Source organism: Streptomyces sp. M2CJ-2, from assembly GCF_016757295.1.
Classification (GTDB): domain Bacteria; phylum Actinomycetota; class Actinomycetes; order Streptomycetales; family Streptomycetaceae; genus Streptomyces.
Map to the genome: position 1 here is coordinate 57,672 of NZ_JAESIF010000015.1, position 57,671 is coordinate 115,342.

Consider the following 57,671-nt stretch of genomic DNA (forward strand, 5'->3'; position numbering starts at 1 on the left):
GTCCGAATCCCCATCTGACCTTCGGCCACGGCATCCACTTCTGCTTCGGCGCACCACTGGCCCGGCTGGAAGCACGGATCGCGCTGCACATGCTGATGGAACGTTTTCCTGTTCTCGCGGTCCCCTCCTACGGCGACGTCACGTACCAGAACCCTGCCGTCATCGTCGGCGTACGCCACCTGCCGGTCGCCGTCACCAGACCGTGACGCGCGTCGACACGCTCAGGTCCCGCACCGCTCACCGCGGGCCCGGCCGTGTTCTCTCCCCGCACCCGCTCTTCCCAGGAGTCCCCTGCTCATGCTGTACACCACCGCCGCTCCGGCCACCGACCGGACGCCGTCCCCGCTGCGCCATGAGGTGCAGAGTCGCATCGACTCCCTCGCACGCGTCCACCGCGTGCCCGGCGCCCAACTGGCCGTCCACACCGGCACGCACACCCTCAGCGTGCACACCGGAACGGCCGACGCCCTGACGGGAACCCTGTTCACCGCCGACACGGCCGTGCCCCTGGGCTCCGTCACCAAGCTCGGCACGGCCGCCGCCGTGCTGCTCCTCGCCGACGACGGAGACCTCGACCTCGACGAGCCCGCCGCCGAACTGCTGCCCGAGTTCAGGTTATTGCCCGAGGTGACCGTGCGTCACCTGCTCAGTCACACCGCCGGCCTGCCCACCGGACCCGACTCCGACAGCGCCGCGGGCACCACCACCACGCGCTACCTCTCGGCGGTCTGCACCGCGCAGAGCGCCCTGTTCCCGCCGGGAACCGGCTTCTCCTACTCCAACGCCGGCTACGTCGCCGTCGGCCGGATCATGTCCGAAGTGACGGGCATGACCTGGCAGGAAGCACTGCGAGCGCTCCTCCTCGAACCCCTCGGCGTCGTCCCCGCCTTCCTCGGCGACGCCCTCCCCGCGCGGCCGGTCGCCACCGGCCACGCCCTCAACACGGCCACGGGCCTGGTGCGCCCGGCCCACCAGAACCTCGCCCCGGTGGAGGCTCCGGCCGGAGCCCTGCTGGCGAGCGCCGAGGACCTGGTGGCCCTGGGGAGGGCCGTCATCGGCCGGTCCACCGTCCTGCCCGCGTCCGCCGCCGCCCGGATGCGCCGCCGTGAACCGGCCGCCGACCCCGGTGCCCTGGCGGATTCCTGGGGCCTGGGCCTCGCCCTCTTCCAGCAGGACGGCCGCGTGTGGTGCGGCCACGACGGCAACGCCCAGGGCACCTCCTGCCATCTGCGGGCCGAGCCGGACAGCGGCGTCGTCGTCGCCTTCACCGGCAACGCCGGCGGCGCCACCGCCCTGTGGCGGGACCTCGCCGCCGACCTCACCCGGCTCACCGGCATACGCGTGCCGGCCTCCCCGGCCGTCGGCCGCCGCGGCCCCGCCGTACCGCTGCCGGAGTGCGCCGGCACCTACCGCAACGGGGGCACCGAGTACGCGGTCAAGCTCGACGGGGCCGGCACGCCGACCCTGTCCGTCGACGGCGACTACCCGATACCGCTGGTGTGTTACCCGGACCTGTCCTGCGATCTGGTCGACCCGGCGACCGGCCGGCACGAGCCCGGCGGCCGCTTCCACCGCGACCCCGCCACCGGGACCATCGACCGCCTGCAGATATCCGGGCGTGCCGCGCGCCGCACCGGCACCGTCTGACCGCACGCGTCACGCACCCGCCCCGTACGCACGGACCCCCGCACCGCTCCGGTGTGCCCGCGAGCCGCCCGAGACCGGCGCGCCGGGTCCGCGCGTCGCCCCACGCCTGAAGGACTTCACCCTGATGACGTACCCGCATGCCCGGCGCCCCGCCGCGCCCGCTTCCGCACCGGCCGGCACGAGCCCGGCGGCCCGCGCGGACCATGCCACCCGTCCCGTCCCGCTCGGTGAGCTGTTCGCCGGGTGGGTGACGCACGACCCGCACGCCCCCGCGGTGACCGACGGCCGGCGCACCTGGTCGTACGGGGAACTCGCACGGCGGGCCGGCCGTCTCGCCGCCCACCTCGCCGGCAGCGGCGCCGGACCGGAGCAGACGGTGGCGCTGGTCCTGCCGCGCTCGATGGAACTGATCGCCGCCGAGCTGGCCGTGGCCCTGACCGGTGCCGCCTTCCTCCCCGTGGACCCCGCCTATCCGGCCGAACGGCGTGCCCTGATGCTCGCCGACGCCGCACCGGCCGTCGTCCTGGACGACCCGGACCGGGTCCGCGCGCTGACGGGCGCCGGGGACCAGGAGGAGCACCCGCCCGAGAGGCGGGTGCTCCCCGACCACGCGGCGTACGTCATCTTCACCTCCGGCTCCACCGGCACCCCCAAGGGCGTCACCGTCACCCATCGCGGCATCGGCGCCTTCGCCGCGGCCGCCGCCGAGCGGTACGCCGTCGGCCCGGGCGACCGCGTGCTGCAGTTCTCCTCGCCCAGCTTCGACGCCTCCGTACTGGAGCTGTGCATCTCCGTCCTGTCCGGCGCCCTGCTGGTCGTACCACCGGACGGGCCCTGGCTGGGCGACGAACTGGCCGCCGTCCTGGACGAACACCGCATCACCCACGCCCTCATACCGCCGGCCGCCCTCGCCACCCTGCCCGGCCCGGCGGACACCGGCGGCGCACCGCACCTGCGCACCCTGATCGTCGGGGCCGAGGCGTGCCCGGCCACGCTCGTCGACCGGTGGGCACCCGGCCGCCACATGATCAACTCCTACGGGCCGACCGAGGCCACCGTCGTCGCCACCTGGACCGGACCGCTCACCGCCGGCACCGGCACACCGGCCATCGGCAGCCCGCTGCCCGGGACCGAGGCCCACGTCCTGGACGCGGCGCTGCGCCCGGTGCCGCCCGGCACCGAGGGCGAGCTGTACGTGGGCGGCGACGGGCTGGCCCGCGGCTACCTGAACCGGCCGGGCCTGACCGCGTCCCGGTTCGTCGCCCACCCCTCCGGCCCGCCCGGCACCCGCCTCTACCGCACCGGCGACCGGGTGCGCCGCAGGCCGGACGGCGAGCTGGAGTTCCTCGGCCGGGTCGACCGGCAGGTCAAGGTGCGCGGCTTCCGCATCGAACCCGGCGAGGTCGAGGCCGCCCTGACCCGTTGCCCCGGCGTCCGTGAGGCCGTCGTCGTGGTCCGCGACGAGGAACCCGCCCGCGGCCGGCTCGTCGGCTACGTCACGCCCGCCGACCCGGCCCGCGCACCAGAGCCCGCCCGGCTGCGCGCCGCCCTCGCCGCCGCCCTGCCGGCCCACATGGTGCCCTCCGCCGTCGTCGTCCTGGACGCGCTGCCGCTCACTCCGCAGCACAAGATCGACCTGCGGGCCCTGCCCGCCCCCGGCGGCGCGCGGACCGAGGAGCACGTCGAGCCGCGCACCGGCGACGAGCGGGCCCTGGCCGCGATCTGGGCCGACGTCCTCGGCGTCGACACCGTCGGCGTCACCGACGACTTCTTCGACCTGGGCGGCGACTCGATCCTCGCCGCCCGCACCCTGACGCGGATCCGGGAAGCCCTCGGCGCCCGGCTCTCCCTGCGCGACGTGTTCACCGCACGGACCGTCGCCGCGCTCGCCCCGCTGGCCGCCGAGCCGTCCGCCGCCGCACCGCCGGACCCGATCCCCTCCGCCCCGCGCGGAAAGCCCGTCCCGCTCTCCAGCGCCCAGCGGCGCCTGTGGTTCCTCGACGACCTCACCGACGGTGGGACCGAGTACAACACCGGCGTGGCGCTGCGGCTGCGCGGCCCGCTCGACACGCCGGCCCTGCGGCGCGCCCTGGACCGGCTCGCCGCCCGCCACGACTCCCTGCGCACCACCTTCGCCACCGTCGACGGCCAGGGCGTCCAGCTGATCGCCCCCGAAGCGGTCCTCCCCCTGCGCACCTCCGACGTCGAGCACCTGCCCGCCGACCGGCAGGACGACGCCGTCGAGCGCCTGCTGACCGAGGAACTGCGCCGCCCCCACGACCTGACGACCGGGCCCCTGACCCGGGCGCTGCTCGTCCGCCGCGCACTCGAGGACCACGTCCTGCTGCTGGCCCAGCACCACATCGTCACCGACGGCTGGTCGGTCGGCGTCCTGACCCGGGACCTGACGGCGCTCTACCGCGCGGAGGCCTGCGGCGAACCGGACGGCCTTCCCCGGCCGGGCGTGCAGTACCCGGACTTCGCGCTGTGGGAGCGCGAGCGGCGCACCGGCGACGCGGGCGCCGAGGACGCCGACGACCTTGCCTACTGGAAGCGCCACCTGGCCGGCCTGCAGCAACTCGAACTGCCCACCGACCGGCCCCGGCCGGCGGTGCGCACCACCGCGGGCGCGGCACACCGCCACCACCTCCCGAAGCACCTGGTGGACCGGCTGCGGCAGCTGGCCCAGGGCCGCGGCACGACCGTCTTCACGCTGTTCGCCGGGGCGGCGGCCGTGCTGTTCTCCCGCTACTCCGGGCAGCGGGACGTGGCGTTCGGGACCGTCACCAACGGGCGGGACCGCCGCGAACTGGAGGACGTGACGGGCTTCTTCGCCAACACCGTCGTGCTGCGCGGCGAGGTCGACGACACCGTCACGGTCGACCGGTTCGTGGAGTCCGTGCGCGCGACCGTGCTGGACGCCTTCGCGCACGACGGCGTGCCGTTCGACCGGGTGGTCGAGGAACTGGCCCCGCCCAGAGACCCCAGCCGCACTCCGCTGGTGCAGGTGCTGGTGGTGCAGCAGGCGGTGCCCGTCCGGCCTCCGCTGGCGGCCGGGGCGCGGATCGAGGAGTACCCGCTGCCCCGCCCGGCCGCCCGCTTCGACCTCGTGCTGGAGTTCGCGCCGCGCGCCGAGGGCGGCTGCGAGCTGACGGTCGAGTACAACACCGACCTGTACGAGGCGGCGACCGTGGCCCGGATGAGCCGGCAGCTGCACCACCTGCTGGAAGGCATGGCGGACGGCCCGCACCGGACGCTGGCCGAACTGCCGTTGCTGTCGGACGAGGAGCGGCGCACGCTCCTCGACTCCTGGAACCCGCCCGCGCCGGCCGGTGACCACGCCGACGGCGCCACGCTCCCGGCGCTGTTCGAGGCGCAGGTGGCCAAAACCCCCGACCGGACCGCCGTGATGTGCGGTGAGACCCGGCTGGACTACGCCGGACTGAACCGGCGTGCCAACCGGCTCGCCCGGCTGCTGACGACGCACGGCGCGGGTCCGGAGTCCCTGGTGGCGCTGTGCCTGCCGCGCTCCGCCGACCTGCTGCCGGTGCTGTGGGCCGTCCTGAAGTCGGGCGCCGGATACCTGCCCGTCGACCCCGGCTACCCGGCCGAGCGGATCCGCTCCATGCTCGCCGACGCGGCCCCCGCCCTCGTCGTCGCCACCCGTGAGACCGCCCACGCGCTCCCCGACGACTGCGAGCCACTGCTCCTGGAGGACGCGCTGCTCCTGGAGGACGCCGAGCCGTCCGATGCCGGCGCCCCGGACCTGGCCACCCTGACCGCAGACCTGACCGACGCCGACCGGACCCGGCCGCTCGACCCGTCCCACCCCGCCTACGTCATCTACACCTCCGGATCCACCGGCCGCCCCAAGGGCGTGATCGTCACCCACCGCAGCGTGGCCGCGCTGGCCGCCTGGGCCGAGGAGACGTTCGGCCCGCGCGGGCTGGCGCACGTCGTCGCGTCCACCTCCCTCAACTTCGACGTGTCCGTCTTCGAGCTGCTGTGCCCCCTGACGGCCGGCGGCAGCGTCGAGGTGGTCGCCGACCTCCCGGCCCTCGCCGAGAGCCCCGGCCCTCGCCGGGCCGGACTCCTCAGTGGCGTTCCGTCCGTACTCTCCCGCGTGCTCGGCGGCGACAGCACAGTCGAGGCGGACACCGTGGTCCTGGCAGGCGAGGCCCTGCCCGCCCGGACGGTACGGGACATCAGGGACGCCATGCCCTCGGCCGAGGTGGCGAACCTCTACGGCCCGACCGAAGCCACCGTCTACGCCACCGCCTGGTTCGCCGACGGCACCGTCCCCGACCAGGCCCCGCCCATCGGCCGTCCCGTCGCCCGCACCCGCGCCTACGTGCTGGACCGCCTGCTGCGCCCCCAACCTCCGGGTGTCACAGGTGAGTTGTATCTCGGTGGCGGTGGGCTGGCCCGCGGCTACCTGCGACGCCCCGGTCTGACCGCCGCGCGCTTCACCGCCGACCCCTTCGGCGCCCCCGGCGACCGCATGTACCGCACGGGCGACCTGGTGCGCTGGAGTGCCGACGGCCGGCTCGAGTACCTCGGCCGCATCGACCAGCAGGTCAAGGTGCGCGGCTTCCGCATCGAACTGGGCGAGGTCGAGGAGGCCCTGCGCCGCTGCACGGGCGTCGCCGAGGCCGCCGCGACCGTCCGCGACGGCGACGGCCACCGCCGCCTGGCCGGATACCTCGTCCCCGTCCCCGGCGCCCGCGTGGAACCGGAGGCGGTACGCCGCGAACTCGGGCGCACCCTGCCCGACTACATGGTCCCCTCGGCCGTCATGGTGCTGCCCACCCTGCCGCTCAACCCCAACGGCAAACTGGACCGCGGCCGGCTCCCCGATCCGGCGCCGGCCGAACCCGTCACACGCCACGTCGCGCCCCGCACCCCCACCGAACGGACCCTCGCCGCCATCTGGGCCGACGTCCTGCACGTGGAGCGGGTCGGAGCGGACGACAACTTCTTCGCGCTGGGCGGCGACTCCATCCTCAGCATCCAGGTCGTGGCCCGGGCCCGGCAGGCGGGCCTCACGATCACCTCGCGGGACGTCTACCGGCACCAGACGGTCGCCGCCCTCGCCCGCCGCGCCGACGAGGAGGGAAGCCGACGGCCCGCCGCCGCGCCCGCACCCGTCGAGGCAACCGGTTCCGCGCCGCTGACACCCATCCAGCACTGGCTCTTCGACAGTGCCGCCGAGCGGGTCGGGCACTTCGGCCAGACCCTCTCGGTGAAACTGCACGCCGGCGTCGACGCGAGGGCGCTCGAAGACGCCCTCAACGACGTGATCGCCCACCACGACGCCCTGCGCTCCCGCTTCCTCACCGACGAGGCGGGCGTACGGTGGCTGATCGACGGCCCGGCCGCCCGCTGCCGCCTCGCACGCCACACCGGTCCGGACACCGACACCCCGCACCTCGGCCCCCACGACCTGCGCCACGGCCCGCTGCTGCGTGCCGTACTGCACGACCGGGGCCCCGGACGGCCGCACGTGCTGCACCTGGCCGTCCACCACCTCGTCGTCGACGGAGTCTCCTGGCGCCTGCTGCTCGAGGACCTCGACGGGGCCTACCGCGCCCGCCGCGCCGGCCGGGACGGAGCGGCGGCGCTGCCCCCGAAGTCGTCCCCGCTGCGGCACTGGGCCGATCGCCTCGCCGCGCACGCCGCCGCCGGCGGCTTCGACGAGGAGAGGGCCTACTGGACGCGGGCGACCGAAGGCGCCCGGGCCGTCCTGCCGTCGGACCGGACGGGCACCAACACCTACGCCTCACAGCGCTCGGTGACGGTACGCCTCGGCCCCGAGGACACCGACGTGCTGCTGCGCACCCTGCCCGAGACCTACCGCACCCGGGCCAACGACGTCCTGCTCGCCGCCCTGGGCCGGGTGCTGTGCGGCTGGACCGGTCACGACCGGGTGCTGGTGGACGTCGAAGGCCACGGCCGCGAGGAACTGTTCGCCGACGTCGACACCAGCCGCACCGTCGGCTGGTTCACCACCCGCCACCCCGTCGCCCTCGCCGTCCCGCCCGAGGCGCACTGGGACGCCGTGCTCAAGCAGGTCAAGGAGCAGCTGCGCGCGGTGCCCCGGCACGGCATCGGCCACGGCCTCCTGACCCTGCCGGGCCGCGACGCCACACCGCTCCCGGCGACCACCGCGCAGATCAGCTTCAACTACCTGGGCCGCTTCGGGCTCTCGGAGACCCCCGAGGGGCTGTACGGCGGGCCGTTCCGTCCGCTGGAGCTGGACGCCGACCCCTCGGCGTCACGCCCGCACGCCCTGGAGGTCGTGGGGCGGCTGGACGGCGACAGCCTGGAGTTCACCTGGTTCTACTCGGACGAGCTGCACCGGCGGGACACCGTCGCGGACCTCGCCGGACGGTTCGCCGAAGCGCTGTCCGGCCTCGCCCGCCACGCGGCCCGGCCCGGCGCCGCCGGACGCACCCCCTCCGACTTCCCGCTGGCCCGGCTCGACCAGGGCCACGTCGACCGGATCGCGGGCGAGGACCCCGCCGGCGTGGAGGACGTCCACCCCCTCACGCCCACCCAGGCCGGCATGCTCTTCCACCGGCTCTCGCAGGACGACCGCGGCGTGTACTTCCAGCAGCTGACGTTCGGCCTGGACGGCGTGGAGGACCCGGCCGTACTGGCGGACGCCTGGCAGCGGGTCACGGACCGCACGCCGGTGCTGCGCGCCCGCGTGGTGTGGCAGGACGTGCCCGAGCCGCTCCTCGTGGTGCAGCGCCACGCCGCCGTGCCGGTGGAGCACCTGGACTGGCGCGGCCTGTCCGAGGCCGAGCGGGACGAGCGGCTGCGCGCCCTGCTCGAGGGCGACCGTGCCCGCGGTGTCGACCTGACGCGCGCGCCGCTCCAGCGCCTCGTGCTGGCCAGGGTCTCCGACCGCGCGGTCCGCGTCGTGTGGTCCTTCGACCATCTGATCCTGGACGGCTGGAGCCTGTTCCAGGTCCTCTCCGACGTCTTCGCGTGCCACGCCGGCCTGGCGGGCGCCGCAGAGGTCCCGCTGCCCGACCGCCGCCCCTTCCGCGACCACGTCGCCTGGCTGCGGGACCGCGCCGACCGGGCCGAGGCCGAACGGCACTGGCGGACCCGTCTGAACGGCCTGAGCGAGGCCACCGCGCTGCCCTTCGACCGCGAACCCCGCGAGAGCCACCGCGCGGAGTCGACGCAGGCGGTACGCGTCACGGTGCCCGAGACCACCACCCGGGCACTCGAGGGCCTCGCCAGGACGGCGGGCCTGACCGTGAACACCCTCGTGCAGGGCGCCTGGGCGCTGCTGCTGAGCCGCCTGGCGGCCCGCGACGAGGTGGTCTTCGGCACCACCGTCTCCGGAAGGCCGCCCGAGCTGCCCGGGGCCGACACCATGACCGGCCTGTTCATCGCGACCCTGCCCACCCGGGTGACCGTGCCGCGGGACGAGACGCTGCTCACCTGGCTGGGCCGGCTCCAGCAGGAGCAGAGCGAGGACCGCCGCCACGACCACGTGCCGCTGCACCACATGAAGGCGTTCACCGAACTGCCCGAACGCGTCGCCCTGTTCGACAGTATCGTGGTGTTCGAGAACTACCCGGTCGACGACGGTCTCGCCGCCGCGCACGGGCTGCGGCTCAGCGGCCTGGACGGCATCGAGACCACCAACTACCCGCTCAGCCTGGTCGCCTACCCCGGCACGGTGCTCGCCCTGCGCCTCGGCTACGACCCGGACCTCTTCGACGCCGCCACCGTCGAGCGGATGGCCGAGTACCTCACCGTCCTGCTGGAGGGCTTCGCCACCGCACCTCGGAGCGTGCCCTCCCGCCTGCCCCTGCTGACGGCCGCCCGGCGTGAGCAGGTGCTCCACGCGTGGAACGACACCGCCACCGGTACCCCTGCGGCGACCACCGCGGGCCTGTTCGCCGCGCAGGTGCGGCGCACCCCCGACGCCGTCGCGCTGCTGGCCGGCGACGAGCGGCTCACCTACCGCGAACTCGACGACCGGGCCGGGGCACTGGCCGGCCGGCTGGCCGCTCTCGGGGTTCGTCCGGAGGTCCCCGTCGGCGTCCTGATGGACCGCTCGGTCGACCTCGTCGTCACCCAGGTCGCCCTCGCCCGCCTCGGCGGCGTGTACGTCCCGCTCGACGGCAGGGCGCCGCGGGAGCGGCTGCGCACGATGCTCGGCGAAGCCGGCACCGACCTGCTGCTCACGGACGGGGCCTGGGAGGAGACGGCTGCGGCCCTTCTCCCGGAAGGCCGCGTGCTGCGGCCGGACGACGACGCCGCAGCGGCCCCGGAACCCACGGCCGTGCCGCGCGTGCACCCGGACACCGTCCAGTACCTCATGTTCACGTCCGGTTCCACCGGCAACCCCAAGGGCGTGGCGGCACGGCAGCGGGACGTCGCCGCGCTCGCCCTCGACCGTGCCTTCGCCCGTCACGACCGGGTCCTCGTGCACTCCCCGCACGCCTTCGACGCCTCCACCTACGAGATGTGGGTGCCGCTGCTGCGCGGCGGCACGGCCGTGCTCGCCCCGCCGGGAGACCTGGAAGCCGCCGCCGTGCGCCACGCGATCACCGAACAGGGGGTGAGCTGCCTGTTCCTGACGGTGGGCCTGTTCCGCCTCCTCGCCCAGGAGGACCCCGCGTGCCTGACCGGCGCGCGCGAGGTGTGGACCGGCGGCGAGGCCGTGCCCGGCACCGCCGTACGGCGCGTGCTGGACGCCTGCCCGGACCTCACCGTCGTCGACGTGTACGGCCCGACCGAGACCACCGCCTTCGCCACCCGGCGGGCCTTCCGCGCCGGTGACGCGCTGCCCGCGACACTGCCCATCGGCCGCCCCCTGGACGACACCCGCGGGTACGTCCTGGACAGCGCGCTCCAGCCGCAACCACCCGGCGTTCCGGGCGAGTTGTACCTCGCGGGCGCCGGAGTGGCCCGTGGCTACACCGGACGCCCCGGCGCGACGGCGGCCCGCTACCTGGCCGACCCGTTCGGCCCGCCCGGCACACGGATGTACCGCACCGGCGACATCGTGTGCTGGAGCGCCGACGGCGAACTGCACTTCGTGGGACGCGCCGACGACCAGATCAAGATCCGCGGCTTCCGCGTCGAACCCGCCGAGATCGAGGCCCGGCTCACCGCGCACCCGGCGATCGCCGAGGCGGTGGTGTCGGTGTCGCGGCACGCGGGTCGCACACGCCTGGTCGCCCACCTGGTGCCCGCCCCCGGCGCGGCGGTGCCGCCGCCGGCCGAGCTGCGCGAGAGCCTGTCCCGCGAACTGCCCGACTACATGGTCCCGGCCGCGTTCGTCACCGTGGCTCAGCTGCCCCTGACGGCGAACGGCAAGGTCGACCGGCGACGCCTGCCCGAACCCGGCCCGGCGGTGGCGGCCGACACCGCCTACCGCGCGCCGCGCACCGAAGCCGAGCGGGTGCTCGCCGGCATCTGGGCCGAACTCCTCGGTGTGGAACGGGTCGGCGTCGACGACAACTTCTTCATGCTGGGCGGCGACTCGATCGTCAGCATCCAGGTCGTCTCCCGCGCCCGCACCGCGGGGCTCGCGCTGACCCCGAGGGACCTGTTCCGGCACCCCACGCTCGCCGCCCTGGCCACCGCCGCGACCGGCGCCGCCCAGGCCGTCGCGGGCACCGGTCCGGTGACCGGCGAGGTCGGGCTCACCCCGATCCAGCGCTGGTTCCTCGACACCGAGCCGCCGCGCCCGGAGTACTTCAACCAGTCCGTGGTCGTCGAGACGGCCCAGGACGTGGACGCCGACGCGCTGAGCGCCGCCCTGGCCGCGCTGTGGGCCCACCACGACGCCCTGCGCGCCCGCTTCACCCGCGCCGCGGACGGGACCTGGCACCAGGAGTACGCCGCCCCGGACACCGAGGGCCCCCGGCTGCTGCGGGTGCACGACCTGAACGGCCTCGACGCCGAGGCCGCAGAGGAGGCCGAGGTCCGCTTCTCCCAGGAGGCGCACACCGGCTTCCGGCTGGACACCGGCCCGCTGATCGCCGCCCGGCTGTTCACCGGCGGGAACCGGGCCGCACGCCTGCTGCTGACCGCCCATCACCTGATCGTCGATGGTGTCTCCTGGCGCGTCCTTCTGGAGGACCTGGAGACCGCCTACCGGCAGGCCCTGGCCGGCGAGCGGACACGGCTGCCGCAGCGCACGACGTCCGTGCGGGAATGGGTGCGGCGGCTCACCGGGCGCACCGGCGAGAAAGATCTCGCCGCTCAGCGCGCCCACTGGGAGACCGTGTCGCGGCACTGCGCCGACCCGCTGCCGGTGGACCTCGACGGCGGCAACACCGTCGCCGACCTGCGCGCGGTGACCGTACGCCTCGACCGCCGACGGACCGACGACCTCCTGCGCAGGGTTCCCGGCGTCTACCGCACCCGCATCGACGACGTCCTGCTGACCGCCCTCGGCCGTGTGCTGGCCGACTGGACCGGCCGCGGCACCGTCGCCGTGGGACTGGAGGGACACGGCCGCGAGGACCGGCTCTTCGACGACCTCGACCTGTCCCGCACGGTCGGCTGGTTCACCAGCCTCTTCCCGGTCGCCCTCGAACTGCCCGAGGGGGACTGGGGCGCCGCACTGAAGTCCGTGAAGGAGCAGCTGCGGGCCGTACCCGACCGGGGCGTCGGCTACGGCGCCCTGCGCCACCTGGCGGGCGACGAGCGGCTCGCCGCCGCACCACTGCCCGGCATCAGCTTCAACTACCTGGGCCGGTTCGACTGGTCGGCCGACGGCGGCGCGCTGGTCCGGGCCGTTCCCGGCGGCCTGGGCGGCGCCGAGGACCCCGGGGCGCCGCGTGCGCACCTGCTGGACGTGGTGGCCCGGGTGGAGGACGACGAACTGGAGATCACCTGGCACTACAGCGGCGGACGCCACCGCGAGGAGACGGTCGCCTCTCTCGCCGGGGGCATGCTGCGGTCACTGGAGGAGATCGTCGCGCACTGCGCCGCCCCGCACGCCGGCGGCCGCACGCCCTCGGACTTCCCGCTGGCCCGGCTCGACCAGGCCGCCGTCGACCGGCTCGCGGGAGACGGACGCACGGTCGAGGACGTGTACCCGCTGACGCCGATGCAGGCGGGCATGCTGTTCCACAGCCTCATGGACCCCCAGGCCCGCACCTACGTGAACCAGGTGCAGGTGGTGCTGTGCGGCGTCACCGACCCGCACGCGCTCGCCGAGGCGTGGCAGCGCACGGCGGACGCGAACCCGATCCTGCGCACCCGCCTGGTGTGGCAGGAGACCGCCGAACCCCTCCAGGTGGTGGAGCGGCGGGCCGTCGTGGCCGTCACCCACCACGACTGGTCCGGCCGGCCCGCCGAGCGGTGCGCGCGGGACATGGAGTCGCTGCTCGACGCGGACCGGCGGGCCGGGATCGACCTCGGCGCGGCCCCGCTCATGCGGCTCGCGCTGATCCGGCTGGCACCGGACCGGGTGCGCATGGTGTGGACGTTCCACCACGTCCTGCTCGACGGCTGGAGCGCGGCCCAGGTGTTCGACGAGGTGTGCGAGCGGTACGCGGCCCTGACCGCCGGACACCGCCCGCAGATGCCCGACCGGGCGCCCTTCGCCGACTACCTGCGGTGGCTGGCCGCCCAGGACACCGGCCGCGCGGAGCGCCACTGGCGCGAGGCCCTCGCCGGGTTCGCCGTCCCCACCGAACTGCCCCGTGACCGGCGTCCCGCCGAGGCCCACCGCACGTCCTCCTCGGGAACGGTCCGGGTGGCCCTCGGTCAGGAGGTGTCGGCGCGGCTGAAGGAGACCGCGCAGCGGGCCGGGCTGACCGTCAACACGGTGCTCCAGGGCGCTTGGGGGTTGCTGCTGCACCACTACGGAGGCGGGGACGACGTCGTCTTCGGCACGACCGTGTCCGGCCGCCCGGCCGAACTGCCCGGCGTGACCTCCATGGTGGGCCTGTTCATCAACACCCTGCCCACCCGGCTGCGGATCGACGGTGGGCGCCCCCTGCTGGAATGGCTGCGCGAGGTGCAGGCCGCCCAGTCGGAGGCCCGGCGCCACGACTTCGTCTCCCTCGCCCAGCTGCAGACCTGGAGCGAGGTGCCCGGCGGCACCAACCTGTTCGACAGCATCGTCGTCTTCGAGAACTACCCGTTCGACGAAGGCGCCCTGGCCCGGCACGGGCTCGCCGTCGAGCAGGAACGCGACCTGGAGCCGACCAACTACCCGCTCAGCGTGGTCGTCGCCCCCGGCGACGACGTGACGGTGTCCCTCGACTACGACCCGGCGGCCTTCGACGCCGCCACCGTCGAAGGGCTCGGCGCGAGCCTGCGCACCCTGCTGACACGGATCGCCGACGGCGCCGACCACCGCCTGGCCGACCTGCCGGCGCTCGAGGCGGACGACGGACGCCGCCTGCTGGACCGGCTCGCGGGACCGGTGGCGGGGCTGCCGCACCGCACCCTCCCGGACGCCTTCGCGGCGCAGGCCGCCCGCACCCCCGACGCCCCGGCCGTGACCGCCGGCGCCGAGCACCTCACGTACCGGCAGCTCGACGAGCGCGCCAACCGGCTGGCCCGCCTCCTGATCGAGGCCGGGGCCGGACCGGAGCGCTTCGTCGCGCTGGCCCTGCCCCGCACCGCCGACCTGATCGTGGCGCTCCTCGCGGTCCTCAAGAGCGGCGCCGCCTACCTTCCGGTCGACCCCGGTCATCCGGCGGAGCGCATCGCGTTCCTCCTCGAGGACGTGCGGCCCGACGCGGTGATCACCTGCGCGGAGACCTCCGCGCGGCTGCCGGACGGTCCGTACACGCGGATCGCCCTGGACGACGCGGCCTGCGCCGGGCGTCTGGCCGCCGCGTCCGCCGACCCCGTCGGTGACGGCGAGCGGCACGGCAGGCTGCTGCCGGACCACCCGGCCTACGTCATCCACACCTCCGGCTCCACCGGCCGGCCCAAGGGCGTCGTCGTCTCCCACGCCTCGGTGGTGGCGCTGACCGACTGGGCCGCCGCCGAGTTCACCGGCCGCGGGCTCTCCCACGTGGTGGCCTCCACGTCGCTCACCTTCGACGTGTCGGTGTTCGAGATCCTCTCGCCGCTGCTGGCGGGCGGCCACGTCGAGGTCGTCCGCGACCTGCTGGCCCTCGCCGAACGGTCCGAGCCGTGGCGTGCCGGACTGCTCAGCGCCGTCCCCTCCGCCCTGGGCCGCCTGCTGGCCGAGGACACCGTGCACGTCACGGCCGACACCGTCGTCCTGGCCGGCGAGGCACTGCCCGCCCGCGCCGTCCGCCAGGTGCGCGCGGCGATCCCCGGCTGCCGGGTCATGAACATCTACGGCCCCACCGAGGCCACCGTCTACGCCACCGCGTTCACCTGCGACCCGGCGGACCCCGACCGGGTCCCGCCCATCGGCCGGCCCGTCGGCGGCGCCCGCGCCTACGTCCTCGACGCCCGCCTGCGCCCCGTGCCCGTCGGGGCGCCCGGCGAGCTGTACCTCGCCGGGACCGGCGTGGCCCGCGGCTACCTGAACCGGCCGGGCCTGACCGCGTCCCGTTTCCTCGCCGACCCCTTCGGCCCGTCCGGCAGCCGCATGTACCGCACCGGCGACCTGGTCCGCTGGACGGCCGACGGCGACCTGCTGTACCTCGGCCGGACCGACGACCAGGTGAAGGTGCGCGGCTTCCGCATCGAGCTCGGCGAGGTGGAGGCCGCGCTGGCCCGGCACCCGCAGGTGGCCGCGGCCGCCGCCCGGGTCGTGGAACACGACGGCCACAAGCGCCTCGTGGGCTACGCCGTGCCCCGCGGCGGCGCCGCCCCGGCACCGGCCGACCTGCGGGCCTTCCTCACCCGGACGCTGCCCGACCACCTGGTCCCGGCGGTCGTGGTGGAGCTGGAGCGACTGCCGCTGGGCGCCACCGGCAAGCTGGACCGGCGCGCCCTGCCCGAACCGGTGTGGTCGGCCGCCGCCACCACGGGGGGCACCCGGCCGCCGCGCACCGCCACCGAGCGGACGCTCGCCGCGATCTGGTCCGAGGTGCTGGGCGTGGCCGACGTGGGCGCGACGGACAACTACTTCGCGCTCGGCGGCGACTCCATCCTCGGCATCCAGATCGTCTCCGCCGCCCGCCGGGCCGGACTCGCGCTGACCCCCCGGCACCTCTTCCAGCACCAGACGGTCGCCGAACTGGCCACGGCGGTCGAGGAGTTCCCGGCCGCGACGGTCAGCGCCGAACAGGGCCCGGTCGTCGGAGACGTCCCCCTCACGCCCGTACAGCACTGGCTGTTCGACACCCTCACCGGCGACCCGGCCCGCTTCACCCAGGCGGTCTCCTTCGAGCTGGCGTCCGACACCGACGAGACGCTGCTGCGCGCCGCCCTCGCGGCGGTACTGGAGCAGCACGACGCGCTGCGCATGCGCTACGAACCGGCCGGCGACGGACGGTGGCGCCAGTACGGCACCCCGCCCGGCGCCGCGCCGCACCTCGAGGTGCACGACACCCCCGAGGCGCCGGACACCGTGGCCGCCGACCTGTGCTCCGGATTCGACCTGACAGGGGGGCCGTTGCTCAAGGCCGCCCTGTGCCGCCCGGACGACCACCGGCCGCCCGTCCTGCTGCTGGCCGCCCACCACCTGGTCGTCGACGCGGTGTCCTGGCGCGTGATCCTGGAGGACCTCGACGCCGCCCACCGGGCGCTGCGCGCCGGTGCCACGCCCGACCCGGGGGCGAAGACGACCTCCTTCCGCACCTGGGCCCGGCGCCTGGCCGAGCACACCGCCGACGGCGGCTTCGACGACGAGATCGCGTACTGGAGCGGCCTGCGCCCCACCGACCTGCCGACCGACCTCACCGGCGGCAACACCGCCGCCCACGAGGAGACCGTGACGGTGAGCCTGGGCGACGAGGACACCCGCCGGCTCCTGAAGGACGTGCCCGACGCCTACCGCACCCGCGTCAACGACGTCCTGCTGTGCGCCCTCGGCCGGGTCCTGGCCCGCTGGACGGGACAGGACCGGGTGGTCATCACGCTGGAGGGCCACGGCCGCGAGGACCTCTTCGACGACGTCGACCTCGCCCGTACCGTCGGCTGGTTCACCACCGTGTTCCCCGTGGGCCTCGACGTGCCCCGCGACGCCGACCTCAAGACCGCGCTGAAGACGGTCAAGGAGAACCTCCGGGCCGTGCCCCGCGGGGGAGTGGGCTACGGCGCGCTGCGCCACCTGCACCCCACGGCGGGAGGTGAGCTGCCCGGCCTGCCGCAGGTGGGCTTCAACTACCTGGGGCAGCAGGACTGGACCGCGACCGAGGGCGGTCTGCTGCACGCGCCCCACGGCGGGCTGACCGGCGGCATGGACCGCTCGGCGGACCGGCCGCACCTCATCGACGTCCTCGGCCGGGTCACTGACAAGCGGCTGGAGTTCACCTGGTCGTACTCCCGGCAGGTGCACCGGCACGACACCGTCGCACGCCTCGCCGAGGAGACGGCGGAGGAACTGCGGCGGATCGTCCGGCACTGCGCCGAACCGGGCGCGGGCGGCCGCACCCCGTCGGACTTCCCGCTGGCCGCCCTGGACCAGGCGGCCGTCGACCGGCTCGTCGGCGACGGACGCGACGTGACGGACGCCTACCCCCTCACCCCCACGCAGACCGGCATGGTCGTGCACGGCATGGACGAGCCCGGCGAGGGCCTGTACGTCGAGCAGATCACCTTCGTCGCGGACGGCGTGCGCGAGCCCCGGCTGCTGGCGGCGGCCTGGCAGCACGTCGTGGACCGCACGCCCGTGCTGCGGACCGCGGTGGCCCTGGGCGAGGTCCCGGCCCCCCTCCAGACCGTGCACCGCCGCGTCACCCTGCCCGTCACCGAACTCGACTGGAGCGGCCTGGACCCGGCGCGGCGGGACACCGAACTCGGGCGGCTGCTCGACGAGGACCGCGCCCGCGGCATCGCCCTGGACCGCCCCCCGCTGCTGCGCGTCACCCTGATCCGGCTCGGCCCCGACGAGGTGCGCGTGGTGTGGACCTTCCACCACGTCCTGCTGGACGGGTGGAGCGTCTTCCACGTGCTGTCGGACGTGACGGCCGCGCACGCCGCGCTCGCTGCCGGCGGCGAGCCGCGGCTGCCGCAGCGGCGGCCCTTCGCGGACTACGCCGCCTGGCTGGCCGGCCGGGACACCGCCGTAGCCGAGGAACACTGGAAGGCCGCCCTCGCCGACTACGCCGCGCCCACCCCGCTGCCGTACGACCGCAGGCCCGCCCCGGGCGCCGCCGCCCGGTCGGGAACCTGGCTGTCCCAGCGGCTCGGCGCCGAGCGCACGGCCCGGCTGACGGACTTCGCCCGCCGCCACCGGCTCACCCTCAACACGCTGGTGCAGGGCGCCTGGGCGCTGCTGCTGGCGCGCTTCAGCGGCGAGCGGGAGGTGTGCTTCGGCACCACCGTCTCCGGTCGGCCCGCCGACCTGCCGGGCGCCGACACGATCACCGGCCTGTTCATCACCACCCTGCCCGCGCGGGTCACCGTGGACGAGTCCACGCCCTGCGCCGCATGGCTGCGGGAGCTGCAGGCCGCCCGCGCGGAGGACCGGCGCTTCGACCACGTGCCGCTGACGGACCTCCACCAGTGGAGCGAACTGCCCCCCGGAACCTCCCTGTTCGACAGCCTGCTGGTCTTCGAGAACTATCCCGTAGGCGACGCCACGGCCGGCGCGCACGGCGTGCACATCCGGGACCTCGACGCCCGCGAGGCCACCAACTACCCGCTCACCGTGGTGATCTCGCCCGGCGACGAGCTGAGCGTGGAACTCGGCTACGACCCGAGGTACTTCGAGGAGACCACGGCCCGCGCCCTGGCCGCCCGGCTGATGCACACCCTGACCGCCCTGGCCGCATCCGGGGACCGGGCGCCGTTGCACGCGGTCGAGGTGCTGCCGCCCGGTGAACGGCACAGGCTGCTGCACGGCCCCGTACGCCCGCAGCTGCCGCCGGTGTCCCCGGCGCCGCTGCCCGCGCTGATCGAATCCGCGGCCGACCGGTGGCCCGACCGAACGGCCCTCGACACGGGGGAGTCGCTGCTGACCTTCGGCGAGGCGGAGGCGCACGCCAACCGGCTGGCGCACCGGCTCATCGCACGCGGGGCCGGGCCCGGCGACATCGTCGCGTTGGTCCTGCCGCGCTCGGCGGACATGGTCCTCGCCCAGCTCGCCGTGACCAAGGCGGGCGCCGCCTTCCTCCCGGTGGACCCCGGCTACCCGGCCGAACGGATCGCGCTGATGCTGCGCGACGCGGACCCCGCCCTCACCCTCACCGCCGAGGAGGTCGCCGGCCTGCTCGCCGCGCCGCCCGACGGCACACCCGGCCACCGGCCCACCGACACCGACCGCGTCCGCCCCCTCCACCTCGACGACCCGGCGTACGTCATCCACACCTCCGGCTCCACCGGCACCCCCAAGGGCGTCGTCGTCACCCACCGCGGGCTGGCCGGCTTCGCCGCCGCCGAGGCCGCGCACTACCAGGTCCGCGCCTCGGACCGCGTCCTGGCCTTCGCCACGCCCAGCTTCGACGCCTCCGTGCTGGAGCTGTGCATGTCCCTGCCGAACGGCGCGACCCTCGTCCTACCGCCGCCCGGCCCGCTGCTCGGCACCGAGCTGGCCGACTTCCTGCGCACCGCGCGCATCACGCACACCCTGCTGCCGCCCGCGGCGCTCGCCACCCTCCCGCCGGACACCCCCGGCACCCTGCCGGACCTGCGCACCCTGATCGTTGGCGCGGACGCCTGCCGGGCCGAACTGGTCACCCGGTGGGCACCGCACCACCGCATGGTCAACTCCTACGGCCCCACCGAGGCGACCGTCGTCGCCACCTGGTCCGACCGGCTGGAACCGGACGGCACCGCGCCGCCCATCGGCCGCCCGCTGCCCGCCACCGGCGCCTACGTCCTCGACGCACGTCTGCGCCCCGTCCCCGACGGCGCGCCCGGCGAACTGTGGCTCGCCGGACCGGCCCTGGCCCGCGGCTACCTGGGACGCCCCGGCCTGACGGCGACCCGCTTCACCGCCGACCCGTTCGGGCCGCCCGGCAGCCGCATGTACCGCACCGGCGACCTGGTCCGGCGCGACACCAGCGGCGAACTGCACCACCTCGGACGCACCGACCACCAGCTCAAGCTGCGCGGCCACCGCATCGAGGCCGGCGAGGTGGAGGCGACCCTGGTACGCCACCCGGCGGTGCTGGACGCCGTGGTGAGCATCCGGGAGGACGAACCGGGGCTGCCGCGCCTGGTGGCCCACCTGCTCGTCGCACCCGGCGCCGAGCCGCCCGCCGGCACGGAACTGCGGGCCTTCGCCGCCCGCACCCTGCCCGGCCCCATGGTGCCCTCGGCGTTCGTGACGCTGGACCGGTTCCCGCTCACGGAGAACGGCAAGACCGACCGGGCCGCGCTGCCCGCGCCCGGCCCTCGGACACAGGAACCGGCCGCCGGGCACGTGCCGCCCCGCACGCCCACCGAGGAGGCCGTCGCCGCGCTGTGGGGGGAGGTCCTGGGGACCACCGTGGGCGCCGAGGACGACTTCTTCGCCCTGGGCGGCGACTCCCTGCGCGCCCTGCTCATCGCCTCCCGCGCGGGCGACACCTTCGGCGTGACCCTCACGCCCCGCGACGTCCTGGTCCACCGCACCGTCGCCGCCCTGGCGGACCTGGTGGAGGAACAGGTGCTGAGCGAACTCGAAGACGCCGCACGCGGCGACAGCGACCACGAAGAACGGTGAGGACCGGACGACCATGACGTCTTCGAAGCGAAACCGCGCCGAGGCCCTGCCGCAGGACCTCCAGGAAGTGCTCCGCCGCCGGCTCGCCGGACGGGCCGCCGACACCCCCGGCGCCGCCGCCCGGCAGGCCATCGGGCACGCGGACCGCAGCCGGCCGCTGCCCCTGTCCTTCGCCCAGCAGCGCCTGTGGTTCCTGGACCGGCTGCGCCCCGGCGACCCGCGCTACAACAGCGCCGTCGCGCTGCGCCTGACCGGAACCCTCGACCACACCGCCCTGTCCGGCGCGCTGGAGCACGTGGTGGGGCGGCACGAGGCGCTGCGCACCACGTTCCAGGAGACCGACGGCACACCCGCGCAGACCGTGCACCCCGCCGGGCCGCTCCCGCTGCCCCTCCGGGACCTGACGGCTCCCGGCGACGGGCCGACGGACCTGGACGCGCTGCTGTCGGCCGAGTACGAGCGCCCCTTCGACCTGCGGACCGGGCCGCTGCTGCGCGCCCTGCTGCTGCGGGAGTCGCACGACGCGCACGTCTTGCTGCTGACGGCCCATCACATCGTCACCGACGGCTGGTCGATGGGCGTGCTGCTGGAGGAGCTGTGCGCCGCCTACGACGCCCTCGCGCGGGGCGCGCGGCCCGCGCTGCCGCCGGTGGCCACGCAGTACCCGGACTTCGCCGTCTGGCAGCGCGAGCAACTGTCCGGGACCCGGCTGGAGCGTCAACTGGATTACTGGAAGGAGCAGTTGGCCGGTACGGTGGCGCCCGAGCTGCCGCTGGACCGGCCGCGCCGCGGCGAGGAGTCCGGCGCGGGCGCGGTGCACACCTTCACCGTGCCCGCGGCCACCGCGGCCCGGCTGAAGCACCTCGCGGCCGAGCAGCACACCACGCTGTTCACCGCCCTGGTCGCCGCCTGCCAGGCCCTGCTGGCCCGCTGGTCCGGGCAGGACGACATCACCGTCGGCTCGCTGACCCCCGGACGCGGGCGCACCGACCTGGAACGGGCCGTCGGGTTCTTCGTCAACACCGTCGTGCTGCGCACCCGCGTCGAGACCGGAGGCTCCTTCCGCGATCTGCTCGCCGCTGCCGCGGACACCGTCAACGGCGCCTTCGAGCACGGCGACACGCCGTTCGAGCGGCTGGTGGAGGCCGTTGGCGCGACCCGGGAGGCGGGCCGCAACCCCCTGTTCGACGTGATGGTCCTGCTGCACCCCGCGCCGCCCGCCGCCCCCGACCCGCACGGCCTGGCCACCGCCCCGGTCGCCGTGCCCCGGCAGGCCGCCACGTTCGACCTGAGCGTGGAGTTCGTCCCGGACGGGGACGGGCTGACCGGCCTGCTGGAGTACCGCACCGACCTGTTCGACGCGGCCACCGCCGAGCGCATGGCGGACCAGCTGCTGCGCACGCTGGACGGCGCCACCGCCGAACCGGACCGCCCGCTCGGCGCCCTGCCCCTGCTCTCGCCCCGGCAGACGCGCCAGGTGACGCGGGACTGGAACGCGACCGCGCGGCCCGTGCCCGAGGAGACGGTGCCCGAGCTGTTCGCGCGGCAGGCCGCCCGCACCCCGCACGCCACCGCCCTGGTCGCCGGGGACGTACGCCTGGACTACGCGACGCTCGACGCGCGAGCCGACCGTCTGGCCCGCCACCTGACCGCACGCGGCGCGGGACCCGAGCGGCTGGTCGCCCTCAGGCTGCCGCGCACCGCCGACATGATCGTGGCGATCCTCGCCGTCTGGAAGGCCGGCGCCGGCTATCTGCCCCTGGATCCCGCGCTGCCCGAGGACCGGGTGCGGTTCCTGCTGGACGACGCGCGGCCGGCGCTCGTCCTGGACGAAGCCGCGCTGCGGGAAGTCCCCGACACGGCCGCCGACCGGCTCGCCCCACCGCACCCCGACACCAGCGCCTACGTCATCTACACCTCCGGTTCCACCGGCCGCCCCAAGGGCGTGGCCGTGGCGCACCGGTCCCTGGCGAACCTCCTGGCGGGCCATCGCGAGGGCTTCGTCGCCGAGGCGGGAGGCGGGCCGCTGCGGGTGGCGCTGACGGCGTCGTTCTCCTTCGACACCTCACTGGAGGGTGTGCTGCTGATGGCCGACGGCCACCCGCTGCACCTGGTCGACGAGACGACCCGGCTGGACGCCGCCGAGCTGGTCGAGTACGTCGTCGAGCACCGCATCGACTTCCTCGACCTGACCCCCACCCACCTGCGCCAACTGCTGCCCGCCGGACTGCTCACCGACCCGCGCCATCACCCCCGGGTGCTGATGCTCGGCGGCGAGGCCGTCGGGCCCGGCCTGTGGCGGGAGCTGGCCGAGCGGCGGGACGTGGCCGCGTACAACTTCTACGGGCCCACCGAGTGCACGGTCGACGCCCTGGCCTGCCGCATCGAGGGCGACGGCCGTCCGACCGTCGGCAGGCCGCTCGCCAATGTGCGCGCCTACGTCCTCGACGACGGGCTGCGGCCCGTGCCGCCCGGGGTCGGCGGCGAACTGTACCTGGCCGGCGTGCAACTGGCGCGCGGCTACGCGGGCCGGCCGGGGCTCACCGCCGCACGCTTCCTGCCCGACCCGTTCGGATCACCCGGCGCCCGCATGTACCGCACCGGTGACCTGGCCCGCTGGACCGCCGACGGGCGCCTGGACCACCTGGGGCGGGCCGACGACCAGGTCAAGGTGCGCGGCCACCGCATCGAACCCGGCGAGGTCGAGGCGGCCCTGACGGACCGGCCCGAGGTCGCCGCCGCCGCGGTCGTCGCCGTCACCGACCCGCACGGCCACACCCGGCTCGCCGCCTACCTCGTCCCCGCGGACCGCGACGCACGGCTCACCGCGGCCGACGTGCGGGCGGCCTGCCGGCGCGTGCTGCCCGACCACATGGTGCCGTCCTCCTTCACCGTGCTCGACGCCCTGCCGATGACCGTCAGCGGCAAGATCGACCGGCGGGCCCTGCCCGCCCCCGACCTCGACGGCGGCGAGCGCGACAAGGAGTTCGTCGCCCCGCGCACCCCGCAGGAGGAGACCCTCGCCCGCATCTGGGCCGAGGTGCTGGGCGCGCGCCGGGTCGGCGTGACGGACAACTTCTTCGAGCTGGGCGGCGACTCCATCCTCAGCATCCAGGCCGTCTCCCGCGCCCGCGCGGCGGGCCTGCACCTGACCTCGCGGGACGTCTTCCGCCACCAGACCGTCGCCGAACTCGCCGCCGCCGCGTCCGCGCGCGCCGCCGAGGCGCCCGCGCCCCGGCGGACGCGCGAGGAGGGTCCGGCGCCGCTGACGCCGGTCCAGGAGTGGTTCTTCGCCACGCACGGCCCGCTGCGGCACTTCAGCATGTCGATGCTGCTGGACCTGCCGCACGACCTGGACGAGCGGTCCCTGGAGCGGTCCCTGGAAGCACTGGCCGCCCACCACCCCGCGCTGCGCACCCGCTTCGCCCGCTCGGGGGACACCTGGCGCCAGCACCCCGGCGACGGCCCGGTCACCGGCCTGCTCACCCGCCACGACCTCTCCCGCGCCGCCGACGCGACGGCCGCCCGCGAAGAGGCCGCAGAGGCCGCCCGCGCCGCCCTCGACCCGGAAACCGGCACCCTGCTGCGCGCCGCCCTGCTGTCCTGTTCCGGCGAGCGTCCCCGACTGTTCCTCACCGTGCACCACTTGGCGGTGGACTCCGTCTCCTGGCGCATCCTCCTCGCCGACCTCGCACAGGCCTACCGGCAGGCGACCCAGGGCGCCCCGATCCAACTGGATCCCGTCTCCACGCCGTTCGCCGACTGGGCCGCGCACCTCTCCCGCCGGGTACGCGCCGGAGACCTCGACGCCGACCTGCCGCACTGGACGGCCGAGGCCGCCGAACCCCGTACCCCGCTGCCCGTGGACCGCCCCGGCACCCCGCTCGCCGGCTCGGTCCGCACCCTCCGCACCCGCGTGGACCGCGCCACCACCGAGGCCCTCCTGCGCCAGGTGCCCGCCGTCTACCGCACGCAGGTCAACGACGTGCTGCTCAGCGCGCTGAGCCGGGTCCTCGCCGACTGGACGGGCACCGAGCGGGTGACCGTCACCCTGGAGGGCCACGGTCGCGAGGACGACACGCTGGACCTGTCCCGCACGGTGGGCTGGTTCACCACCCAGTACCCCGTCACCCTGGCGCCCGCCGGACCGTCCGACGCACCCGACTGGGACACGACCCTCAAGACGGTGAAGGAGCGCCTGCGAGCCGTACCCCGGCACGGCCTCGGCTACGAGGCACTGGCCCGCCTCGGCTCGCCCGACCCGGCCGCCCGCGCCCTGCGGGACCTGCCGCTGCCGCAGGTCTGCTTCAACTACCACGGCCAGTGGGAGGCCGGCGACGGGCGGGACTTCGCCCCGGCGGACGAGGCGCCCGGCCGTGACATCGCCGCCGACGAGCCGCCGGCCCACCTGCTGGACATCTCCGCCGTGGTCGCCGGCGGCGAACTGGAGATCACCTGGCACTACAGCGACCAGGTGCACGACGAGAGCACCGTCCGCACCCTCGCCGACGGCATGACCCGCGCGCTCGCCGCCATCGCCGATCACTGCGGCCGCCCCGGGGCGGGCGGCCGCACCCCGTCCGACTTCCCGCTGGCCCGCCTCGACCAGGACCGCCTGGACCGGCTGGTCGGCGACGGGCGGGACGTGGAGGACGTACTGCCGCTGACCCCGCTGCAGGAGGGCATGCTCTTCCACCGGCTGGTCGGCGGCCCCGAGGACGTCTACGTCGACCAGGCGGCGCTCCTGCTGGACGGCGTCGCCGACCCGCACGCCTTCGCCGCGGCCTGGCAGCGCGTCACCGGGCGGACGCCCGCCCTGCGCACCCGCGTGGTCTGGGAGGACGTACCGGTGCCCCTCCAGGTCGTCCACCGGGACGTGCGGGTGCCGGTGACCCACCTCGACTGGCGCGACCTGGACGAGCCGGAGCGGGCCGAGCGCCTCACCCGGCTGCGGGCGGACGACCTGGCCCGCGGCATCGACCTCGCCGCCGCGCCGCTGATGCGGCTGACCCTGGTCCGGCTGCCCGACGCGCGACTGCACCTGCTGTGGACCTCCCACCACCTGATCCTGGACGGCTGGAGCCTGGCCCAGGTGCTGACCGAGGTGTGCGAGGAGTACGCGGCACTCACCGCCGGCGCCGAGTCCCGGCCGCCGGTACGGCGCCCCTTCGGCGACTACGTGCGCCGGCTCGCCGAGCAGGACCCCGACGCCGCCCGCACGCACTGGCAGGAGGTCCTCGCCGGCTTCACCACCCCCACCCCGCTGCCCGCCGACCGTCCCCTGCGCGAGGCCCACCTGGCCCGCTCCGCGGACGTGCACACGGCCGGCCTGGACGACGAGACGTCGGCCCGGCTGGTACGCACCGCACGCGACGCCGGACTCACCCTCAGCACGGTCGTGCAGGGCGCCTGGGCGCTGCTGCTGGCCCGGTACGGCGCCGAGGACGACGTGGTGTTCGGCACCACCGTCTCCGGCCGGCCCGAGGACCTGCCCGGCGTCGAGTCGATGGTGGGCATGTTCATCAACACCCTGCCCACCCGAATACGCGTCGACGCCGAGCGCACGGCCGACGCGTGGCTGCGGGAACTGCAGGACGCCCAGGCCGAGTCGAGGCGGTTCGCGGCCGTGTCGCTGGCCGAGCTGACCCAGCTGAGCGACGTGCCGTCCGGCAGCCCGCTCTTCCACAGCATGGTCGCCTTCGAGAACTACCCCTTCGACGAGGCCCGCACGGCCGAATCCGGGGTGCGCCTGGCCGAGGTGACCTCCCGCGACGCCACCAACTACCCGCTCGTCCTGCGCGCCCACCACGGCGAACGCCTCGGCTTCGACCTCGCCTACGATCCCGCCCTGTTCGACGCGACGACCGTCCGCTCGCTCGCCGACCGGCTGTGCCTGCTGCTCACGGAGCTGGCCGACGGCCCCGACCGGCCGCTGCGCACCCTGGCCCGGCCGACGGCCGGGGAACGGCGGCGGATGCTCACCGACTGGAACGGCACCGAACGGGGCCGCCCCGCTCAGACCCTGGTGGACCTGTTCGAGGCGCAGGCCGCCCGCACGCCCGGCGCCGTCGCCGTCACCTGCCGAGCCGAGCGTCTGGACTACGCGACGCTCGACGTCCGCGCCGGCCGGCTCGCCCACCGGCTCGCCGAACTCGGCGCCGCACCCGAGCGGTTCGTCGCCCTCGCGCTGCCCCGCTCCTGCGACCAGGTCGTCGCGATCCTCGCCGTGCTGAAGACCGGCGCGGCCTACCTGCCGATCGACCCGGCCTCGCCCGCCGAACGCATCGGCCACCTCCTCGCCGACGCCGCCCCGGTGACGCTGGTGACCACGACCGGCACGGCGGCACGGGCCGACGGCACCGACGTGCCCGTCCTCCTCCTCGACGACCCGGACGTCGAGGCCGACCTCGCCCGCCGCCCGGCCACCGGCCCCGCCCCGGCCCGCCGGCCGCTGCCGGAGAGCCCCGCCTACGCCATCTACACCTCCGGCTCCACCGGCCGCCCCAAGGGCGTGGTGATCCCGCACGCCAACGTGGTGCGGCTGTTCACCCGCACGAGCCACTGGTTCGGCTTCGGCGCGGACGACGTGTGGACGATGTTCCACTCCTACGCGTTCGACTTCTCGGTGTGGGAGCTGTGGGGCCCGCTGCTGCACGGCGGCCGGCTCGTCGTCGTGCCCGACGAGACCGCCCGCTCCCCGGAGGACTTCCTACGCCTGCTGGCGGACGAGCAGGTCACCGTCCTCAACCAGACGCCGTCCGCGTTCTACCCGCTGATCCGCGCGGACGCCGAACACCCCGAAACCGGTGCCCGCCTCGCGCTGCGCACGGTGATCTTCGGCGGTGAGGCCCTGGACGTCGGCCGGCTCGCCGACTGGTGGACGCGCCACCCGGCCTCCTCCCCGCGGCTGGTCAACATGTACGGCATCACCGAGACCACCGTGCACGTCACCCACGCCCCGCTCGACCCCGCCACCGGCGCGGACGGCTCCGCCGGTCCCATCGGCACGGCCATCGAGGACCTGCGGGTGTACGTGCTCGACGCGGACCTGGCGCCCGTGCCGCCCGGCGCCATCGGCGAACTCTTCGTGGCGGGCGAGGGCCTGGCCCGCGGCTACCTGGGCCGCCCCGGCCTCACCGCCGCCCGCTTCCTCGCCGAGCCCTTCGGGCAGGCCGGCAGCCGCATGTACCGCACGGGCGACCGGGCCAGGTGGCGGGCCGACGGCACCCTGGAGTACCTGGGCCGCGCCGACGCCCAGGTGAAGATCCGCGGCTACCGCATCGAACCCGGCGAGATCGAGGCGGCCCTGCACACCCACCCCGGCGTCGCCGAGGCCGCGGTCGGCGTGTTCGAGGACGCCTCCGGCACCCGCCGGCTCGTGGCGCACGTCGTCGGCTCCGGCGACGAGGCCCCCGCGGCGGCCCAGCTGCGCGCCCACCTGGAGCGCCTGCTGCCCGCCCACATGGTGCCCGCCGCCTACGTGCCGATGGACGCGCTGCCGCTCACCGTCAACGGCAAGCTCGACCGGCGCGCGCTGCCCGCGCCGGGACCGGACGGCTACGCCACCGGAACCGACCGGACACCGCCGCGCACGCCCGCCGAACGGCTGGTCGCCGCCGCCTGGGCGGACGTGCTGGGAGTCGAGGAGGTGAACGCCGGGGACGACTTCTTCGCGCTCGGCGGCGACTCCATCCTCGCCGTCCGCGTCACCGCCCGGCTGCGCGCCTCGTTCGGTTCCGATGTCTCCCCGAGGCTGCTGTTCACCCGCCCCACGGTGGCCGCGCTGGCCGCCGAGCTCGGCGAACCGGCCGACGACGCGACCGCCCCGCAGGCCGACGCGATACCGGCGACCGCCCCGCAGACCCCGGCGCCGCTGTCGTACGCCCAGCAACGCCTGTGGTTCCTCGACCGGTTCGAGCCCGGCAGTACCGAGTACACGACGCTGTCCGTGCTCCGCCTGCGCGGACCGCTCGACGTGAGCGCCCTGCGCACCGCGCTGGACGGCCTGGTCGCCCGGCACGAGGCGCTGCGCACCACGTTCACCGAACAGGACGGACGGGCACGGCAGTCGGTGAACCCGCCGCACCGGGTCGACCTGCCCGTGGACGACCTCACCACGGCCCCGGACGCGCGGGCGGCGCTGGACGCGCTGTTGGAGCGCGAGGCCGCCACGCCCTTCGACCTGGCGGCCGGGCCGCTGCTGCGCGCCCGGCTGGCCCGCCTGGCCGCCGGAGAGCACGGCGAGCACGTTCTCGTACTCGCCGTCCACCACATCGTCACCGACGGCTGGTCGCTGGGCGTCCTCGGCCGGGACCTGGGCGAGCTGTACGCGGCGGCACACGAGGGCCGCCGCCCCCGGCTGCCCGCGCTGCCCGTCCGGTACGCCGACCACGCCGCCTGGCAGCGCGCCCGCACCGACCACGTCGAGCAGCAACTCGCCCACTGGCGCGAGACGCTGGACGCGGTGCCCCCGCTCGAGCTGCCGACCGACCGGCCGCGTCCCGCCGTACGGACCCGGGACGGCGCGCTGGTGACCTTCACCCTGCCCGCCGAACTGACCGACCGGCTGCGCGAACGGGGCCGGGAGGCCGACGCCACCCTGTACATGACGCTGCTGACCGCCTGCACGGCTCTGTTGTCCCGCTGGGCCGACCAGGACGACTTCGCCGTCGGCACCGTCACCGCGGGCCGTGAGCGCTCCGAGCTGCACGACGTGGTCGGCATGTTCGTGAACACGCTGGTGCTGCGCAACCGGGTGCGCCCCGGCACGTCGTTCCGCGCGCTGCTGAAGCAGGTGCGCGGCACCGTCCTGGAGGCGTTCGCCCACCAGGACGTGCCCTTCGAGCGGCTGGTGGATGCCCTCCAGCCCGAGCGGGACACCAGCCGCACCCCCCTGTTCCAGGTCATGGTCGCCCTGCACAACCTGGGCGCCGAGACGCCCACGCTCCCGGACCTGGACGTCGAGCCGGTCATGCCGCCGGTCCGGCACGCCACGTTCGACCTGGCCTTCGACTTCGTGGAGGGCGACGACGGCGTCACCGGCCACCTGGAGTACGACACCGGCCTGTTCGACGAGGACACCGTCCGGCGCCTGGCCGCCCGCCTGCGGCTGCTGCTGGAGGCAGCGGCGCAGGACCCCGACCGGGACGTGCGGGTGCTGGAGCTGATGACCGCGGCCGAGCGGCGCCGGGTGCTCCACGACTGGCAGGGGCCGCGGCTCGCGGTTCCCCGGACCACCTTCCCCGCCCTGTTCGAGGCGCAGGCCGCCCGCACCCCGCACGTCACAGCCCTGGTGGCACGGGACGCCACGCTCGACTTCGCCACCCTCAACGAGCGCGCCAACCGGCTCGCACACCACCTCGTCGCCCAGGGCGTCGCCCCCGAGCGGGTGGTCGCCGTACGGCTTCCGCGCACCTCCGACCTGCTGGTGGCGGTGCTCGCCGTCGCCAAGGCGGGCGGAGCCCTCCTCTGCCTCGACCCCGACCTGCCCGAGGAGCGCGTCGCCCACCTCCTCGCGGACGCGGCCCCGCACACCGTGCTGACCGCCGGCACACTGCGCGAGGTGCCGTGGGACCGGCTGCCCGCCCACGACCCCACCGACCGCGACCGCCCGGCCCCGCTGCGCCCGGACCACGCCGCCTACATCGTCTACACCTCCGGCTCCACCGGCCGCCCCAAGGGCGTCGTCGTCGAACACCGCCACCTGGTCAACCTCTGCCACGATCACCGCGAGGGGCTCGTCGCACCGCACACCGCGGACGGGCGCCGGCTGCGCGCCGCGCTGAGCGCCTCGTTCTCCTTCGACACCTCCTGGGAGGGGCCGCTGCTGCTCGCCCTCGGGCAGGAGGTCCACCTCGTCGACGAGGACGTGCGCCTGGACCCGGAAGCGTTCTGCGCCCAGGTCTCCGAACGCCGCCTGGACCTGGTGAACGTCACCCCGTCCTTCCTGCGCGAACTCACCGCCGCCGGCCTCCTCGCACCCGGCCGCCACCACCCGCGCGTCCTCATGGTCGGCGGCGAGGCGACGGGCCCCGACACCTGGCGGGAGCTGTGCGCCGCCGCCGGCCTCGGCGTCACCGCGTACAACGTGTACGGGCCCACCGAGTGCACCGTCGACGCCGCGTACGGGCGCTGCGCCGAACACCCGGACCGACCGGTCATCGGGCGCCCCGGCCGCAACCTGCGCGCCTACGTCCTCGACGGCGCCCTGCGCCCGGTGCCGCCCGGCGTGCCCGGCGAGCTGTACCTCGCGGGCGTGCAGGTGGCCCGCGGCTACCTGGGCCGCCCCGGCCTGACCGCGTCGCGTTTCCTCGCCGACCCGTTCGGCGGGCCCGGGGAGCGGATGTACCGCACCGGCGACCGCGCCCGCTGGGACGAGCGAGGACTGCTGGAGTTCCTGGGCCGCGCCGACGAGCAGATCAAGATCCGCGGGTTCCGCATCGAACCCGGCGAGGTCGAGGCCGCGCTGCTCGCCCACCCGGACGTGTCCGAGGCCGTCGTGACGGCACGCGAACACGCGGGCCGGCTCATGCTCGTGGCCCACCTGGTGCCCGCCCGGGAAGCCGTCCCGACCGCCGACGAACTGCGCCTCGCGCTCCGGCGCACCCTGCCGGACCACATGGTGCCGGCGGCGTTCGTCCCGCTGGCGCGAATACCGCGCACCAGCAGCGGCAAGACCGACCGGCGCGCCCTGCCCGCCCCGCCCGCGCAACCGGACCCCGCCACGACGTACGTGGCACCGCGCCCCGGCACCGAAAGGACGCTGGCCGCGATCTGGGCGGACGTCCTGCGGGTGGAACGGGTGGGCGCGCGGGACAACTTCTTCGCGCTCGGCGGCGACTCCATCCTCAGCATCCAGATCGTCTCCCGCGCCCGCCAGGCCGGACTGGCGCTGACCACCAAGGACGTCTTCCGTCACCAGACCGTCGCCGAACTCGCCCTCCGCGTCACCCGGGCGGCCCCCGCAGCGGCGGACGCGGCTCCGCCCGCCGAGGCACCGCTCACGCCCATCCAGCGCTGGTACCTCGACGGCCGCCGCGCCGACGACCCGCTGCGCTTCACCATGTCGCAGCACCTCGAACTGGCCCCCGGAACCGACCGGTCCGCCCTGCGCCCCGCCGTCGACGCCCTCGTCCGCCACCATCCGGCCCTGCGCACCCGCTTCCGCCGCACCGACGACGGCCGGCGCCAGGAAGTCCTGCCGGACGTCCCGGACGGCATCCTCACCCACCACGACGTGACCGGCCTGGACGGCGCCGCGCTGGAGGCCGAGGTGCGGCGCGCGGCGGACGCGGCCCGGGCGTCCCTCGACCCGACCGAGGGCCGGGTGGTGCGCGTCCTGCTCTTCGACCGCGGCCCGGACCTGCCCGCGCGCCTTCTGCTCACCGTCCACCACCTGGTTGTCGACGGTGTCTCCTGGCGGATCCTGCTCGCCGACCTGGAGACCGCCCACCGCTGCGCCGCGGACGGACGCCCCGTCGACCTGCCCCCGGCCACCACCGCGTACGGCCACTGGGCGGCCCGGCTGGAGACGCACACCCGTTCCGGCGCCCTGGACGGCGACCTCCCCCACTGGGAGCGCACCGCGGCGGCCCCCGCCGACCTGCCCGCGGGCCGGCCCGGCCCCAACACCCACGGCACCGCAGCCACGGTCACCGTGCTGCTGGAACCGGAGACGACCGAGGCCCTGCTGCGCCGGGTCCCGGAGGTCTACCGCACCCAGGTCAACGACGTCCTGCTCAGCGCCCTCGGCCGCACCCTGGCCCGCTGGTGCGGGCGCGACACCGTGCTGGTCGGCGTGGAGGGCCACGGCCGCGAGGACCTCTTCGACGACATGGACCTCTCCCGGACGGTCGGCTGGTTCACCGCCGAGTTCCCCCTCGCGCTGACCGTCGCCCCCGACGCCGGCTGGCACGACACCCTGCGCTCGGTCAAGGAGCGACTGCGCGCGGTGCCGTTGCACGGTCTGAGCCACGGCGCGCTGCGCCACCTGCTGCCCGACAGCCCGCTGGCCGGCGCCCCCGTGCCGCAGGTCGGCTTCAACTACCACGGCCAGTGGGACGCCGAAGGAGACAGGAACGGCCTCTACGGCGCCGCCCTGCCCCCGGCCGGCACCGACACCGACCCCGACGCCCCCCGCCCCTACCTGCTGGACATCACCGGCGTCGTGCAGGACGGCCGCCTCGAACTCGGCTGGACCTATCCGCCGGCCGTCTACGACGAGTCCACCGTCCGTGAGCTCGCCGACGAGATGTGCGCGGCGCTGCGCGACATCGTGGCCCACTGCACGCGCCCGGACGCGGGCGGCCGCACCCCGTCGGACTTCCCGCTCGCCGGGCTCGGACAGAGCGAGCTGGACCGCCTCGTGGGCGACGGCCGGCGCGTGGCGGACGTCCTGCCGCTGACGCCCCTGCAGGCCGGGATGCTCTTCCACGGCCTGGTGGACACGGCGGGCGCCTACTTCGACCGGACGGCCGTACGGCTGTCCGGGGTGACCGACCCGCAGGTCTTCGCCGCGGCCTGGCAGCAGGTCGCCGACCGCACCGAGGCCCTGCGCACCGGCGTCCACTGGCGGGGCCTGCCGCACCCGGTCCAAGTCGTCCACCACCAGGTCGAGTTGCCCGTCACCCACCTGGACTGGCGGCACCTGACGCCCGAGCGACGGGAGAGGGAGACCGAGGAACTGCTGGCCGCCGACCGCACGGCGGGCATGGACCTCACCACCGCACCCCTCACCCGCATCACCCTGGCCGCGCTGCCCGGCGACGAGATCCTGCTGCTGTGGTCCTCCCATCACCTGATCCTGGACGGCTGGAGCACCGGGCAACTGCTCACCGAGGTGTGCGAGCGCTACGCCGCGCTCACCGGCGGCCGCGAAGCCCCCGCGCCGGTGAGGCGCCCGTTCTCCGACTTCCTGCGCTGGCTGCGGGACCAGCACGCCTCGGCCGAGGAGACGGCCGAGGCGTACTGGGCCGACACCCTCGCCGGCTTCCCGGCCCGCACCCCGCTGCCGTACGACCGCACACCGGCCGAGGCGCACCGCGCCCGCGCCGCCGCCACGGTGCACCGGCAGCTTGACGAGCGGGTCTCGGCGCGGCTGCGGGAGACGGCGGCACGGGCCGGGCTGACGGTGAACACCGTGATCGAGGGCGCCTGGGCGCTGCTGCTGGCCCGCCACGGCGGACGCGACGACGTCGTGTTCGGCACGACCGTCTCCGGGCGTCCGGCCGAACTGCCGGGCGTGGAGGCGATGATCGGCATGTTCATCAACACCGTGCCCACCCGGATCCGCGTCACGGGCGGGGGAGTGGCGTCCTGGCTGCGGGGCGTGCAGGAGCGGCAGAGTGACGCCCGGCGCTTCGACTTCCTCGCGCTGCCCCGCATCCAGGCGCTGAGCGAGGTCCCGGCGGGCGAGGCGCTGTTCGACAGCATGGTGGTGTTCGAGAACTACCCCGTCGACGAGTCCGCCACGGCCCGGACGGGCGTGCACGTCGAGGAGGTGCGGGCCGACGACGCGCCGACCTTCCCGCTGTGCCTGCGCGCCCACCTCGGCGACCGGCTCGGCATCGACCTCGCCTACGACGCCGAGCTGTTCGACGCGGACACGGCCGAACGCCTCGCGGCCAGGCTCGCGGTCGCCCTGACCGCCCTCGTCGACGGCATCGAGGCCGACGCGGACATGAGCGGCCTCGAGCTGCTGACCGAGGACGACCGCGCCCTGCTCGAGCGGTGGAACGCCACCGCCCGGCGGACGGCGCCGCGCAGCCCCGTCGAGCTGTTCGCCGAGCAGGCCCGCCGCACCCCCGACGCGCCCGCCCTGCGCGACGGCGACACGGAGCTGACGTACCGCCGCCTCGACGACTGGTCCGACGCCGTGGCGTCCCGGCTCCTCGCCGACGGCCTGCGGGCGGAGGACCGGGTGGCGCTGCTGATGGACCGCTGCGCCGAACTCGTCGTCGCCCAGCTCGCCGTCCTCAAGGCGGGCGGCGCCTACGTACCGGTGGACACCCGCGCCCCCGAGGAGCGACGCCGCACGCTGATCGAGCGGGCGGGCGCGACGGCCGAGCTGACCGCCGCGGACGTCGCCGCCGCACGCACCCCCGTGCCGGGCGCGCCCGCGGCCGTGCCCGCGGACGCCGACCGGCCGGCGTACGTGATGTTCACCTCCGGGTCGACCGGCGAGCCCAAGGCGGTCGCGGTACGCCACCGCGACGTGGCCGCCCTCGCCACCGACAGCCGCTTCACCGGCGGGGTGTGCGACCGGGTGCTGCTGCACTCCCCGGTGGCCTTCGACGCCGCCACCTTCGAGGTGTGGGCGCCCCTGCTGGGCGGCGGCTGCGTGGTCGTGGCACCGCCCCGGCCCGTGGACGCGGCACTGCTGCGGCACCTGGCCCGCGACGGCGGCCTGAGCGCGCTGTGGCTGACCGCCGGCCTCTTCCGGCTGCTGGCGCAGGACGCGCCGGACTGCTTCGCCGGCCTGCGCCAGGTGTGGACCGGCGGCGACGTGGTGCCCGCCGCGGCCGTGCGCCGTGTGCTGTCCGCCTGCCCCGGCCTGACCGTCGTGGACGGCTACGGACCCACCGAGACGACGACGTTCGCGACGTCCTTCGCGCTCACCGACGCGACGGCCGTCCCCCACGCCGTGCCCATCGGCCACCCGCTCGACGACATGCGGGTCCACGTCCTCGACGGCCGTCTGCGGCCCGTACCGCCGGGCTGCGCCGGCGAGCTGTACCTCGCCGGCGAGGGGGTGGCACGCGGCTACCTGGGCCGTCCGGGCGACACCGCCGCCCGCTTCCTCGCCGACCCCGCAGGCCCGCCCGGCACGCGCATGTACCGCACCGGCGACCTGGCCCGCCGCCGTCCCGACGGCACGGTCGAGTTCCTGGGCCGCGTGGACGACCAGGTGAAGATCCGCGGCTTCCGCGTCGAACCCGGCGAGGTGGAGGCGGCCCTCGCGGCGCACCCCGGCGTCGCGGACGTGGCGGTCGTGGCCCGCGAGGACCGGCCCGGCAGCCGGCGCCTGGTGGCCTACGTGGTCGGCCCCGAAGACCTCACGGCCGTACGGGAGTCCGCCCGGCGCGCGCTCCCCGACTACCTCGTCCCCTCGGCGTTCGTCGCCCTGCCCGCGCTGCCGCTCAGCGGCAACGGCAAGGTCGACCGGGCCGCGCTTCCGGCGCCGGAGCCCGCGAGCGGGGGCCGGCAGGGCGGGCCGACCGCACCGCGCACCGACGCCGAGCGGCGCACCGCCGACGTCTTCGCGGAGGTCCTCTCCGTGCAACAACCCGGCGTGGAGGACGACTTCTTCCAGCTGGGCGGCGACTCCATCCTCAGCATCCGGCTGGCCGCCCGCCTGTCCGAGGCGTTCGGCACCGACCTGTCACCGCGCGCGGTGTTCACCCACCCCACCCCCGCCGCCCTCGCCGCCCTGCTCATCGCGGAGCCGTCCGACGACGCCGCGACCACCGCGATCGTCCCGGCCCCCCGTGACACGCCCGCCCCGATGTCGTACGCCCAGCAACGCCTGTGGTTCCTGGAGGAGTTCGCGCCGGGCAGCGGCGAGTACGTCACCGCGCTGGCCCTGCGCCTGCGCGGCCGGCTCGACGTGCCCGCTCTCACCGCGGCCCTGCGCGCCCTGGTCGAGCGGCACGAGGCGCTGCGCACCACCTTCGACACGGTGGACGGCCACGGCGTGCAGATCGTCCACCCGGCGCCGGTCGTGCCGCTGACGCTGCACGACCTGTCGGGAACGGCCGGGACCGACCGGACGGCCCGGCTGGAGGAACTGCTGGAGGCCGAGCGTGCCCGCACGTTCGACCTGCGGCGCGGCCCGCTGCTGCACGCGGGGCTGATCAGGCTCTCGGACGACGAGCACGTCCTGACGCTGCCCCTGCACCACATCGTCACCGACGGCTGGTCCACCGGAGTGCTCACCGGCGACCTGGCTCACTTCTACCGAGCCGAACTGGGCGCGGCCGCCAAGCAGTTGCCGCCACTGCCGGTGAGCTACGCCGACTACGCCCACTGGCAGCGCGGCAGCGGCACGGACGAACACCTCGCGTACTGGAAGGAGCACCTGACCGGTCTGGAAACGCTGGACCTGCCCACCGACCGGCCGCGCCCGGCGGTGCGCACCCACGACGGCGCCACCGTGCGCCTCGTCCTGCCGCGCGGTGTGACCCGCCGCCTCGTCCAGGTGGGCCGGGACCGGCAGGCCACCCTGTTCGCCACACTGGTCGCCGCCGCGCAGACCTATCTGGCCCGCCTGACCGGCGGCCGGGACATCACCGTCGGCACGGTCACCTCCGGCCGCGACCGCGCCGAGACCCAGAACCTCGTCGGGTTCTTCGTCAACACCCTCGTCCTGCGCTCCCGCGTCGAACCCGACCGTCCCTTCCCCGAGTTCCTCACCGAGGTGCGCGCGACCGTACTGGACGCCTTCGCCCATCAGGAGGCGCCGTTCGAGCGGGTGGTGGACGAGGTGCAGCCGGTCCGCGACACCAGCCGCACCCCCCTGTTCCAGGTCATGGTGGTGCTGCAGAACGCCCCGGCCGCCGACCTCGACCTGCCCGGCATCGAGGTCGCCGACGTCGACACGGACCTGCGGCACGCGGCGTTCGACCTCACCCTGGAGTTCGCCGAGACCCCCGCCGGAGAACTGCACGGCCTGCTCACCTACAACACCGACCTGTTCGACGCGGCCACCGCCGAACGGATGGCCGACCAGCTCGGCACGCTCCTGACCGCCGTGGCCGACGAACCCGACCGGCCCCTGGGCGCCCTGCCCCTCGCCACCGGCGAGACACTCGAGGCCGTCCTCGGCCAGGGACGCCCCGCCGCCCACCCGGTACCGGCGGCGACGCTGCCGGAGCTGTTCGAACAGCAGGCCGCCCGCACGCCCGACGCCGTCGCCCTGTCCGACGCCGACGGCCGCGAGCTGACGTACGCGCAGGTCGAGCGCGCCGCCAACCGGCTGGCGCACCGGCTCATCGCCCGGGGCGTGGGACCCGAGCGGGTCGTGGCGCTGGCCCTGCCCCGCGGCGCGGAGACGGTGGTGGCCCAGCTCGCAGTGGCCAAGGCCGGCGGTGCCTTCCTGCCCGTCGACCCGGACTACCCCGAGCAGCGGCGGGAGTTCATGCTGCGTGACGCGGACGCCTGGCTCGTCCTGGACGACCCCGCCGCCGTACGGGACGCGGACGGGCCGGACACCGCGCCGACGGACGCCGACCGCACGGCCGCGCTGACCGTCGCCCACCCGGCGTACGTGATCTACACGTCCGGTTCCAGCGGCACACCCAAGGGCGTGACGGTGACGCACAACGGCCTGGCCGCCTTCACCGCGGCCGCCGCCGACCGCTACGACGCGGGCCCCGGCGACCGGGTCCTGCAGTTCGCCTCGCCCAGCTTCGACGCCTCGGTGCTGGAGCTGTGCGTGTCCCTGCTCGGCGGAGCCACCCTCGTCACCGGGGAGGAAGGCCCACTCGTCGGCGAGCGGCTCGCCCAGGTCCTTGCCGAGCGGCGCATCAGTCACACGCTGATCCCGCCCGCCGCCCTGGCCACGGTCGCCCCCGAGACCTCCGACGCCCTGCCGCACCTGCGCACCCTCATCGTGGGCGCCGAGGCGTGCCCGGCCCACCTCGTCGAACGGTGGGCCCCCGGCCGACGCATGATCAACTCGTACGGCCCGACCGAGGCCACCGTCGTCGCCACCTGGACCGGCCCCCTCGCCCCGGGCACGGGCGCCCCGCCGATCGGCCGCCCGGCCGGCGCCACCCGCGTCCACGTCCTCGACGCCGCGCTGCGCCCCGTCCCGCCCGGCGTCACCGGCGAACTGTACGTGGCCGGACCCGGACTGGCCCGCGGCTACCTGAACCGGCCCGGCCTGACCGCCTCGCGTTTCCCCGCCGACCCGTTCGGCGCGCCGGGGGAGCGGATGTACCGCACCGGTGACCTGGCCCGCTGGGACGCGTCCGGCGAACTGCGCTTCGCCGGACGCGCCGACGACCAGGTGAAGCTGCGCGGCTTCCGCATCGAGCCAGGAGAGATCGAGAGCGCGCTGCGCCGCAGCCCGCGGGTGCGCGACGCGGTGGTCACCGTACGCGGTGGCGGGACCGACCCGGACGGCCGGTCCGGCGGACGGCTCGTGGCCTACCTCGTGCCCGCCGGGGACACCACGGAGGAACTGCCGGTGCCGGAGCTGCGCGACCACCTCGCCGGGCTGCTCCCGCCGCACATGGTCCCGTCGGCGTTCGTCCCGCTGGAGCGCCTGCCGCTCACCCCGAACGGCAAGACCGACCGCGGCGCCCTGCCCGAACCCGGACCCACGCACACCGCCGCCGGGCCGCCCACGGCACCGCGCACCGACACCGAACGCCGCATCGCCCGCATCTGGGCCGACGTCCTCGGCGTGGCGGACGTCGGCGCGCACGACAACTTCTTCCACCTCGGCGGCGACTCCATCCTCAGCATGCAGGTCGTGTCACGGCTGCGGCGGGACGGACTGCACCTGGCCACCCGCGACCTGTTCACCCACCAGACGGTCGCCGAACTGGCCACCGTCGTCACCGACGCGCCCCAGCACTCCGGGGACGGCCCGGTGAGCGGAGACGTGCCGCTCACCCCCATCCAGGAGTGGTTCCTGACCAGCCCGCGCGCCGGTCACAGCCACTTCAACCAGTCGCTGCTGCTGGAGCTCGGCACCGCCCCGGACGCCGCCGCCCTGGAAACGGCCCTGAACGCCCTGCTCGACCACCACGACGCCCTGCGCATGCGCTTCACCGAGGACCAGGACGGCTGGCGCCAGTTCAACCCGCCGCCGTCCGACACCGACCGCGACCGGCTCCTGAACCGCCACGACCTGAGCGGGCTGACCCCCGCCGAGGCCGACGCGGCGATGGAGAAGGCCGCCGACGACCTGCACACCGGATTCGACCTGGCGCGCGGCCCGCTGTTGCGGGCGGCCCTGTTCACCGGGGACGCCGGCCGGCCCGCCTTCCTCCTCCTGGTCGCCCATCACCTGGTGGTGGACGCCGTGTCCTGGCGCATCCTGCGCGACGACCTGGAGGCCGCCCACCGGCAGGCCGTCCAGGGCGAGACCGTCGGCCTGGGCGAACGCACCACCTCCTTCCGCGAGTGGGCCCGAGGCCTCGCCGCGCACGTCGCGGCCGGTGCCCTCGACGACGAACTGCCCTACTGGGAACGGGCGGTGAACGCCGAGCCGCTGCCGGCCGAGGCATCGGCCGGGCCGCGGACCGGTGTCGTCGACACGCTCACCGTCGAACTGGACGAGGCGGACACCGAGGCACTGCTGCGCGCCGCGCCGACCGCCTACCGCACCCGCGTCAACGACGTGCTGCTCGCTGCCCTCGCCCTGGCCCTGGCCCGCTGGACCGGCCGCGAGGAGGTCCGCCTGGACCTGGAGGGGCACGGCCGCGAGGACGTCCTCGACGACGTGGACCTCTCCCGCACGGTCGGCTGGTTCACCACCGTCCACCCCGTCGCCCTCCAGGTGCCCGAACCCGCCGACCTCGGCCCCGCCCGGGACTGGCGGGCCCTGGTGAAGTCGGTGCGCCGCCAGTTGCGCGCCGTGCCCGGCAACGGCCTGGGCTTCGGTGCGCTGCGCACCTTCGGCCCGTCCGAGGTGCGCCGGCGGCTCGGACGGGCTGCGCACGGACAGGTCGTCTTCAACTACCTGGGCCAGTGGGACGCCCGCCCGGAGAGCCCCGGCGACGGCCTGGTGCGGGCCGAGCACGGGTCGTTCGGACGGCACCACGACCCGCGCGACAGCGGCTCCCACCCGCTGGAGGTCGTCGGCGCGGTGCAGGGCGGCCGGCTGTCCTTCACCTGGCACCACCGGCCCGCCCTCCACGCCACGGACACCGTGCGACGTGTCGCGGACGACTTCGCCGAGGCCCTGCGCCACATCGCCCGCTACGCCCGGAACAACCGGTGACGCCCCGCCCCCCGGTCCGTGCCCCACCGCCCGACACCGCACCAGCAGCCCATCGCCCACCACCCGTCCGACCCGAGAGAGCGAGACCGACAGACATGGACGAGAACACCCGCTACCAGGTGCTGCGCAACGACGAGGAGCAGTACTCGCTGTGGCCAGTCGACGTCGAGGTGCCCGCCGGCTGGCAGCCCGTCGGCAAGGAGGGCACGGAGGCGGAGTGCTCCGCCTACGTCGACGAGGTCTGGACCGACATGCGCCCGCGCAGCCTGCGCGAGCGCATGGAGAACGCCGAAGCCTGACGCGCCCCGCGCAGCCACGAAGCGCAGGCCGGGATGCGTCCCACCACCGCACCCCGGCCTCGGCCCTGCCTGCCCGCCCGTCCGCCAGTCCGTCCCGAGGAGCCGTCATGACACCGGTCCTGCACACCGAACGACTCACGTTCCGGCCCTACCGCCCCGAGGACGAGGACGTCTTCGTGGCCCTGCTGCGCGACGAGGAGGTCTGCCGCTGGATGGGCCAGGAACGCGTGCCGAAGGCCGACCTCCGCACGCTGTTCCGCGCCATCCTCACCGAGGTCTACCCGAAGCGCAGGTTCGACGTGTGGGGACTGTGGCGCGAGGAGGTCTACGTCGGCCACGCGGAGGTGAAGAAGACCGGCAACGTCGACGGCCACGAACTGATCACCGCCCTCGCCCCCGAGCACTGGGGCCGGGGCCTGGGCACCGAAGTGATCCGCGGTCTGCTCCGCCACGCCGCCGACAACCTGGGCCTGAAGGAGGTCTACGGCATGGTCGGCGCCGACAACACCGCCAGCCTGGCACTGTGCCGCCGCCTGGGCACCCGACACGTGCGCGACGTGGTCGGCGACGACGGCACGGTGACCAAGATGGTGGTGATCTCCACGACTGACCCGGACTGACGCCGGGAGCCGGCCCGGAACACCACGGTGCCGTCCCCACGCCCTCGATCCGGCTCCGCGCCCCCTCCTGAGGGGCGGCCCCGGCCAGTCGGCCGAGCCCTCCCCCCCCCGGTCGTGGCCGGACCCGGGAGGGCGTTCGGGCCCTGTGGGACGGCTGGGGAACCGAGGACACCGTGTCGGGCCGGTGGCGTTCGCAGACCATGGACGCGGTCTCCCTCCGCGAGTGGCCTGTCGAAGCCGACAGCCGCACGGTGCCGGACCGCTGGGAGGGCGACCTGCTCCCGGGCCGCAGTCCGACTCGGATCGCCGCGGTCGTCGAACGTTCCCCCCGCTTCGCGAGTCCGGTCCGGTGCGACGGCCGAGACGCAGCCGCCGTCACCGCGCGGCTGTCCGAGAAGCCACGCAGCCCGCCCACCACGCTCCGCAAGACCCTGACGCGGGATCGCGGGACGGAGCTCGCCGGTCACCAGGAGACGACCGCTGCCACCGGCCTTGACGTGCACTTCGCCGACCCGCGCAGCCCGTGGCAGCGCGGCACGAACGAGAACCCGATCGCCTGCCCCGTCAGTACCTGCCCGAAGACACCAGCATGGGGCGCCTGCCCCAGGACGACCTCGACGCCATCGCGCTCAAACCGAACAGCCGTCCTCGCGGAACGCTCGGCTTCGACACGCCGGCCGATGCGCTGACGGCCCTGTTGCGTTGATCGATCGAGTCCACCCTGGGCGACCCGGCCGATGGAGCGGTCGCCGCCTCGGCACGCCTCGACGGTCTCTGCCTCGAACTCCGCCGTGAACGAGCGGCGAGGACGCGGCTTCTTCCTCCCCATGCCCTCCGTGGTGGACATCCTTCCGGGACCCGGTCCCTGATCCTGGATGTCCGCCGAAGTGAATCAAGCCCGGTCCGGGTGCGGGCGCGGTCGGGCCGCCTTCGCGTGAGCGGCGGCGTGCTGGGCTGTGAAGGCGCGCAGTGCCACGAGGTCCTTGGAGCGGGGCCGCATCCGGCATGCCTCGGTGCTGTCGGTCCACTGTGTGTTGCCCGTCCGGCGGTCGGGCAAGGGGTTTTCGCCCCGGGCACGAGGCGTGCCAGGCGACGTGGCACGCGGCGCCTCGAGCACTCCGAAAGCCCGGCCGTCCCGTGGCGGGGCTTCACCGTGTGCGGTTGCCCCGCCTTCTGGTCCCGGACCATCCGCTCGCGTCGCCCCGCGGCACGCCGTGGGAAGGGGCGACCCCTCCAGATTGGGGATAGGGGGGTGCCCAAGACGAGGCTGCCGCGGTGTAGGGGAATCGGGGACCTTGGAACCCGCTCGTCGCAGCCGACCGCCCGGCGCCGGTCGGTCCGTGTGTCGCCACAGAGGGGAACGTCGTCATGAGCAAGTTCGCGCGGGGCGGGGGCAGAGGAAAACGTACCGCCGGCCTCGTCATCTCCGGCATGGTGATCAGCGCCTCGATGGCGCCCGTCACCGCCCAAGCAGCTGTTCCGGTCTTCCCGGACAACATCACGATCTTCCCGGACCGGGACTTCGTCTCCATCGACGGATTCTCCGAGCACGCGGGAGAACAGGTGACCGTCGAGGTGCGGCGCCCCGGCGTCGGCGTCGTCGGCTCGGCCACCGGCGCGATGGCCGCGGCGGCCTCGATCGCGGCGGGCAACCCGGCCATCGAGATCAATCACCCGGGCGGCCTGTGCTGGGGCGCGGGCGGCGGCCCCCAGGTGACCCCGGACATCCGGGCCGGGGACGTGGTGTCGGTCAAGTTCGGCGGCACCGTGGCCGCCGACGCCACGACCCTCGATCTCGGTGTCACCGGCGGCACCCTGACCACGCCGACCACCCTGGTGATCCAGGGGCGGCTCGGGCCCCAGGTCGATCCGACGTTCCTGGAACAGCGGATCGTCGAACCGGCGCTGCGCGACACCGTGGTGGGACGGCGCGACGTGCGGGCGGCGCCCGGTCCGCTCACGAACGCGCCGAAGGGCGGCTACGCCTCCGGGCTGCAGGTGGCCGACGGCGAGTTCACCGCGACCTACGAGTTCCTCGACGCGGACACGGCCGCCACCGCCGCCGGCGGTATGTACATGGCGACGAGCTGGCAGGACCAGGACTCCGACGGCAACACCCAGGGCGTGACGATCTCGGAGTTCGGCGAGGTGGGCGGGCCCGGGATGGGCGGCTGCCCGCCCGGTCCGTCCCAGCAGGGGCCGGCCTCGCCGACCGACGTCGAGGTGCACGACCAGGGCGACTCGACGTCCGTGAGCTGGACCCCGCCGAAGCCCGTCCCCGGCGCCGCGCCGGTCCTCGGATACACCGTGCGAGCCGTCGACCAGCTCAGCAGGAACAGCGTGCAGAGCGAGGTCGGCGTCCGCGTCAACGATCCGGACGCGACCTCGGCGACTCTGCCGGGCTCCGTCAAGGGCAGGCGCGTCGAGGTCAGGTCGTTCAGCGAGACCGGCGAGTCCTGGCCGCCCGCGCTGCAGGGCAACACCCCGTCGGGCGACACCACGCCGCCGACCGTGACCGCGAAGCCCGCCGGCGGCTTCTACACGGACGACACGCAGGTCACCCTCAGCGCCGACGAGACCGGTTCGGAGATCTACTACACGCTCGACGGCTCCGACCCGCTGGAGGCGGGCACCGCCGGGCCTGCGGCCACGCTGTACACCGGGCCGATCGAGCTGACGGCGTCCGACGGGCCGAAGACCCTGCGGTACGTGGCCTTCGACCCGGCCGGCAACGCCTCGCAGGCCAGGACGGAGAAGTACACGTTCGGGTCGACCAGGGCGCCGAGCGCCCCGCAGGGGGTCACCGTCCAGGGCTCCAACGCGAGCGCGACGGTCCGCTGGACGGCGCCCGAGGACCCGGGCACGTCGCCCCTCACGGGCTACGAGATCACCGCGACGCCCGCCTCGGGGTCGCCGGTCACGGTCACGGCCGGGCCCAGCGCGTCCAGCCTGCTCTTCACCGGGCTGACGAACGACACGAAGTACACCGTGACGGTCGTCGCCGTGAACGCGGTGGGCAGGGGCGCGGCGTCGACGCCGGCCGACGTCACCCCGAAGGTACCCGCGGTCGACAAGATCGTGATCACCCTCGCCAAGTGGAAGTCCGGAGACCTCAGGCTCGACGGCACCGGGTCCGTCCCCGGCGCGTCGCTGACGTTCCGCTCCGGGTCGCCGACCGGTCCCGTCTTCGCCACCGGCGTGATCGTGCAACCGGCCGCGGCGGGCGCGGTCAACGGGGCCTGGAGCCTGCGCCTGAGGACCGGCAGTGCCGCGACCAGCAACCCGTCCCCCGTCCACATCTCGTCCGACAAGGGCGGAACCCTGGGACCGGTGACCGTGCCGAACAGCTAGGGCCTGGCGCGGAGGCCCCGCCTGCCCGGCGGCGGACGGCGGGATTCTCGCAACAGCACCGGCCGGCCGGTGCCCCGTCAGGCGGGTTCGTTCCCTCAGACGAACCCCGCGGCCGGGGAGCCGGCCAGGACAGGGCAGCCGTGGGAGCCCCCGGTTCACCGGCCGTCCTGTTTCCTCCGGGCAGCCGGTGGCCCCCCCTCCACCGGCTGCCCGCTCCTTGCCTTCCCGCCTGGTCGCCTCTCCTCAGCGGTGTGTTCAGGAGCATCGCGGGCCCCGCGGCCGAGGAGCACGACCGGCGGGCCATGTGCGGCGCCGTACATGACCCACCGCGTACGACCAGCACCGACCAGCACCGACCAGCACCGAGAAAAGAAACACGGGCATCCGCGACTCCAGGGGGAGAGCAGGGCCCGAGCGCCGCTTCGGCGGCCCACCATGGGGGTGAGCACGCACATGCATGAAAACGCGCTGTCCAGACGTGATGTGATGAAGTTCGGCGTCCTCGCGTCGGCAGCCCTGGCGCTGCCGCTCGAACGCGTCGCGCGCGCCAAGACCGCTTCCGACCGGATCGCGGTCAGCAAGTTCCCGAAGCCGTTCACCGTGCCGTTCACGGTGCCGCCCGAGGCGGTTCCGACCAAGCGGTCGAGCACCACCGACTACTACACCATCAGCATGCGCAGCGCGGCGACGGAGATCCTGCCCGGCATGAAGACCGAGACCTGGTCGTACGACGGGACGTTCGGCGGCCCGACGATCCGGGCCACGCGGGGCCGTCCGGCCGTCGTACGGCAGATCAACGAACTCCCCTCGGTGCACCCCCGACTGCGGTACGAGTCGTGGACCTCGGTGCACCTGCACGGATCGGGATCGCTGCCGGAGTACGACGGCTACGCCAGCGACATCACACGGCCCGGCCAGTACAAGGACTACCGGTACCCGAACTTCCAGGACGCCCGGACGCTCTGGTACCACGACCACGGCGTCCACCACACTGCCGAGAACGCGTACATGGGCCTCGCCGCGATGTACACGATGCACGACGAGCTGGAGCAGTCGCTGCCCATCCCGAAGGGCCGGTACGACGTCCCGCTACTCATCCGCGACGCCATGTTCGACCGCGACGGACAGCTGCTGTACGACGACGAGGGGCACTCCGGGATCTTCGGTGATGTGATCCTGGTCAACGGCCGGCCCTGGCCCGTGATGAAGGTCGAGCGGCGCAAGTACCGCTTCAGGATCCTGAACTGCGCGATCTCGCGGGGCTTCAAGTTCGCGCTCAGCACCGGCGACCCGTTCGTCTTCATCGGGACGGACGCCGGGCTGATGCCGCAGCCCCGTTCGGCGACCAGCTACCGGCACGGCATGGCCGAACGGTACGAAATCATCATCGACTTCGCCAAGTACAGGATCGGCCAGCGGGTGGTCCTGAAGAACCTGCGCGTGCCGAACGTCGAGGACTTCGACACCACCGGTGACGTGATGGCCTTCGACGTCGTCAGCGACCCCACCGACCTGTCGGGCAACACGATCCCGGACCTGCTGAACCCGAACGCGCCCGCGATGGACCTCACCGCGGCGATGGCGAAGAAGACCCGGAGGTTCGAGTTCATCCGCAAGAACGGAACCTGGACCGTCAACGGCAAGACCTGGGCCGACGTCGTCGCCTCCGACTACGAGTACGTCTGGGCCGACCCGGGACTCGGGGACGTCGAGGTCTGGGAGTTCGTCAACACGTCCGGAGGCTGGTCGCACCCGGTCCACGTGCACCTGGTCGACTTCAAGGTGCTGGACCGCAACGGCAGGGCGCCCGACCCCTGGGAGCTCGGCGGCAAGGACACGGTGTACGTCGGTGAGAACGAGACGGTGCGCGTGGCGGTCAAGTTCGGCCCGCACACCGGGCGTTACATGATCCACTGCCACAACCTCGTGCACGAGGACCACGACATGATGGCGCAGTTCCGCGTGGGACCGCCCAGTACCGAGCACCATCCGGTCTTCGCCGATCCGGCGAAGACCGAGCCCGCTCCCGAGCTGGGAGGCGACGATGACACCCTCGTCTGAGGCGCCGACGACCGACGGGGCGGCGCCGGTGATGCGTACGGGCCTCGTGGGCGGCCTTCGCGCCCCGCACGTCGCGTCGCTGCTCTGCGTGGTCGCGGCAGTCGGCGACCTGGTCGCCTTCCAGCAGCGCGTGGCGCACGGCCTGGCCGGGGCCCTGCCCTTCCTGCTGGCCGCCGTCGTCCAGCTCGTCGCGGCGCGACAGGTGTGGGTCTCGCGGGGCACGGCCGCGGCGCTCTCCGCGGTCCTCGTGCTCGGTCTGCTGATCGGTTCGTACGTGGTGGCCGTCAGTACCGGCGTGCCCCTGGGGCAGCGGAACCGGCCGGTCGAGGCCGACCCGCTGCTGACGGCCGGACTGTGCACTCGGCTCGCCGCACTGCTGGTGCTCGTACGGTCCCTCTCCGGCCGCGCGCGGTCTCGGGCGGTCAACGCGCTTTTCGTCCTCGGAACGTTCCTGTGGACACTCGGGCTGACCGGCCTGCTCGGGTGAGCCCGCCGCGGCGGCCCGCGGTACGGCGCCTCGCCGTACCGCGGGCCGCCGTGCGCCGGACCGTCGCCTGCGCGGTGGTGGCCGCGGCCTTCGTGGCCGGCAGCCTCCTGCTGGGGCGCGTACGGGTGGAGTCGACCAGCATGGAGCCGACGCTCCGCGCCGGCGACCACCTGCTCGTCGACGAGCGCGCCTACTGGCGCGGAACGCCCCGGCGCGGAGACCTCGTGGTGTTCGACCACGGCGGCTCGCGGCTGGTCAAGCGGGTCGCCGCGGTGGCCGGTGACACCGTCGGGATCGAGGACGGGGTCCTCACTGTCGACGGCCGCCCCGTCACGGAGCCGGCGATCGACCGGCGGACCCTCGACGGCCTGTACTACGGGCCCGCGCACGTGCCGCCCGGCACCGTCTTCGTCCTGGGCGACAACCGCCGGCACTCCGTCGACTCCCGGCAGTTCGGCCCGGTACCCGTCGGGGAGGTGACGGGGCGGGTGCTGCTGCGCTGGTGGCCGAGTCCGGGTGCTCCGTGAGCGTGCCCCGCGTCAGGGGCCGGCACGACCCGTGACCCGCACACCGCCACGGGGACGGCACGCGGGGCCGCCGGCCGCACACCGGAAGCGATCCGCCCGGCGGATCAGTCCCGCGGCGCCACCGCCACGATCGCGTCGAGCACCACGTCGATCCCGGTGCCCTTGTGCAGCACCGTGCAGGCCCCGGCGTCGAGGGCCGCCCGTTCCAGCCGTCCGCCGACCGCGGACGTCAGCACCACGACTCGGGTGCCGGGCCGCAGGACCAGCAGCCGCCGGGTCGCTTCGGCGCCGTTCATCACCGGCATGGCGAGATCCATGAGAACCACGTCCGGCGCGAGCCGCAGGACCGCCGCGACGGCTTCCGCCCCGTCGCACGCCACGCCCACCACGTCGACGAGTGTGCTTGCGCCCAGGACGGTGGCCAGGGTGTCCCGCACGAGCTGGTGATCGTCCACGACGAGCAGGCGAATCGGCATGGCTCAACGGTGCCTGGTCCGGGGCGCCGCAGCCATCCCCAAACCAGAGGGGTCGGCTACTCGGAAAAAGCACCATTCCCGCACAGCTGATAGGCCTTTCCTCACATGTCGTGGTTCCATGTCTCCTGCGGACCGGCAACGGTGGCGGCCCGCCCGGTGGGGGGAACATGGGGGGACACAGGGGTTCGTCGCCGACGCGCGTGCTGATCGTCGACGACCATCGGACGTTTGCCGAGCTGCTGGCCTTCGCGCTCGGATCACAGCCGGACTTCGACTGCGCGGGATGCGCGGCGACCGGGTCGGCGGCGGTCGAACTGACCGTGAGGGAACACCCGGACATGGTCGTGATGGACATCTCGCTCGGCAGGGAGAGCGGACTGGACGTCACCCGGCGGGTCCGCGACGCCGCCCCGAACGCGATCGTCGTCATCGTCTCGGCGCACCGCGACCCGGACTGGGTGGTGCGGGCCGCGCAGGCGGGCGCGAGCGCGTTCGTGCCCAAGTCCGGATCGCTGGAGGAGATGCTGACCGTTCTGCGGGAGGTGCGGCAGGGGTCGATGCTGGTGTCGGCGTCGATGTTCGGCGACGCCGGCCGGTCCCAGGTCACCGACGAGCCCGGTGCGGCCAATCTCACCGCCCGGGAGTCCGAGGTGCTCGGCCTGATGGGCAAGGGCCTGGCGCCGGCCGCGATCGCCAGGCTGCTGGGGATCAGCGTCAACACCTGCCGCGGCTACGTGAAGGCGATCCACCTCAAACTCGGGGTGCGCTCGCAGTTGGAGGCCGTCGTGAAGGCGCAACGGCTCGGCCTTGTCGAGGCGGGCACCGATGGCTGACCGGACGGGCGGCGGCCCCACGGCGGAGACGGGGGGCAGCAGAACCGTCCGGCGGGCGCTGGTCGCGATGGTGCTCATCGGAGTGGGTGCCTTCGCGGTCGTCGGGGCGGGCACCGTGGTGGCCGCCGACTCGATCGCGGAGAAGACCGCGCTCGCCGAGGCGGCCCGCTCCGCGCAGCTCATGGGCAACGTGATCTTCAAGCCGGCCATGCCGGCGCTGCTCCGCGGGGACGTCTCCGCGCGGGCACGGCTGGACGAGGCCGTCAGGGCCCGGCAGCACGAGGCCGGCGTCGTCCGGGTGAAGGTGTGGAACCGACAGGGCGACGTCCTGTACTCCAACGAGCACCACTCCATCGGGATGTCCTTCCCTAACGACGACGTGCGCAGGACCATCGACGAGCGGGCGAGCTGGGCCGACCTGTCCGACCTGTCCGACGAGGAGAACGTCACCGAACGCCACGGCGGCCGCCGCCTCGTGGAGGTCTACGTCCCGCTCGACCTGGACTCCGGTGAACGGCTGGCGCTCGAGGTGTACTCCACCGACGCCCGCGTCGCCACCGCGCGGACCGAGCTGATGCACACCCTCGTGCCCTTCTCCATCGTGGCGCTGCTGCTTCTGCTGGTGGCTCAACTTCCTTTGTCAATACACCTGTTGCGCCGCGTCAGCAAGGCGGACGCGGAACGCAGCCGACTGCTGGGCAAAGCCCTGACCGCCTCTGAACGGGAGCGGCGCGCGATCGCCCGTGACCTGCACGACGGAGTGGTGCAGGACCTCGCCGGGGCCGGATACGCCCTGTCGGCCGTCCGCGGCGCACTGCCCCCGGGGGCCGGCGCCACGGCCGACGGCATGCTCGACAAGGTCGGTGAGGTCCTGCGCGGCGCCGTCGGTTCACTGCGCACGATGATGGTGGACATCTATCCGCCGGACCTGACCGAGGACGGTCTGCCGCAGGCGGTCGAACTGCTTGCCGAACGCCTGCGCAGGGAGGGCCTCAGCGTCACCACGACCGTCGAGGTCCGGGCCTCGCTCGGGCCCGACCTCGCCGCTCTCGTCTACCGCTGCATGCGGGAGTGCGTCACGAACGTCCTCAAGCACGCCGAGGCACGGCACGCCTGGATCGAGGTCACCGGCGGTGGGGAACGGCTGCTGATGCGGGTGGCGGACGACGGGAAGGGCCCGGGAGAAGCACTCGGCAAGACCGGTCACCTCGGCCTGCAGCTCATCCGGGACACCGTCACCGAACTGGGCGGCGGGATGACGGTCGCCGAACGCCCCGACGGTGGCACCGAGGTCCGTACCGTGCTGCCGCTGCGCACCTGACCCCCTCGTTTTGAGGGGGCCGCACCCCCAAAGGCGAGGCTGCCGCAGGCGGCGGCGAGGCCCCACCCTGGACGCATTGCGTCTCAAGGGCACCCGGGGGGAAACGGATGCGCCGCATCATCACCATGTTCTGCCTTGTTCTCTGCCTGGCGGCCGCGTCCGCCGGGCCCGCCTCCGCGCACACCGGCGTACGGTCGAGCGATCCCGCCGCCGGTGAGGTGCTGCCCGGCCTGCCCGTCCAGGCGGCGCTGACGTTCCGACAGCCGGTGACCGCGAGGGAGAACGCGGTGCGCGTGTTCGACGACCACATGCGCCGAGTGGACCTCGGCGGCCACGCCGACGACCGGCCCGATCCCGTCGTTCGGACCGCCCTGCCCGGCGGCCTGCACCCGGGTACGTACACCGTGGCCTGGCAGGTGACGTCGGCCGACGGACATCCCGTGGCAGGCACCTTCCGTTTCTCCATCCACAGGACCAGCCAGGTCGTCGGCGTCGTCCCGCCGCTCGGCGGTTCCGGCAGCGCGTGGGCGAGCCGCCTCCTCGGCGTGTCACGCGCGGCCGGTTACGCCGGACTCGCGCTCGGCCCCGGCGTGCTGCTGGTCGTACTGTGGCTGTGGCCCGCCGGGCTGCGTGACCGCGGCACCCGGGGCCTGGTGTGGGCGGGGCTCGGCCTGCTGGCCACCGGCACCCTCGCGGTCCTGGCCGTCCACGCCGTCTGGGCCGACGGCCGGCCCCTGTCGGACGCCTGGTCCGGCTCCAGCGCCCACCAGCACGCGGCGCTCGCCGACCACGCCTACGCCGTACGCTTCTACGCCCTTCTCGCCCTGGGCGCCGCGACCGTGCTCGCGACCCTCGCGGCCGGCGCGTCGGGCAGGCGGGCCAGGGCGGCGGCCCTCGGGGCGACCGCGGCGGCCGTGGTCCTGTGGAGCACGTGGCCGGTGACCGGCCACTCCGTCGACGGACGGTACACGTTCCTCGCCCTGGCCGCCGACTTCGCCCATCTCGCCGCGATGACCGTGTGGCTGGGCGGACTCGCGCTGGCCGCGGCGGTTCTGGCGAGGCCGGGAGCCGTCACCGCGTCGGCCTCCGTGCTGCCCCGGTTCTCCCGGCTCGCATTCGCCTGTGTGACCGTGCTCGTCGTGACGGGCACCTTCCAGGCGTGGCGTGAAGTGGGCACCGTCGGCGCCCTCTTCGACACCCGGTTCGGCCGACTGCTGCTCCTGAAGACGGCCGGTGTGGCCGTGCTCGTCGCGCTCGGCGGCGTCGCCCGGCGCTGGCTGCGCCGGCACACGACGGTCCCGACACCGACTTCCTCTGCCGCCGGACCCGTCGACGGAACCGGGGCGACGGCGACACCGGTCGCGTCGGCGCCTCCCGTGCTGCCGGACACGGCACACGTACGCACCCTCCGGCGCGGCCTAGTGGCGGAACTGCTCGTCGGGGCCCTCGTCCTGAGCGTCACGGCGGCCATGGTCGTCACCAATCCCCCCGCGTGAGGCAACGCTTCACCGGGCCGCACACCGGCCGTCCCCCCTCAGCGGGTACGGCCCTGAAACGCCCGGCGTCACGGCGCAGTCCGCCGCCGACGCCGTACAGAACCATCCCGCGCCGGATTCAGGCCGGCCGCTCCCACGCCCCTGTCGTCCGTGACCGGTGTGCACGGACACCGAGAGAGGAATCACCCATGACATTTCTCCGACGACCGGCCCGGACGGCCGCGACCCTGCTGACCGCGGGCCTGCTCATGGTGACGGCGGCCCCCGCCCTGGCGCATGTGCACGTGCACTCCGAGGACGAGGTGAAGCCGGGCGCGAAGGACGTGCGGATGACGTTCCACGTACCCAACGAGAGGGACGACGCGCGCACCGTCGGTGTGTGGATCGAGGCACCGAAGGGCGTGCGGGGGATGCGTGCGGAGCAGGCGAAGGGGTGGACCGCGCGGCAGCAGGCACCCGACGGCGGAAGCGGCACCGTCGGCTGGTCCGGCGGCGCGATCAGCGGCGAGGACGGGGCCGACTTCGTCGTGCACATCGGTCACGTCCCCACCGGCGTGGACGCGCTGACCTTCGTCGCCAAGCAGCGGTACGACGACGGCAAGGTCGTCTCCTGGGACCAGCCGGCCGAGGAGGGCAAGCCCGAACCGGAGCACCCCGCACCGGTGTTGGGTCTCACCGGAGCGTCCCACGCGGAGTCGGCGCCCCACGCCGGACAGAACCCGGGACTCGCGCGGACGGCGGCGGTCGTCTGCGGTGCGGTGGTCCTCCTGGCGGCCGCCGCGCTGCCGGCGCTGCGCTCCACGGCGCGACGCCGGAAAGCCGTCTCCCGCTGAGCCGTTCCCCCTACGAGGCCGCAGCGCACGCACCCGCGCGGCCACCTCCTGCCCCGCACATCTCCGCAACCCGGCCCTGCCACAGCCGGCCACTTGAACCGCGGCACCGTTCCTGCTCGCCCACGACCCGAGGCACACCGGAGGACCCGACCCGCGCGTCGGGCTCAGCCGTACCCACCCGGCCACGGGCGACCACGGCTGCGGGTCGGGCCGCAGGAAACTCACAGTGAGGTGCTTCTCGATCACCGTCTGCGCGTGGACGGCGAGGCGGGCCTAATCGCGGCAGTTCCGGTCGAATGCCTGGCGGAACGCAAAGTCGTACCCGGACCTGTATCCGTCGCGGTAGCCGCGTCGGTAGTCACGGTTGCCGTGACGGGCCCGGTCGTCGTAGCGGTCGCGGTAGCCGCAGTCGCGACCGTCCCTGCGCCCGTCGCGGAGTCCGTCGCGGAGTCCGTCGCGGACGCCGCGACGGTAGTCGGCGATCGAGGTGGGCGCCAGAGTCCGGCTGACCTCCGGCGCCGCTGCGGTTGCTGTCTGGGGAACGGCGGCGGAGGCCTGCGAGGCCGCGGCTGACGGGATCGCGAAGGCGGTCGCGAAGACGAGCGGACTCACGAGCGAGACCGCAATCCTCTGTGCACGCATGACGATCTCCTTTCCGGCAATGAGGCTTCGGGGAAGCCTGACTGCACCACCAAGGCGATGGGGAAAACCTGGTGTTTGCTGCAGACGACGCTGCGCGAAGGGGGAAGGTTCCGCGTACCGGTGGTCACCTCGCGTTGTGCCCTCGGCCTCTGCGCGAGGGCGGAGGTCGCCGCTGACGCGGCCTTCCATCCTTGGTACCTCATCTCCGCTTGTCTGTCCTGTTTTCGACGACGCGTTCGGGAGCCGCTCGGCCCGCGCGGCTCATGCGGTGTGGATCTCCAAGGCGGTACGCACGGCGGACTCCACGGCTCCCTCGATCCACGCGGGTTTGACGGACGTGTGGTCCCCGGCGAAGTGCAACGGCCCTTCGCGCACGGGGATGGCGGGCAGCAACTCCGTGTGCTGCCCGGGCAGGGGCACGGACGCCTCCCCGTAGGCGTAGGGGTCGCGCAGCCAGCTCTGTGTGCGGCCCGCGCCGGTGTAGAAGACCTCGATGCGCTGGCCGTAGACCTGCTGGAGGCCGCACAGAGCGTGCGGATACCGTGCGTCGTCGTCCAGGGAGTCCCAGCGCAGAGCGTCGTCCGCCCAGCTGTAGGAGGCCAGGACCACACCCCCTGCGCTGCCCGGAACCGGATGGGACGGGTGGAACATGAACCGGTTGGCGTTGTCCGACACCGAGCCGCCGCCCACGACGTCGACCGCCTCCGGCTGGTCGCGCGCGACCGCGCGGTTGGCGGCGTAGTGGGTGCGCTGACCCTCTGTGACGTGCCCGGCGGGCACGGAGGGGTGGGCGCCGAGCAGGCTGCCGTCCGCGGGGGCGCGACCGGTGCGGTAGACGTCGTACAGACCCGGGTCGACGGTGCGCAACTCCCGTTTCCAGTCGGCCTCGTCGAACTCCCACCAACGACGGCTGAACTCCAGCAGCACCTTGGTCGCGCTGTCGTAGTGCAGTTCGCAGACCGCCCGGCGCTTGCCGTACGACATGGGCGGGTCGACCTGCACGTGACGCAGTCCGGAGGACGGCACCGTGACCACGGCGACGTCCGCGGTGAACTGCTCGCGTACGACGGGACCGCCGCGGCCCTCCGACACGGTGTCCACCCACACGTGCGGACCCTTGCTCCGGACGTGCCCGGTGTCCGGTGAGGGGCGGTCCGGGTGGTGGTACTCGATGCGTGTGACACGGCGGTCGAACCGCACGTCCTTGCGCACGCGTTCCAACAGGGCATCCGGCAGTACGGCCGTGCCGCCCTCCAACTCGTAGAAGGGCGTGTCGGGGCTGATGAGGGAGGAGCCGGTGCGCGCCGGGTTCCCTACGCGCACGGGCAGGCCAGTTCGGGGGCCGCGCGGTTGGGGGAGCACGTCACCACGGCCAGGGAGAGGTACGAGGGCCGTTCGAGGTAGCAGCCGTACGACACGTCGGCGCCCGAGTGCAGGCGTTCGGCGGCGGCGTCCACCAGCCGGGCCAAGCGCGCGGTGTCCCGGTCGTCCTCCGCCGCGAACCGCGGGGCGTACTAGGCCAGCCGCTCGCCGAGCCAGGCCGCCGCCTCCTTCGCCCCGTCCCAGGTGCCCCGCACCAGTGAGCGGGGCTTGACGAGCCAGTACGCCGTCTCCAGGGGCGGGAGGTCCGAGGTCCGGAACTCCGCGGCCACCTGGCGGTAGCGCTCGATCAGTTCCGGCCTGCTTCCGGGCGGGGGCGGATCGGGGTGCGGGGGCCGCCGCAGGGCCTCGTCGTCGAAGCGTTCCTTCGGGCCGGTCCAGAGGTAGGCGTGGTGGTGCACGAGCCGTTCCCGTTTCGAGGAGCGCCGGCCGGACAGGGGGAGGGACCCGGTCCGGCCGGCGGTGGGGAGGGGAGGGGGGAGGGTCAGGCGCCGAGGCCGAAGCGCGCCGGGTCGATACCGGCGGCGGCCAGCTCCTGCGTGGTGAACCGCAGCGGCTGCGCGTCCGGCCGCTTGCTGTCGCCCAGGGCCCAGGCGTCCTCGCCGATCCGGGCCAGGGTCACGCACCCCTCGGTGCAGGGGCCGCCGCACGCCTTCGTGAACGAGGCCCCGCTGATGTCGAACGCGTACAGGTTGGTTCCGTTCTGCATGACTGCACCTTCCAGCTCGTCTGACGCGGCCAGGACCGGCCGCCGCCGCCCGTGGTGGGCGGGAGTGCGCGGGAGGGGAGACGGCCGCCCGGGTGTTTCCGCAGGTGAGCGGCGGACGCGGGCGGTTTCTCCCGACTCTCCGTGACCTCAGAGTGGCGGGCGGACGGGGCGGGGACGAGTGTGGCACCCCATACGCTGAGTCAGCGTACGGACACGAAGAGTGGACGGTACGTCTGATTGTCCGTCACGCTGGCCGGTGAACGCGAGGCGGCGTGAGGAGCCGTCGCGATGCGGTCCGCAGGAGAGGAAAGGGGCGGCGGATGGACGTGGTCGGAGTCGAGGGGGAGGCGGCCGGGAGCGGCGGCGCGCGGGCGGTTCCGGCGGGGGAGTGGGAGCGGGAGCCGCATCCGTCGGACAGCCTGCGCACGTTCGGCGCCGTCGTCCAGGCACTGCGCGAGCACGCGGGACTCAGCCGGGTCGATCTCGGCGCCCGGGTCCAGTACTCCAAACACACGGTCGAGTCGGTGGAGTTGGGGCGCCGGATGCCGGACGAGGCGTTCGTGGAGCGGGCGGAGGAGGCGCTGGGCAACACGGGTGCGCTGCGGAAGGCGGCCCGGCATCTCACGCGCGGCGAGGCGGGGCTGGCGGCGTGGTTCCGGCGGTGGGCGCGGCTGGAGCGGGAGGCGGTGAGCCTGTGCACGTACGAGTGCCGGCTGGTTCCGGGGCTGTTGCAGTCGGAGGCGTATGCGCGGGCGGTGTTCGACAACAGCATTCCGCTGCTGACCGACGAGCAGACGGAGGCACAGGTCGCGGCCCGGATGGACCGGCAGGCGATGATGCGGGAGCGGCCGACCGTGCCGTTCGGCTTCATCGTGGAGGAGTCGGTTTTCCGGCGCGGGCTGGGTGGAGCGCAGGTGCAGGCGAACATGCTGGACCACGTGCTTGAGCTGACTGCGCCGCGCAACGTGACGCTTCAAGTGGTGCCGGTGAAGTTGGAGTTCCACGGCTGCCTGGATGGACCTATGCGAATTTTGGAAACCCCGGAGGGGCGCCGAGTCGGCTACTCCGAGGGGCAGCAGAACGGACGGCTGATCTCCGACGCGAAAGAGATGAGTCTGCTCTGTCGACGCTATGACACACTGCGCTCACAGGCCCTGAATCCCCAGGAATCCCGGGACCTGCTGGAGCGACTGCGAGGAGAGCTATGAGCAGCGGTATGTCGGAACTCGCCTGGTTCAAGTCCAGCTACAGCGGCACCCAGGGCGACGACTGCGTGGAGGTCGCGATCGCCGAACAGGCCGTCCACGTAAGGGACTCCAAGGACGTGACCCGCCCGACCTTCACCGTCGGCCACGAAGGCTGGGGGCAGTTCGTCCGGTTCGCGTCGGAACACTGAGCGACGTGAGGGCGTGCCGTCCGCCGGAGCAGCGGACGGCACGCCCTCACCGCGTTGGATCCCTTGGTCTCGTCCACGGGGCCGTAGCCGAGGGCCGCGCGGTTGATGAAACGGTCACCGAGGTCGCGCACGCGCACGGGCGCGAGCTTCGGCTTCTGCACAGCCTTTTCGCCGTGGACTTCTTCGGGGCGGGCTCCTTGCCGCCCGCACGCCCGGCCGGTGCCGCCTTGGCCCGCTTGGCTTTCTGCGGGGCCGGGGGAGGTGACCTGGGCTTTTCGGACCACGGCGTGGTGGGCTCGGCGGAAGGCCGAGCCCACCACGCCGGCTCCCCCTCGGAGCCGGACCCGCGTCGTGCCGTCAGCGCCGCAGTGTCAGCAGACCCGGACGGTAGGGCAGGAGGCCGTAGTCACCGCCCGAGTTGGGGCTGCGCCCCTGGTAGAGCAACTGCAGGTTGCAGGGATCGACGGTCATGGTCTGATCGGCGCTGGTGCGGATCAGCTCGCCGTGGCTGATGTCGTTGGTCCAGGTGGCGCCACTGTTGGCCTTGCCGGCGAAGGGATTGCTCTCGGTCGCGGCCTGGGGCGTCCAGGAGCCGTTCAGGCTGGTCGCCGTGAACGAGCGGAAGTACCGGCCCTGCGAGCCGATCGCCTCGACGATCATGAGGTAGCGGTTCTGGCCCTGCAGCTTGTAGACCTGCGGGGCTTCGAACAGGTTGTTCGTCGTGTCGCTCATGACCACGGTCGAGGTCGAGCCGAAGCTGCCCGGGAAGTTCCCGATCGGCATGCTGGCCCGGTAGATCTTGCCGTTGTCGCCGGCGAAGAACAGGTACATGTTCGTGCCGTCACCGATGAGCGTCTGGTCGATGGGCCCTGTTCCGGAGCCCGAGATGCTTCCGGAGAAGAGCAC

At 74.4% G+C, this 57,671-nt stretch carries 21 protein-coding genes and 3 pseudogenes (2 of these 24 cut by a window edge); 18 read left to right on the top strand and 6 right to left on the bottom strand.

Features of this window, described 5'->3' with window-relative positions; translation table 11 throughout:
* From JL475_RS14645 to lepB, 12 genes and pseudogenes are all read left to right on the top strand, one after another.
* A protein-coding gene (locus tag JL475_RS14645) for a cytochrome P450 (RefSeq protein WP_307825054.1) crosses the window boundary here: on the top strand, positions 1-206 show its 3' end. 1,003 nt of this gene lie to the left of the window's left edge; only the last 206 of its 1,209 coding nucleotides appear in the window; the start codon falls outside the window, past its left edge; its stop codon occupies positions 204-206.
* A 91-nt stretch (positions 207-297) separates the two neighbouring features.
* Positions 298-1,647, top strand: coding sequence for a serine hydrolase (locus tag JL475_RS14650; protein WP_202278035.1), 1,350 nt, complete (start codon positions 298-300; stop codon positions 1,645-1,647).
* 124 nt (positions 1,648-1,771) lie between these two features.
* Positions 1,772-20,383 carry a non-ribosomal peptide synthetase gene (locus JL475_RS14655; RefSeq protein WP_202278036.1) on the top strand — a complete coding sequence of 6,204 codons (18,612 nt, stop codon included), beginning with the start codon at positions 1,772-1,774 and terminating at the stop codon, positions 20,381-20,383.
* A 13-nt stretch (positions 20,384-20,396) separates the two neighbouring features.
* On the top strand, positions 20,397-40,334 hold the full coding sequence (locus tag JL475_RS14660; RefSeq protein WP_202278037.1) for a non-ribosomal peptide synthase/polyketide synthase: 19,938 nt from the start codon (positions 20,397-20,399) through the stop codon (positions 40,332-40,334).
* Positions 40,335-40,429: 95 nt separating this feature from the next.
* Positions 40,430-40,633: an MbtH family NRPS accessory protein gene (locus JL475_RS14665; RefSeq protein WP_042166983.1), complete on the top strand. Its 204-nt coding sequence runs from the start codon at positions 40,430-40,432 to the stop codon at positions 40,631-40,633.
* Positions 40,634-40,740: 107 nt separating this feature from the next.
* The gene (locus JL475_RS14670; RefSeq protein WP_202278038.1) at positions 40,741-41,253 is read left to right on the top strand and encodes a GNAT family N-acetyltransferase; all 513 of its coding nucleotides are present in this window, start codon (positions 40,741-40,743) and stop codon (positions 41,251-41,253) included.
* A 200-nt stretch (positions 41,254-41,453) separates the two neighbouring features.
* Positions 41,454-41,741, top strand: a pseudogene (locus JL475_RS41710) (IS30 family transposase); the annotation flags it as partial.
* Positions 41,742-41,776: 35 nt separating this feature from the next.
* Entirely contained in the window at positions 41,777-41,959 is a 183-nt protein-coding gene (locus JL475_RS39975) for a hypothetical protein (protein ID WP_237407133.1), read from the top strand.
* A 662-nt stretch (positions 41,960-42,621) separates the two neighbouring features.
* The gene (locus JL475_RS14680; RefSeq protein ID WP_202278040.1) at positions 42,622-44,604 is read left to right on the top strand and encodes a fibronectin type III domain-containing protein; all 1,983 of its coding nucleotides are present in this window, start codon (positions 42,622-42,624) and stop codon (positions 44,602-44,604) included.
* Positions 44,605-45,057: 453 nt separating this feature from the next.
* Positions 45,058-46,665 (top strand): multicopper oxidase family protein, encoded by a 1,608-nt coding sequence (locus JL475_RS14685; protein ID WP_202278041.1) that lies wholly within the window; start codon positions 45,058-45,060, stop codon positions 46,663-46,665.
* On the top strand, positions 46,649-47,152 hold the full coding sequence (locus JL475_RS14690) for a hypothetical protein (protein ID WP_202278042.1): 504 nt from the start codon (positions 46,649-46,651) through the stop codon (positions 47,150-47,152). Before JL475_RS14685 ends, JL475_RS14690 begins: the two co-directional genes overlap by 17 nt.
* Positions 47,149-47,679 (top strand): signal peptidase I, encoded by a 531-nt coding sequence (gene lepB, locus JL475_RS14695; protein ID WP_202278043.1) that lies wholly within the window; start codon positions 47,149-47,151, stop codon positions 47,677-47,679. The genes JL475_RS14690 and lepB overlap by 4 nt, the downstream gene beginning before the upstream one ends.
* Before the next feature lie 104 nt (positions 47,680-47,783).
* Here the strand turns inward: lepB and JL475_RS14700 are convergent, their stop codons facing one another.
* Positions 47,784-48,155 carry a response regulator transcription factor gene (locus JL475_RS14700; RefSeq protein ID WP_202278044.1) on the bottom strand — a complete coding sequence of 124 codons (372 nt, stop codon included), beginning with the start codon at positions 48,153-48,155 and terminating at the stop codon, positions 47,784-47,786.
* A gap of 167 nt (positions 48,156-48,322) precedes the next feature.
* Between JL475_RS14700 and JL475_RS14705 the strand changes: the two genes are divergently transcribed.
* The 4 genes from JL475_RS14705 to JL475_RS14720 all read left to right on the top strand — a co-directional run bounded on the left by JL475_RS14705 (position 48,323) and on the right by JL475_RS14720 (position 52,638).
* Positions 48,323-48,988: a response regulator transcription factor gene (locus tag JL475_RS14705; RefSeq protein ID WP_202278045.1), complete on the top strand. Its 666-nt coding sequence runs from the start codon at positions 48,323-48,325 to the stop codon at positions 48,986-48,988.
* Positions 48,981-50,309, top strand: coding sequence for a sensor histidine kinase (locus tag JL475_RS14710; protein WP_202278046.1), 1,329 nt, complete (start codon positions 48,981-48,983; stop codon positions 50,307-50,309). The genes JL475_RS14705 and JL475_RS14710 overlap by 8 nt, the downstream gene beginning before the upstream one ends.
* 107 nt (positions 50,310-50,416) lie before the next feature.
* Positions 50,417-51,805 carry a copper resistance CopC/CopD family protein gene (locus JL475_RS14715; protein ID WP_202278047.1) on the top strand — a complete coding sequence of 463 codons (1,389 nt, stop codon included), beginning with the start codon at positions 50,417-50,419 and terminating at the stop codon, positions 51,803-51,805.
* 188 nt (positions 51,806-51,993) lie between these two features.
* Entirely contained in the window at positions 51,994-52,638 is a 645-nt protein-coding gene (locus tag JL475_RS14720) for a DUF1775 domain-containing protein (protein WP_202278048.1), read from the top strand.
* 273 nt (positions 52,639-52,911) lie between these two features.
* Here JL475_RS14720 and JL475_RS14725 read toward each other — a convergent pair whose 3' ends face one another.
* The 4 genes and pseudogenes from JL475_RS14725 to JL475_RS14740 all read right to left on the bottom strand — a co-directional run bounded on the left by JL475_RS14725 (position 52,912) and on the right by JL475_RS14740 (position 55,369).
* Positions 52,912-53,280, bottom strand: coding sequence for a hypothetical protein (locus JL475_RS14725; RefSeq protein ID WP_202278050.1), 369 nt, complete (start codon positions 53,278-53,280; stop codon positions 52,912-52,914).
* Between the two features lie 261 nt (positions 53,281-53,541).
* Positions 53,542-54,576 (bottom strand): annotated as a pseudogene (locus JL475_RS14730) (flavin monoamine oxidase family protein); the annotation flags it as partial.
* A gap of 17 nt (positions 54,577-54,593) precedes the next feature.
* A pseudogene (locus tag JL475_RS14735) lies at positions 54,594-55,061 on the bottom strand (hypothetical protein).
* 83 nt (positions 55,062-55,144) lie between these two features.
* Complete coding sequence (locus tag JL475_RS14740; protein WP_202278052.1) at positions 55,145-55,369, bottom strand: DUF397 domain-containing protein; 225 nt, start codon at positions 55,367-55,369, stop codon at positions 55,145-55,147.
* A 320-nt stretch (positions 55,370-55,689) separates the two neighbouring features.
* On the opposite strand from JL475_RS14740, the gene JL475_RS14745 reads away from it, so the two are divergent.
* Both JL475_RS14745 and JL475_RS14750 read left to right on the top strand, forming a co-directional pair.
* Entirely contained in the window at positions 55,690-56,577 is an 888-nt protein-coding gene (locus JL475_RS14745; RefSeq protein WP_202278054.1) for a helix-turn-helix transcriptional regulator, read from the top strand.
* Complete coding sequence (locus JL475_RS14750; protein WP_202278056.1) at positions 56,574-56,765, top strand: DUF397 domain-containing protein; 192 nt, start codon at positions 56,574-56,576, stop codon at positions 56,763-56,765. The genes JL475_RS14745 and JL475_RS14750 overlap by 4 nt, the downstream gene beginning before the upstream one ends.
* A gap of 357 nt (positions 56,766-57,122) precedes the next feature.
* On the opposite strand, the gene JL475_RS14755 is transcribed toward JL475_RS14750, so the two are convergent.
* On the bottom strand, positions 57,123-57,671 hold the final stretch of the coding sequence (locus tag JL475_RS14755; protein ID WP_202278058.1) for a non-reducing end alpha-L-arabinofuranosidase family hydrolase. 918 nt of this gene lie beyond the right edge of the window; only the last 549 of its 1,467 coding nucleotides appear in the window; its start codon lies off the right edge, out of view; the stop codon is at positions 57,123-57,125.

Excerpts from the sequence above, each read along its gene's own strand:
- JL475_RS14650 (WP_202278035.1), top strand. The coding sequence starts at position 298 with ATGCTGTACACCACCGCCGCTCCGGCCACCGACCGGACGCCGTCCCCG.
- JL475_RS14655 (WP_202278036.1), top strand. The coding sequence starts at position 1,772 with ATGACGTACCCGCATGCCCGGCGCCCCGCCGCGCCCGCTTCCGCACCG.
- JL475_RS14660 (WP_202278037.1), top strand. The coding sequence starts at position 20,397 with ATGACGTCTTCGAAGCGAAACCGCGCCGAGGCCCTGCCGCAGGACCTC.
- JL475_RS14665 (WP_042166983.1), top strand. The coding sequence starts at position 40,430 with ATGGACGAGAACACCCGCTACCAGGTGCTGCGCAACGACGAGGAGCAG.
- JL475_RS14670 (WP_202278038.1), top strand. The coding sequence starts at position 40,741 with ATGACACCGGTCCTGCACACCGAACGACTCACGTTCCGGCCCTACCGC.
- JL475_RS14680 (WP_202278040.1), top strand. The coding sequence starts at position 42,622 with ATGAGCAAGTTCGCGCGGGGCGGGGGCAGAGGAAAACGTACCGCCGGC.
- JL475_RS14685 (WP_202278041.1), top strand. The coding sequence starts at position 45,058 with ATGCATGAAAACGCGCTGTCCAGACGTGATGTGATGAAGTTCGGCGTC.
- JL475_RS14690 (WP_202278042.1), top strand. The coding sequence starts at position 46,649 with ATGACACCCTCGTCTGAGGCGCCGACGACCGACGGGGCGGCGCCGGTG.
- JL475_RS14700 (WP_202278044.1), bottom strand. The coding sequence starts at position 48,155 with ATGCCGATTCGCCTGCTCGTCGTGGACGATCACCAGCTCGTGCGGGAC.
- JL475_RS14705 (WP_202278045.1), top strand. The coding sequence starts at position 48,323 with ATGGGGGGACACAGGGGTTCGTCGCCGACGCGCGTGCTGATCGTCGAC.
- JL475_RS14710 (WP_202278046.1), top strand. The coding sequence starts at position 48,981 with ATGGCTGACCGGACGGGCGGCGGCCCCACGGCGGAGACGGGGGGCAGC.
- JL475_RS14715 (WP_202278047.1), top strand. The coding sequence starts at position 50,417 with ATGCGCCGCATCATCACCATGTTCTGCCTTGTTCTCTGCCTGGCGGCC.
- JL475_RS14720 (WP_202278048.1), top strand. The coding sequence starts at position 51,994 with ATGACATTTCTCCGACGACCGGCCCGGACGGCCGCGACCCTGCTGACC.
- JL475_RS14725 (WP_202278050.1), bottom strand. The coding sequence starts at position 53,280 with ATGCGTGCACAGAGGATTGCGGTCTCGCTCGTGAGTCCGCTCGTCTTC.
- JL475_RS14740 (WP_202278052.1), bottom strand. The coding sequence starts at position 55,369 with ATGCAGAACGGAACCAACCTGTACGCGTTCGACATCAGCGGGGCCTCG.
- JL475_RS14745 (WP_202278054.1), top strand. The coding sequence starts at position 55,690 with ATGGACGTGGTCGGAGTCGAGGGGGAGGCGGCCGGGAGCGGCGGCGCG.
- JL475_RS14750 (WP_202278056.1), top strand. The coding sequence starts at position 56,574 with ATGAGCAGCGGTATGTCGGAACTCGCCTGGTTCAAGTCCAGCTACAGC.